A 54,617-nucleotide genomic window follows, 5' to 3' on the forward strand; every position below is an offset into this window, starting at 1 on the left:
CATCAATGGCAAAAACAGCTTCCAGTTCAAACAATAACGATTCCACCCAACCACGGCGGTGGTCATAATTCTTACCCGAGTAGGCATCATCACCACACAGAAAGGCTCGCCGCACCACGCGGCTGCAACAGTGGTAGTAGGGCGTATCTTCAAGGCTGATTTGAGTTCGGCGAGGGCGCGGCATAATAACCTCCTTGTTAAATGCTTAAACAAAGCATAGTCGGAGACTTACTAGAGCGCCATTAACGCTGGGTGTCCATATTTTTTCCTATTTGACAAAGGGAATCATATCAACGCCGCGCTCTACGGCAAATTTGGAGCGCAGCGGAAAATTTGTCCGACAGCAGCGCCTTGTTAGTGATCATTTTGGCAACTTTGAAAGCACCTTTCCAAATGCATCGGTAACTACCCTCAATGCGTGTTCGTCAACTACTTTTGAATCCTCTTCATTTGTTGAGTTTTGACCGAAGATACGCTCAGCTAATTGCTTTTTAAGCTCTTGCTGCTGTGTTAGTTCTAGCGAGTTTATGAATGGGTCAAAGGCCTTTACTTCTAATGCGAACCATCTCGCTCTTTTTTCGTTATTTCTATGCCTAGTTGATTGCTGCGCGGAATAGGCTGCGCCCCACAAAAGAACTCCCGATATAGAAAAAGCGATAAGCATAGTATGCCAAGGAAACCCGCTGTTCTCCGATAGATTAACTTGTATACTAGCCGTTTCCGAAACAGCCTTATTTGATTGATTTTTCTCTTTACTTTCTTCTTGAGTTAATACGTTAGGAGTTGCTTCAATACTATTCCATGCTTTCGAATTATAGAAAAATGAAAATACTAGCCATATAACCGTGACACCGATAAACCCAACCGATACGTTTCTCCACCGATTAGCCTGACCCTTTTCGTCATCTGCGCTTTTGATATATGCCGCTCCAACACTGTCACCAGCCGTCAACTCATACAAATCTAGTATCGACTGGTGTTTGGATTTTGAATCTTTTATTACTCGATCTAGCTCCGTCTTAAGCTCCTTGTCCCGGCTATCTAGAGTTTCATCATGCTTATCAATAATTTCTTGCATTTCTTTACTTTTTTCTGAGGCGAAAGCATCTCTCCACTTACTAAACTCTTGGCTGCGGGACTCTTGTGCAGAAGAGAATTGGTTTTGCCAATCCGATGTAAGCTTACTTAGTTCAGTTTTCTTTTGCTCTATCTCTTCTGAAAGTGATTTAAGCTTTTTGGCTTGCTCCTCAGTTAAAGAAGAAATATTAGTCAATTGAGAGTCAAGAGCTTCTTTTTTTACAGACAGCCCATTAATTGTGCTATCGACAACGCTATCAATGTAGGATATTTTTTCTTGTGACTCATAATCATCGGAAAGAGACTGAATTAAGGCCAGCTGCGTCAACTGTTTAGAGATATGATCATTAACAGCGACTAAGTGAGCTGCTTTACCGTTTTGTACATAGGCGTTAACTTGATTAGTGACATTCTGATGGCGCAACTGAGCGTTTAACGAATCTATCTGATTAACAGGAACTATTTCAGGGTCAATTGACCCCAAAACCAATCGATACCTATCAATTATCTTTTTTAGACGACGCTGTTCCTCGACTTCACCTTCAGAAAGGTTTTCAACATTCGAACTAGCTGCATCAGCCAGCCACGAAAGAGTTTCATGTATAGGGTGCTTTTCAAAGGCTTCTTTCCATCGATTCATTTCGTCTCCAATATATCGTTGTTTTACTCACCGCATCACTAACAGCTGCATAGCACGCATGCGCGTTTTAGTCCTCGGAGGAGTGTAAACGCGCATCGCTATCTGTTTGTATTAGCTGGATATAATACCATTTAGTCCAAATATCCCTTGCAGCTAAACGCGCATGCGCGGTTTCCAAACCTATTATCTACCCGCTGCATTTTTTAACTGTATGAATTTAATGATATTTTTTTAAAATGTTACAGAAATAACGCGCAAGCTTAGCTACAAGTTGCCGGCATTTTGTCAGGAACGTCAATAATACTGTATAAAAAATCAGTTCTTAGGTACTTACCATGAACGCTTCAAGCCCTGTAACCAAGCGCCTTAAAACCAAGCACCTTAAAACTAAGCGCCTTAAAACCAAGGACCCTAAAACTCAAGCCCGACAAAAAGCGTTAAGTAAAGCCATAGCTACCGCACGGGCGCGACATGTTGTTCGTCCCTGAATACCGTTACAAACGGAAAAGTATCCTTGTCGCAGAGCGTTCGCTTAAGAAAAAGCTAAAGCTAACTGGTTGAATTGGCTATACAATACTCAGTACCTATTAGTAAAACAATTAGCTTAAGGTCAAGTTTTTTAACAAAGGCAATAAAACCCTGATTTTGTGGGGGTTGGCAACATAATTCGCTATTAAAATAACTGTGCCCGGCAAATCATATGAGCAATATTCCAATTGTTAAATCGCCTGTTTCAGTGCTTGATGGCTGGGGGCCATTTCAGTTGTTATCGCCGACCAATACCGCTAAGTCTACTTGGGTTTGTGTGCTCGTTGAAAACGGCTGCCAGGATGGGCATGAACGGGAACTGGCTTGGGGGAGTGCGGCCTAAAGCTGCTGCCAGAGAAGCTTTTCTATGTTAGCCTTGCCTTGTTTATGAAGTTTATTGTCGTTTTGCCTTTGGCAAATAGTAAGATTTCAACTTGTATTCAGGGATGAAAAATGCAAATACGTTTGGCTACTGAAATGGATTTGGAGCAACTGATCCTGTTGTTTGATGAATATCGGCAGGAACTGGGGCAAGAGTCGGATCTCGGTCGTTGTCGCGAATTTTTACGCTGTCGCTTGCAGGAAAATGATTCGATGATCTTTATCGCCACCGAAGGCGATTTCCCATTGGCATTCACTCAGCTCTTTCCTTCATTCTCTTCTTTATTACTCCAGCCCTTGTGGTATCTCGATGATCTCTTTGTATTGCCCGATTACCGTGGTCAGGGGATTGCCAAAGAACTCACCCATAGAGCCCGTACTCTGGCACAGGATGCCAAGGTGTTGGCGGTGAAGCGCCAATTGGGTGAGCCCTCCATGCCGACAACCGGGGATGACACAGAGCAAGGTCTGTATCACGCACTACTTTAATCTGCTGCCCCCTGTTTGCTACCATTAGCGGGTTTTAATTTCAGGGGATTTTAGATTGAAAACAGCAGTACAACAGACACCAGTGCTCGACAAGAGCGCGGTTACCAATCTCTTGGCGCTGGCCATTATGCTGACCGGCTATGGCATGCACTCAGATGTGTTATTTAACATCGGCCTATTTGCCGTATCCGGCGCCATTACCAATTGGTTGGCGGTGCATATGTTGTTTGAAAAGGTGCCGGGTCTCTATGGTTCAGGGGTGATCCCGGCTCGTTTCGAACAGTTTAAGCAAGCGATCAGCGAGCTGATGATGGAGCAGTTCTTCTCTGAGGCCAACATAGACCGTTTCCTGTCTACCCGCTCGGACAAGCAGAGCCTGGATCTCTCCGGTGTTATCACCAAGGTAGACTTGGCTCCGGCCTTCGATGCTTTGGTGGCCACGGTTGCCCAGTCATCATTGGGGGGCATGTTATCCATGTTTGGCGGCGCTGAAGCTCTTACTCCGCTCAAGCAACCCTTTATTGAAAAGATGCAACAATCGCTGGCAGATATTGCCAAGAGTGATGATTTTTACGAGCTGCTCAAGGGCGAGCTGGAGCAGCCCGGAGTGATGGCCGATATGCGCAGTCAAATTCAGGATATTGTCGAGCAGCGGTTGGCCGAGTTAACGCCGCAGTTGGTCAAGGAGATGGTGCAGCAGATGATTAAAACTCACCTGGGCTGGCTGGTTGTCTGGGGCGGTGTCTTTGGCGGTTTGATAGGGCTGGTCAGCGTATACCTGCAACGCTTGCTATAACTATGGCTATCAGGCATTGGCGATAAGCGCGGTCAAGTAGAAGCTTTTCAGCATATTAAGTATTACAGCAATCAAGTCGCTCAAGCGGCGGGAGGAAATCCATGGCGTTACATCATACGATTAACTATCTTGAACTTCCCGCCCGGGAACTGGAAGCCACTAAAGCGTTTTTTCAGGCGGTGTTTGGTTGGGGCTTTGTTGACTATGGCCCGGACTAAAGCTGCTTTACCCAGGCCGGGATCGATGGCGGTTTTTTCCGTTCATCGGTGAACTTCGATACCCTCAATGGCTGCCCGCTGTTGGTGCTCTACTCAAATGATTTGAATGCCAGCCTGGAGGCCGTGAAAGCCCAAGGCGGCGAGATCAGTAAAGATATTTTCAGTTTCCCCGGCGGTCGGCGCTTTCATTTTCGCTGCCCGAGCCAAAACGAGTATGCCGTCTGGTCTGAATAAACCCGGACGCTTCTCCCTTTACAAGGAAGGATTATGCCTCACTGTATTATTGAGTATTCGGCGCCCCTGGCGCAGCAGTTGCCGGTTGCCAAACTGGTTCAGGCGGTGCACCAAGGTGCCATAGACTCAGGCTTGTTCACACCATCTGCCATCAAGAGTAGGGCACATGCCTGTGAGCATTTCCTGGTAGGGGAGGACAGCGCGCAAAGCTTTATCCATGTGCGTTTGGCCATTATGCCGGGGCGCACCGATGAGCAAAAGCAAGCCCTGACCCAAAGCGTGTTTGCCGCACTGGAGACGATTGCGGCCAAAGCCGACAGTATCTCGCTGGAGGTTACTGAGCTGCATCAGCCAAGCTACCTTAAGCGCGGTAGCTAAGAAGCTAATATGTCCAGGCAGCCAAAGCGCAGTAACAGGGTGGACTCTCCCTGTATTCGTCACTGCTGCCTGGACCTGCAAGATGTTTGCCTGGGGTGTTTCAGGACGCTGGAAGAAATTCTGGCCTGGCATCAGGCAACGGACAGCGAGCGGCAGGCTATTCTCGAGCGCTGCCGGCAGCGACAAGTTGAGCGTGACCAAGTAACGGCCGTGCTTAGAGTGCTTAGAACAAGGCGCAAGTGAACAAGCTCAAAGCAAATAAAGCGGCACAGAAGCGGATTTAAGTTTTGATGTCCGGTAATGAATAAAGGCGCCATTCGGCGCCTTTATGGTTTTTTCTTAAGCTCAGTAGGATGCGGTGTGCACAGAGCGTACTGCTCGGCCGGAAGGATCTATGATGCCGGAAAGGCTCTCATCCCAGGCCAGCGCTTCCGGGGTAGAGCAGGCAACCGATTTACCACCCGGTACAGTCAGTGCCGCCGACTCCAGCGGGAAGTGCTCTTCAAAGAAACTGCGATAGAAGTAGGCCTCCTTGGTTTCCGGCGTGTTGTGCGGGAAGCGGAAACGGGCGTTGGCCAGCTCTTTATCTTCCACCTGGGCGGCGGCATGTTCTTTCAGGCCGTCAATCCAGGAGTAACCCACACCGTCACTGAACTGCTCTTTCTGGCGCCAGGCGACTTCGGCCGGGAGCTTATGCTCGAAGGCTTCACGCAGGATATGCTTTTCAATTCGGCCATCGCGCGACATCTTGGCTTCTGGATTCAGGCGCATGGCCACGTCCATAAACTCCTTGTCAAGGAAGGGTACCCGGGCTTCCAGGCCCCAGGCTGCCATGGCCTTGTTGGCCCGCAGGCAGTCGTACAGGTGCAGCTTGTCGAGTTTACGTACCAGTTCTTCGTGGAAGGCGCGGGCGTTGGGTGCCTTGTGAAAATAGAGGTAACCGCCGAACAGTTCATCGGCTCCTTCGCCTGAGAGCACCATCTTGATCCCCATTGCCTTGATCTTGCGCGCCATCAAATACATGGGGGTTGCAGCGCGTATGGTGGTGACATCATAGGTTTCCAGGTGATAAATCACTTCCTTGATGGCATCCAGGCCCTCCTGGAAGGTGAAGTGCAGCTCATGGTGTATGGTGCCTATGGCATCGGCGACCTTTTGCGCCGCTGCCAGATCCGGTGCCCCTTTCAGGCCCACCGCAAAGGAGTGCAGCTGTGGCCACCAGGCATCGGAGGCATCGTTGTCTTCAATACGGCGCTTGGCAAAAGTTTGGGTTATGGCGGAAATAACCGAGGAATCCAGCCCGCCCGACAGTAAAACGCCATAGGGCACATCTGACATCAGCTGGCGTTTTACCGCGGCTTCCAACGCTTCGCGCAGCTCTTCGCTGGAGGCGCTGTTTTGGGCTACCGCTTCATAGTCGCGCCAGTCACGCTGATAGTATTGCACCGGCGCGTCATCTTCACTGAAGAGGTAATGCCCGGGGCTGAATACTTCCACAGTTTTACATACGGGGACCAGTGCCTTCATCTCGGAGGCGACATAGAAGTTGCCACTGGTATCGCGGCCGGTGTAAAGCGGGATGATCCCCATGTGATCCCGGCCTACGAGGTAGCAGTCCTTGGCCTTGTCATAGAGTACGAAGGCAAAAATACCGTTGAGCTTATCGAGAAAGTCGCAGCCATATTCCTGATACAGCGCCAGGATCACTTCGCAATCCGAGTTGGTCTGGTAGCTGTACTTGTCGCCGAGCTCGGCCTTGAGTTCTTTGTGGTTGTAGATTTCACCGTTGACTGCCAGCACCAATTGGCCGTCTGCAGATAACAGCGGCTGGGCACCGTGTTCGATATCGACAATGGCCAGCCGCTCATGGGCGAGAATGGCTCTTGCAGTGGTATGAATACCCGACCAGTCAGGGCCGCGGTGACGCATCAGTTTGGACATCTCCAGCGCCGTGCTTCTCAGAGCGGCGGCATCAGACTGGATATCGAGAATGGCAAAAATTGAACACATGGTAAGACTCCAAACTTGGTGTTTCTTCAGCAATGGCTCCACTTTGCCTGTAGAATTCTCAAAAGCCAAGCGTTATTTTTAAATATAAATCATAAAAACGGTCTAATTTATAAACTTTAGCCTGTTTATTTGGTGGCTTTTTTGCAGATTGAATAATTTAATCGCTTAATTAGTGAAAGATCTGCATTTTAGTCTGCTGTAACCGCGTGCAAATTGGCGCTTTCCCAAAGCCGCTGTTTTTATCGGCGATCGATTTATCGGCCCGGAAAACAACGCAAAAAGGCGCCGGAGGCGCCTTGGGGGATGGGGAAATGCGTCTGGTTAAATCGTTGGAGTAATGCCGGTTTCCGGTCGCAAGCGATAAAACTCTGTGCCCTCGAAGTAACCCGGGCGATCGGCCGAATCCGCCAAGCGTTCGGCGGCCTTGTAGTACACGGCCAGATCTTCCAGCGCGCCGGAGAGATCCCAGTTGGCATGATACTCATCACAGAGGTTGTGATAGCAGCCTTTCATCTGCTGCTTCATTGCTGCTTTGTAGTTAGCGGTGGCCTCATCTACAGGTTCGCTGCCGCCACCGGCAAATACCGCAGGTACGCCATACTGGGCAAAACTGAAGTGATCCGAGCGGAAGAAACCACCGGACTCGGGGTGTTTCTCTGCCGTGGCATAGCGGCCCTGGGTCTTGAGCGCGGCTTCCAGATAACGCTCCAGCTCAGACTTGCCTTTGCCCACTATGGTAAAGTCTTTGGTGCGGCCATAGATATTGGTGCTGTCGAGATTAATCACTCCTATGGTGTTTTCCAGTGGGTAGGCGGGCTGGGCGGCATAGAAACGTGATCCCAGCAGACCTTGCTCTTCACCTGTGGTGGCGATAAAGGTCAGCGAACGCTTGAGGCGCTTGCCAGCCTTGGCGTCGGCGGCAAACTCACGGGCGATGGCCAGCATGCCGGCGATGCCGGAGGCGTTGTCCATTGCGCCATTGAACACCTTGTCGCCTTCGGCCGAGCTGCTCATGCCCAAATGATCCCAGTGGCCGGTAAACAGAATATGCTCATTGGCACGGCTGCTGCCCGGCAGAGTGGCAACCACATTGTAGCTGTCGCCATACTCGGCCTTGTTATCGAAACCTATGCTGGCGGTTTGCCCCAGCGTCAGTTGCAGTGGGCCGTGGGCAGCGCGGCTGATGGCGCTGTCCAGTTCAAGCCCGGCCTTGGCAAACACCTTTTGGGCGGCATCCTGGGTTATCCAGCCTTCCACTGCCACTCGCTCGTTGCCGGAGTCCGAGGCCAGATCCTGCTGTGGGCCGGTCCAGCTGTTCTCCACCACAGACCAGGGATAAGCGGCAGGAGCCGTGTCGTGAATGATGATGGCGCCCAATGCGCCCTGACGGCTGGCTTCTTCATACTTGTAGGTCCAGCGGCCGTAATAGGTCATCGCCTTGCCGTTGAATTTACCGAGATCCGGGCGGGCAAAGCCGGGGTCATTCACCAGAATAAGGGCGATTTTGCCCTTCATATCCAGGCCCTGGTAGTCGTTCCAGTCGTACTCGGGGGCGTTGATACCATAACCGACAAACACCAGTGGTGCGTTGGTGATATCGACGCGTTTGACATCATGGCGACTGCCGAGCACCAGATCCTGGGGATATTGAAAATCGATACCGGCTAACTGTATTGCCTGGGTTTCACTGGCGGTATAGCTCACCATGGGCACTTTTTGCAAAAAGCTGCCGCTGGCGCCGGGCTCAAGCCCCATAGCGGCAAAGGCCTTGCTGAGATAGTCCAGGGTCAGCTGCTCGCCGCGGGTAGTCGGCGCCCGGCCTTCAAATTCATCCGAGGCCAAGGTTTGGATGTCCTGGCGAAACTCATGTTCATTGAAACTGACAACGCGGATGGGGTCGTCGGCAGTATTGTTTTGGCTGCAGGCACTCAAGAGTGCCAGGGTACACAGGGGGATCATCAAGCGCATAAGGGATCCTGTTGTTGCTTTTATTGTCAGGTATGAAGTGGCAACGGCTTTGCCCTTGCCTGTGCGCTATCATGGACGAAAAAACGCCCCCGGCACAAGCGGAGGCGGTAAAAGGAATGTTACCAATGGTTTCAGATCACGTCGATGTCGGCGGCGCAGGCAAACACATGGTTGGGACGGAAGGGCTCTTTTTCTATGTCTTCCAGCTTGCTGACTCCACTGGTGACCAGTATGGTTTCCAGCCCGGCCTGAAAACCGGCCAGAATATCGGTGCGCATGTTATCGCCGATAATCACGGTATTTTCGGAATGACCATCTATATGGTTCAGCGCCGAGCGGATGATCCAACTGCTGGGTTTACCCACGTAGAAGGGCCTGCGACCGCTTATTCTTTCTATAGGCGCACAGAGAGCGCCACAGGCGGGACTATAAGCCGGGCCATGGGTATCCGGGTTGGTGGCAATAAAACGGGCGCCATCGGCAACAAAACGGGCGGCCTTATGGATCATGTCCCAGTTGTAGGAGCGGGTTTCGCCGACGATAACAAAGTCGGGGTTGATATCGGTAATGGTAAAGCCGGCCTTGTAAAGTTCGTGGGTGAGGGCACCTTCACCTATGACAAAGGCCTTGCTGCCTTCCTGGTGCCTGAGAAAGTCGGCGGTCGCCATGGCCGAGGTATAGAAACACTCTTCGGGAATATGCAGCCCGGCGGCGCCGAGGCGGTTTTGCAGATCTTTACCCGTCTGTACCGGGTAGTTGGTCAAGATGACCAAGGGATTTCCCTGTTCCAGTACCCGGGCGATAAACTTGTCACTGCCGGGGATTAACTTGTTGTCGTGCATCAGCACGCCGTCTATATCGCAGATAATATTCTTCATGCGCGTCTCGTTCTGTCCTGATAACTGCCCCTATCTAACGCCATTGGTCATAAAATTACAATTGGCCGCGGTAAAAAGCCGGTAACGGAGCGTCATATCCAGGTAAATTAAGGGAAGAGGCAAGCTTGTGCCATAGCTGTAATAGCCATTGTTGGAATGAAAAAAGGAGCCGTATGGCTCCTTTTTGCTGAATTAATCAACCTAAGGAAGGTGCGAACAAGTCCCATGCGTGCTCTGCGTCGGCTTACGGGCATGGATGCAAGGCGTGGTTCGCAGCAAATGGCCTTAGTCCTTTGTAAGAATTCCCTAAGTTTACTCAGAGATCAGTCCGGGGCGTAGCCGTTGGGGCCGATGGCTTCATCGTCGAGCCAGGCCTTACCGTCAACCATCTTCAGTCGGCCCTGGCAGAACCAGCGCACAACTATCGGGTAGATGGCGTGTTCCTGCTCGTGCACCCTGGCCGCCAGAGTTGCCACTGTGTCATCGGCAAACACAGGGACTTTGGCCTGCAAAATCACCGGGCCACTGTCCAGTGCCGGGATAACGAAATGAACACTGGCGCCATGTTCGCTGTCACAGGCTTCGATGGCGCGCTTGTGGGTATCCAATCCAGGATACTTGGGCAGCAGTGACGGGTGGATATTGAGCATCTTGCCCTGGTAACGGCTGACCAGCTCATCACTGAGAATACGCATAAAGCCGGCCAATACGATGAGGTCGGGCTGATATCTGTCGATAGCCGCCTGCAGTCTGGCATCGTATTGGGCGCGGGACTCCTCTTTGCGGGCGATGACGCAACTGGTGTCTATTTCGGCATGATGGGCCCGGATCAGACCATAGGCATCGGCCTTGTTGCTGATCACTCCGACCACGCGCCCTGGCATCTTGCTATCACAGCTGTCGATAACAGCCTGCAAATTACTGCCATTGCCCGAAATCATTACCAATATGCGACAACTCTCCTGCATTAAAGGATCTCCACTTGCTCTTCTTGTTGAGTACGATTGGCGATAGTGCCTATCTGCCAGGCGTTTTCACCTTTGGCCTTGAGTAGTTCAATGGCGGCGGCGGCTTCAGCCTGAGGCAGGGCAACTATCATACCGACACCACAGTTAAAGGTGCGGTACATTTCATGTTCTGTGATATTACCGGCTTGCTTGAGCCAGTTGAATACGCGGGGCCACTGCCAGGACTCGCCCTGGATAACGGCCTTGGCGCCTTCGGGCAGTACCCTTGGAATGTTTTCCCAGAAACCGCCGCCTGTGATGTGTACCATGGCGTGAACCGGGTGTTTTTCCAGCAGTTCCAGCAAAGGTTTGACATAGATGCGGGTTGGTTCCAGCAGGTGATCGATAAGCGGCTTGCCGTCCAGATCTTGCTGTGGGTCAGCCTGGCTGACTTCCAGGACTTTACGGATCAGTGAGTAACCGTTGGAATGAGGACCACTGGAGCCCAGGGCTATCAGTGCATCACCGGCCTGTACCTTGCTGCCGTCGATGATGGCTTCTTTCTCCACCACTCCGACACAAAAACCGGCCAGATCATAGTCCGCGCCTTCGTACATGCCGGGCATTTCGGCGGTTTCACCACCGATCAGGGCACAACCGGATTGGAAGCAGCCTTCGCCGATACCTGTAACCACGTCGGTCGCCACATTGACGTCCAGCTTGCCGGTAGCATAGTAGTCGAGGAAAAACAGCGGCTCGGCGCCTTGAACCAGCAGGTCGTTGACACACATGGCCACCAGGTCGATACCGACAGTGTCATGCTTTTTGAAGTCAATGGCCAGGCGTAGTTTGGTGCCCACACCATCGGTACCGGAAACCAGTACAGGGTGCTTGTATTTGGTTGGCAGTTCACACAGGGCGCCAAAACCACCCAGGTTGCCCATGACTTCAGGACGGTGAGTGCGTTTGACTACGGACTTGATGTTATTGACGAGTGCGTTGCCTGCATCGATATCGACACCGGCGTCTTTATAGCTCAGTGGGGTAGGGGTACTCACTTGATCCTCTCGGGTACATCGTTATGGATTTTATGCGGCGCTATTCTAGCAGTTTGCCGGGGGGCTCGAAAGCCAAGATTGCACTTTATTCATAGGGATATAAGTCACGATTTACCAGATTTATAAAACTTTCTGTTTTACCGCTGGAACAAATCAACTAAAATCTCACAAATTTGCCCAAATCCGGCTGGTTTGTGCTCTGCACGCCTGGAGCTGCCAGTCTGATTGCTCGTCCCGCCCGCAAGATCAGGAGAAAAAGAATGAAAGTTGTCGAGGTTAAACACCCGCTGGTACGCCACAAAATTGGTTTGATGCGTGAAGCTGAGATCAGCACCAAACGTTTTCGTGAGCTCGCCGCCGAGGTTGGCAGCCTGTTAACCTACGAGGCAACCGCAGGTTTGGAAACCGAAACAGTGACCATTGAGGGCTGGAACGGTCCGGTTGAAGTGGAACAGATCAAAGGCAAGAAGGTGACTGTAGTGCCTATCCTGCGTGCCGGTCTAGGCATGATGGATGGCGTGCTGGAGAACATTCCCAGTGCCCGTATTTCAGTCGTCGGTGTTTACCGTGACGAAGAAACCCTGGAGCCTGTGCCTTACTTCGAGAAGCTCGCCAGCGATATGGAAGAGCGTTTGGCACTGGTGGTTGACCCCATGCTGGCTACTGGCGGCTCCATGATTTGCACCATAGACTTGCTGAAAAAGCGCGGCTGTAAGCATATCAAGGCGCTGGTGTTGGTTGCGGCGCCTGAAGGCGTTAAAGCATTGGAAGAGGCGCATCCCGATATCGAACTTTACACGGCTTCTGTCGATGATTGCCTGAACGACAAGGGCTATATCCTGCCAGGTCTGGGTGATGCCGGTGACAAGATTTTCGGTACCAAATAAGTCTCTTTAGTGAGCATAAGAAAAGGCGCCCTCGGGCGCCTTTTTGCTTATTTCAGCCTTACTTGCTTAACCCTTACTTGTTGCTACTGACCTTAGGCGGTTTTCATCACGATAACAGCGGCGATAACCACGGCTATGCCGACCCAACCTATGGGCTTGAGTCTTTGTTTGAACAGCAAGGCGCCGCCGATAGCTGTGCCCAAAATGCCGATAGCGCCCCAGGAGGCATAGGCGATCGCCAGGTCTATCTCTTTCACTGCCTGTGCCAGCAGAGTAAAGGCGCTCAGCACCAGCAAGATTGCCAGCACGCCCCATAATTTACGTTTGAATCCGTTGGAGCGGGTGAGCGCCATATTGGCGGCAATATCAATCAAGGCGGCCAGCACCACATAGCCAAACGAGAGCGTCAGAAACTGGTTCATGTTAACCTCCGTTACAAGCTACTTGCGGCGCTGCTTGCTCTCAAACCAGTTTCCTGACCTTTGGGTTTATCACCTTGATGGCCCTCGCCCAGAGTCACCAGCACTATACCCAGGATGGCCAAGGCCAGTCCGGCAAGTTCCTGCGGGTTGAGCCTGGAGTCAAATAACAACATGGATACCAGAGTGATCAGGGCTATGCCCAAGCCTTCCCAAACCGCATAAGCCACGCCTATGGCAATTTTTTTCGCCGCCAGTGATAAAAAGAAGTAGGACACACCAATCAAGAGGTACATCAGCAGATAGCCCCAGATAGAACTTTCAGGTCCCAGTAGGTTCATGGTACTGGTACCTGCCACTTCGGCGGAAATTGCAAACAATAGAAATACCCGTGCAAGGATCATAATTCACCTTCTACATGAAATGAAAAATATGCATAACGGAGAATCGCACATTACACCCGAATCTATCTGGCCAGATAAGTCATAAAAAAGGAGTAACAATAATTTAAGCGGCAATTCCAAACTTACACCGCTAGGTTAACTGTTCGGGTTTTGACTTGATAGGTAATTGAGATATTCAAATATGAATATCTGTTACGCTCTAAACTGATGTTGGCGTTGGTTGAAATGTGTCTTGTACCACCTTGTGAAGATGCTGGTGCAGAGGGTGATTACGGTAGGTCTGTAAAAAGCCGCCGGAAACCACGAAGTGACTGAATTCGTGATTAACCTGGGGCATGGGGAAGGAGGCCAGTTCGGGCATCAACCTGGCAGTACCTTGACTGGCGTACATGATGGCGTCGGTTTCCAACAACATCTGACAGGCTACCCTCAGGTTGTATGATTTGAGTAATACATGAGGCTGATAGCCCATACGCTGATACTCAGATTCCACAGTGCATTGCGGATTGTAGGAGGCCGGTGCTGGCAGGGAGACTATCGGCAGCGTGGACACAGTTTGCCAATCATTTTCAGCGCCGAGCAGCGGATGATCTTTGCGTGCCAGGATCACCCGTTTTTCGGTGAATAGCGGCCGCATATAGATATCCTTTGACAGCTCGGTTTCCTGATCCAAAATACAATAATCGTGAATGCCTTCGAGCATCTCATCATGGCTGTAACCGTTCCAGCTGGAAAAGGTGAAGCTGGCTTTGGGAAAGGCCTGGTGACAGCTTTGCAGCAATCTTTGTCCCTGTTCATCCATAAGGTAGGGATCTGTCACTATGGCTATTTGCCCAGTGTAGGTGTTGGCGCTGAAGTCTTCGAACTCCAGCAGAACTTTTTCGATAGGGGCCAGAATATTGTCAAACTCTTCTGCCAGTCGCAGCGCCATGGGGGAGGGTTCTACACCATGGGGTTTACGAACAAACAGGGGGTCCTGGAAGGTTTGCTTAAGGCGCATCACACCGCGGCTGGCACTGGGCTGAGAGATCCCAAGTTGCATGGCGGCCAGTTTGATACTGCGATTGTCGACAACCGCCTTAAGCAGGCGCATCAGATTAAGATCCAGGGTATCCAGTTCGTGAGCCATTTATCTATTAACCATTATGTTATCAGGTGCCGTCTTAATTTGAGCGAACGGCAGAAGATAAAGCATTCAACCTGCAGCGGCAATGACTACAGAGAGTTTCAGAATAACACAACCAGTTTTAAAAGCGTGAAGCTGGTATTGTTTCATGCCGGACTTTAAAAAAGCACTGACACAGTTGGCACGGGATTTAAATGGCTCCAGTTGAACCGCTTAATCTTGATTGTTTTTGTGAAGGGAAAGGGGCCATTCCAATAATAAGTTCAAGGGCTCCGCTAAAGGAGCCCTTGGTTTATCAGCGATTAAGTGCGATTAAATGTGAGGCGTTGGCCCAGGGTATTGTCGATAAAGCGACTGCCGTCAAACAGTTGCTTACCATTGACCCAGGTACCACTGATAGAGGCGGCAAACTTGTGGCCGGTGAAGGGTGACCAACCGCAGTGATAACGGGTGTTTTCCAGCGTGGCCTCGAAGGGCTTGTTGAGATCCACCAATACCAGATCCGCCAGATAACCTTCGCGCAGATAGCCCCTGTCTTTGAGTTCAAAGCGCTCGGCCACCGCATGGCTGGTCTTTTGGACGATTTTTTCCAGACTGAAGTGCCCCTTGGCATGCAGATCCAGCAGGCTGAGCAGTGCATGTTGCACCAGCGGCAAACCGGACGGCGCCTTGAAGTAGCTGTCGGCTTGCTTCTCTTCCCAGGTGTGCGGCGCGTGATCTGTGGCGATAATGTCAATGATGTCGCGATTGACGGCATCTATCAGTGCCTGTTGGTCGGCAAGGGTCTTGATCGCCGGGTTACACTTTATCTGGCTGCCGAGGCGGGCGTAGTCACTGTCGTTGAACGAGAGATGGTGCACACAGACTTCGGCGGTAATGTTGGCACCCCTGAGCTGTGCCAGCTGCTTGGCAGGCTCAAACAGATAGAGTTCGTCGGCCGTGGTCAAATGCAGTACATGCAGACGCGCCTTGTGACGAATAGCCAGGTCGGTCGCCAGTTGAGATGACTTGAGGCAGGCTTCGCGGGAGCGGATTTCGCCGTGCAGCTCCATAGGTATGGCGTCACCGTATTTTTCACGCATGGCGGCTTCATTGGCGGCTATGGTGGGGCTGTCTTCACAGTGAGTGGCAATGACCACAGGAGAGTTGGCGAAGATGCCGTCCAGAGTGGCACTGTTATCCACCAACATATTACCGGTAGAGGCGCCCATAAAGATTTTCACCCCGCAGGCCTGGTTGGGATCGAGACGTTTAATCTCTTCCAGGTTATCGTTGGTGGCGCCGAGATAGAAAGCAAAGTTGGCCAATGAACTTTGAGACGCGCGGGTATACTTGTCTTCCAGCGCCTGCAGATTGGTGGTCTGCGGATTCACATTGGGCATTTCCATAAAGCTTGTGATACCCCCGGCCACGGCGGCGCGGGATTCACTGGCGATGGTGCCCTTATTGGGGAAACCCGGCTCGCGGAAATGCACCTGATCATCGATCATCCCCGGTAGCAGGTGTTTACCCTGAGCATCTATGACCTGAGCCCCTGCCGGAGCCGTGATCTGGGAGGCAATCTGGCTGATGCGGCCGTTGTCGATCAGCAGATCCTGAGTACGGATTGTTCCTTCATTAACCAATTGGGCGTTGCAGATGAGGGTTTTCATAGGATACCTGATTAGCGTTATTAATATTGGCAGTGACTTGCGTATAATACCGGAAACTCAAGCAAAAAGCTGTGGAGCTTTTGGACAAGATCACAGACTTTTTGCGAAAGATACGTCAAGTGTCGATACCCTGGCCGGTATTGACGTAATCGGTGGCCAATATCGGCCGGCCGATAACACATGGGTGGACTGTTTATCTGCCTGGGAGCGAGAATGCAATTATTTGTCAAAGATTTAACTGTGGTTGATTTTTCTTACCTGTGCCCGTTTCGCGGCATGGTAGGCGAAAGCTGGATAGTCGATGTGCTGCTCGACGGTGGCCTGGATGAGCAAAACATGTTGCTCGACTTTTCCAAGGTCAAGCGCACCATAAAGCAAACCATAGATGAGGTGGCCGATCACCGTTTATTGATACCCACCGCCTGTAGCCAGGTGCGCTGGCAACAGCAGGGCGACAAGGTGTGGATGGACTTCCATAGTCTGCGCGGCAGCATTCACCTGGCTTGTCCGGCGCAGGCTTTCGCCCTTATCCCCAGCGAGATTATTGACTTTGACAGCGTGAACCAGTTTTTGCACAAGGCGCTGACAGATGCCTTGCCGGACAATGTTCAGGGCATCAGCCTGACACTTCGCAACGAGGTGCTGGAAACGCCCTATTACCATTACAGTCACGGCTTGCGTAAGCACGACGGTAACTGCCAGCGTATCGCTCACGGTCACCGCAGTCCTGTCAATGTGTTTGCCGATGGTATCGCCGCGCCCAAATGGGATGAATACTGGGCCAAACGTTGGAAAGATATCTACCTTGGCAGTGAAGAAGATGTGGTTGGTGTCAGTGAGCTTGAGTTGTCACCCCAAACCAAGATAGATGACAAGAGCCATATTGGCTTCAGATACCAAGCGCCGCAGGGTGATTTTCAGTTGGCGATGCCAAGAGACTGCTGTGATTTGATCCCCCACGACACCACGGTCGAACTGCTGGCCCATTTTATGGCCGACAGCATGGCGGGCTTTGAGCCGGGCAAACATTTTAAAGTGGTAGCCTTCGAGGGCATAGGCAAGGGCGCTATCGCATCGGCGCAGCATCAGGGCGACTGATAGATATTGCTTGGCCTGAGCCGGACCAAGAATAAGGTCAACCTATAAGTAATCTAAAGGTATCCGCAAGTAGGCTGCACCTTGGCGTCTACGCGGCGCAAAGATAAAGAGGAGCAAGAGTGAAGTTCAATAACAGCAAGATGCCAATCCCATCTTTTAAGGCGCTGCCGTTGATGCTGCTGGGCACTTTGGTTGTGAGTCCTATGCTGCAGGCCGAATCCAAGTCTGAGCCCAACGTCAAACCTGAGTCATCACGGGTGCAGTTTCAGGGCAAGTTTGAACAGGGAGCTCTGATTAGAGCCAGAACAGAGCCGGGTACTGAGGTAAGTCTCAATGGCGAGAGCATCACCTTGACGCCGGATGGCAGGTTTGCCTTTGGTTTTGAGCGTGAGGCCGCGCTCGAGCAGACGCTGACACTCAGTTACCCGGATGGCAGCAGTGAGAGCCGTGACCTCAAACTCGACAAGCGGGATTATCGCATCCAGTATGTTGAGGGGATCAACAAGAAAATCATGAAGCCGGATCCCAAGGCCCAGGAGCGCGCCGCCAAAGACAGCGCCCAGGTCAAGGCGGCCCGCAGCCATTTCAGTACCCAGCAGGCGTTTGCCGACGACTTTATCTGGCCGCTGACCGGGCGAATTTCAGGGGTTTATGGCAGCCAAAGGGTATACAACGGTAAGCCTGGCACACCGCACTATGGTGTGGATGTTGCCGCCAAAACCGGCACTGTGGTGGTGGCACCGGCCGATGGCGTTATCAGCCTGTCGGTACCTGACATGTTCTATTCCGGTGGCACCATGATTATCGACCACGGCTATGGTGTCAGTTCCAGCTTTTTGCACTTAAGCAAGCTGTATGTCAAAGAGGGCGATGAGGTGAAACAGGGCCAGGCGGTGGCCGAAGTGGGGGCAACCGGACGAGCCACAGGGCCACATCTGGATTGGCGGGTGAACTGGTATCAGATGCGTCTGGATCCTACCACTTTGGTGCCGCCAATGAGTCAGGTATTACAGCAAGCCAAGAGTGACGCGAAAAAGTAGCGCTTTACTTTTACTGACCGACACTCAATTTCATACGCCGCCGGACTTACCCCTCCGGTGGCGTTGTTTTTTCCTTTGGCAGCTACAGGGTTGGAACGGCTTGGCTATACTCATTTTTATGAATATTGCCGGAAAAATAAGTGACTGATTTGAGACGTTGGGGGCGAGCCGATTGGCTACTGCTTTTGCTTGGAGGTCTGCTCTGCTATATCAGCGGCCGACTGGGGATGGCCACTCTGGTATTGCAGCCGAGCAATATCACCCTTCTATGGTTGCCTTCGGGGATAGGAGTGATCTTGTGTTTGCGTTTTGGCACAGTGGCTATTATCCCTTTATTTATCGCCTCCTTCCTGGCCAATTTCCCCGGACTCAATAGCAGCAATCTGCAGCAGGCACAGCTACACACCTGGATATCTGCCGCAATTGATGCCCTGATGCCGCTATTGGCCGCCCGAATGTTACGTTGGGCCCTGCCCATGGGGCTGCAAAGAGCCAGGGAGTTATTGCTCTTTGGTTTCTATGTTTGTGTTATCCCTGTGGCGCTGTCCAGTATTTTGCTGGCGCTAAATCTTGTTTGGGGCGGTTATATCGACCAGAGTTCTTGGCCAACGATGGCTGTGATGCTGTTTTTGGCCGATTCTCTGGGGATTGTCTTGGTTTATCAGGTGTATCTGGGCTGGTCGGAGCGGTTTTTTATCAATCAACGGCAGATCCGGGCATCTCTTCTGTCGATTTTGGCTCTGGTTGTTATTTTTACTTTGGCATTTGGCAATCAACCCTGGGTCTTGTATTTGCTGCTGCCTGTGTTGGTGATGCAGGCATTTGAGGGCAGTTTCCTGCTCACCTGCAGTCTCAGCAGTGGGAGCTTTGCTGTGGTTATTTACGTAAGTGCCAAGGGGCTGGGGCCGTTCGATGCCGGATTGTATTCGGCAGAAACAGCGGAACTGGCCGCTTTTTGCTTTGCCAATGCTTTGGTTTTACTGGGGATCGCCCTGCAAAATCGCCAGTTGCGCCTATCCGAGCAGCATAGAGATGCCTGGCAGCAGGTGGCCTTTCGCGATCCGCTGACAGGTTTACTCAATCGCCGTGGATTCGAGCCGCAATTGGAATTGGTGGACAAGCAGGCCAGGCTCAATCGTGAAGACTACAGCCTGGCGCTTTTGGATCTGGATCATTTCAAGTTAATCAACGACAGTTTTGGCCACGCTACCGGCGATAAAGTATTGAAGCAACTGGCGGGCTTAATGCAGGCACAGTGTCGCCAGTCGGATGCCATTGCCCGAATTGGTGGTGAGGAGTTTGCTATCTTGTTGCCAAACTGCGCGCCGGCTCAGGCTGTTAATCTGATGGAGCGGCTGCGGGCCCGAGTGGACGATGAAGACTTCCATGATGAGAGCGGCCAACCTATCCGTCTCAGTATCAGTGTCGGCCTGGTGTCCGGCCCCGCCGGTTGCCGCTCGGGCAAAGATCTGCAGGATAAAGCCGATCATTTTCTTTATGTTGCCAAGGCTGAGGGGCGCAACCGGGTCGTTCAAGGGTAAAGCGGCATCAGAGCCGCTTACTGCTCGCTGGCAATAATGGCCTGAATGCTGTGTGGGTGCACCTTGACGCACACGCCGCCGGCCTTGAACGCCAACGTCGGGTTGGCCAGGCGTTCGGCTTCGCCTTTGGGGCTGCTGGCCTTGAGTTTGATGTCTGTGTCGCCATCAAGTGTGGCTTGGGTTAGGGGGCAGAGGGTACGCAGTTGCTCAGCCAGTTCATCGCAGCTTTGGGCACCACGGGGCAAAACCAGCTCCAGGTGTTCCCATCCCTCTTCGGGATAGTGTTTATTGCCGGGGAAGGGCAGTTCGACACAGGGAATTTGCCATTGACCCAATAGCAGAGGCTGCTGCAGCCGTATGATCAGGATAGGGCGGCCGTTGATGATATTTTCCGAGATAATTTCACCACATTGAGCAAATTCGGCCTTGAGCTTTTCTGCCGCGGCGACAGAGTTGACCCGCAGCGCAGCGTGATCGCACTCGCTTAAGCGCTCGAGTCCGAGGCGCTCAATCAGGGGCATGATTTTGTCGGCAAAGGCTTGCCAGTCTGCCAGCAACTGCGACAGAGATTGCAGATTTTGCATATTTTATTCCTGTTTCAGGGCCAGATTTCTATCGGCGTTCCCGGCTCAATTAACTGCCAGAGTTCATCCATCTCTTGATTGGTGAGGGCGATACAGCCGTTGGTCCAGTTAAACTGTTGTGCTTCTTCCGGAGTTAATCCAGAGCGGGGATTTTGGCCGTGGATCATGATTTGACCGCCAGGGCTGACTCCGAGCGCCTTGGCCCTGAGTCTGTCCTCGTCATTGGGATAGGAGATATGAATTGAGCGGTAAAAGGCGCTGTCGGCCTTTTTATAGTCCAGCAGATAGCGGCCCTCTGGGGTACGTTGGTCGCCTTCCTGATATTTGTGGCCCTTGGGCATATCCCCCAAGGCGATGCGATATTCCTTGATGACCTTACCGGCCTTAATCAGGCTCAGACGTGAATCTGACTTGTTGACCAGCACTAAATCCACCTGTGCCGAGGCAAAGGGGCTGTACAACTGGGTAACCGCCAGTAGAAATATTGCATAAACTATATAACGAAACGATGGGCCCATGACCGCTTGGCTCTGATTATGGTTATTTTGACGGGATAATAACTGAAAAAGGGGGCCCTCTTGAAGCCCTTGAACAAGATTGTTGCCGCTGGGCGCAGAGTGTCAGCCAGAGAATATTTGGCACACTTGCCAATGCGTGGCAGACTTACGCCCCTGCCTTTTGGGCATGGCGCCGCGAAAACTGACAGCGCGAGACATTAAAGAATCAAGAGTGGTCGCCGTTTGAGTTAGACAGTAAGGAAAGCTTAGCGCATGAATCAACATAAGATGACAGATACGCCTTCGGAGCCGGAGCTCAAGCGTAAGCTCAGGATAATCATCTTTGGTACGGAAACGCCAGCCGGCCGCTGGTTTGATATCAGTTTGATCATCTGCATTATTCTCAGTGTTGCCCTGGTTTTTCTCGATACCGTGGCCGATATCCATGCCCGTTTCGGACATATCATACTGGCACTGGAATGGGCCTTTACCTTGGTGTTCACTCTGGAATATCTGCTGCGGCTCTATTGTTCCAGCAATCGCTTGAGTTATGCCCGCAGTTTTTATGGCGTCGTGGATCTGCTCAGTATCCTGCCCAGTTATCTGGCGCTGTTCTTCCCCGGGGCCAATTTTACTCTGGTGATCCGTATTCTGCGGCTGTTCAGAATTTTTCGGGTACTCAAGCTGCTCAGATACTTGAGCGAAGGGAACCTGCTGCTCAAGGCGATGCTGCAGTCGAGTCGCAAGGTGTTTATCTTCTTTTTTTCTGTGAGTCTTATCATTATGGTGCTCAGCGCCATCATGTATGTGGTCGAAGGCCCGGACAACGGCTTCAGCTCGATCCCCAAGTCTGTCTATTGGACCATAGTGACCATTACTACAGTAGGCTACGGTGATATCACTCCCAAGACGGAACTCGGCCAGGCGATAGCAGCGTTTACCATGCTATTGGGTTACTCGATAATCGCCATTCCCACCGGGATCCTCACCGCTGAAATTTCCCAGGAAATGGGCCGCAACCGCGATCTGCGTCGCTGCGCCAACTGTTTGAAAACCGGGCATGACTACCATGCTCTTTACTGTAACCGTTGTGGCAGTGAGCTGGAGCCACCTCCGGAAGAAAACAAGGATTAGGGTGTCAAACAACCAATCATCTGCTAAGGCAGCCACTCAAGGCGTCACTCAGGCTAAGTTTGTTGAAGGCAATATACTACGCCACATTTTGGTGATGAGCTCTACTGCGGCCGTTGGGATCTCGGCACTGTTTGTGGTGGACCTGCTGGATATTTTCTTCCTCAGTATGCTGGGAGAGCTGGAGTTGGCAGCGGCCGTGGGCTATGCCGGTACCATCTCTTTCTTTACCACTTCCATAGGTATCGGCCTGTCGATTGCGCTGGGGGCCCTGGTGTCCCGCGCTGTAGGTGCAAGAGACACAGAAGGGGCCAAGCGTTTGCTGCTGAATGCCGCCATGGTAACTCTGCTGGTATCCAGTTTGATGGCGATAGTGGTGACGGCCTTAATCCCTGAACTGCTGGCGCTGGTGGGCGCCAGGGGACATACCGCTGAGCTTGCCGCCGATTATCTGTATATTCTGGTGCCTTCCTTGCCGATCATCTGTTTGGCGATGGCGCTTGGCAGCGCTTTGCGCGCCGTGGGTGATGCCAGACTCTCCATGCTATCGACCCTGGCGGGCGGCGCGGTCAATGCGGTATTTGACCCCATTTTTATTTTCCTGTTTGCCATGGGTATAGAAGGGGCGGCTACCGCCTCGGTATTGGCACGCCTCACTGTACTGCTGATCGCGGCAAGAGGCGTGTTCATCAAACACGGCCTTTGGAGCCGTTTCGAACTTGCGAGCTTTCGCGGCGATCTGCGCGCCATTTTTGCTATCGCCGGGCCGGCGATGATGACCAATGTGGCCACCCCCATAGGCAATGCGGTAGTGACCCGGGCGATTGCCGATTTTGGTGACAGTTTTGTCGCCGGATGGGCCGTCGTTGGGCGTTTGACCCCTGTGGCCTTTGGAATGATCTTTGCGCTTTCCGGCGCCATAGGACCCATCATAGGGCAGAATTATGGTGCCAGGGCTTATGACAGGCTCAGCGAATGCCTGACAAGGGCGCTGCAGTTCTGTATCGCCTATGTGCTTGGGATGTCGCTGCTGCTGTGGTTGCTGCGCGAGCCTTTGGTATTGGCATTCGACATGCGCGGGGATTCTGCCGAGCTGGTACGTTTCTTCTGCCAGTATATGGCGCTGTTTTTCCTGTTCAACGGCGCGCTGTTTGTGGCCAACGCCTCGTTCAACAATCTGGGTAAGGCCAAGTATTCGACCGCCTTCAATGTGGGTAAGGCCACTATCGGGACACTGCCATTTGTTTATCTGGGAGCCGAGCTCGGTGGGGTATATGGGGTCTTGATTGGTCAGGCACTGGGTTCAGTGCTCTTTGGTGTATTGGCGGTGATCACCGCTTATCGTTTGGTTGCCAGCGTAGCTGCCAATGGCCGCCAGCAAGGTCGCGAAGCTGACAGTCTTGATGATGAGGAGCTCTCCATGGCCTCCAGTAGTCCGCTGTCATCTTCCTGTGCCCAAATGGGGCAGATGACCGAAGAGTTGGAGCCGATAGCCAGTGCCCAGGCGACCTCGCCCCAGCGGCAGAAGCCATAACGCGATGCATTAAAGAAGAGCTTGAAAACGCTTTATAGGCTGTCAGATTGGGGAGTCGCGGCGGTAGTGTTTGCAGCTGCGCCGTCATCTGGCTGCTCAGCGGTACAGTTTTTTGCCTGCTCGGCCTCGGCGGCAGCGATTTTGGCACGCTCAGCCTTGGAGATGTAACCTTGCTTGGCGGGGCCTGCATTGGGGAGCTCTTTCTTGTTTTCCCGGGCTTTGGCACGCTTGGCCAGTTTTTTGGTCAGTTTTTGTCGCTTGTTCATGCAAAAATTTCCTGGTACTTCCCACTTGGGATGGGCAAAGGGCAGGCATTTTAGCCTGCCGGCGGCCGGGCAACAAGCTCAACCTGCCTCGGAGCAGGTGTTGATGCTGTGGCGAAAGGGGTTTTCTTAGAGGAATAGAGTCATAAAGACACCGATATAGCTCATGGAAACCGCGACGCCTATACTGAGCAGCGCCATATCCAACATCAGTGGCCGCTCCGGCGTTTTGGCGGCTTTGATAAGCTCTATCACGCTGGTGGGGATCACTATTAACCCCGAGACTATCAGCAACAAAAAACCGGGGCGGAACAGGCTGAGTTGCAGTGTACTTTGATCCTGCCAAAGGTGAGCATATTGATCGCCAAACAGCAATAACGCCATAGCGACCAGTGCAGATAGGCTGGTGGCCAACAACAACTGACGATTTACCCTGCTGCGGCTAATCGGCTCTTCTATCTCCTGAATAATTCCTGTGGGTTCCATCTCAAATGCACCTAAAGCAGTAAACTGCGGCAAAACTAGCAAATTTGAAGCTCATATTCAAAAAAATTACTTGTTGTTGAAGCGGATCCTGTCCATCTCACTGGCGCCATCGTGGCATTCACCGCGGATTTCTCCCCAACTGGAATGAAGCACGCGGCTGAGTTCGTAGAAGCCTTCTTGGCAGTATTGATTCATCTTGAGGGTATTGTTGAGCCCAAGAACCAGCTGTTGTTCAAAGACGGCAAGCCGGGCTTCTCTTATAGCCAGTTGTTGGCGCATTTCCTTTGCCGTACGGGGCGCGGGGGCTCTTTCCCTGTCATTGTGGTCTATTTCTGGCGCAACCAAGCGTGCCTTATAGGTGAAGAGTTTCAAGCCATCTGTTTTGATATCTGTCTGGAAACTGTCTTTGATGGCACCGGCAAAATCGGCCGGATCTATGTTGGGTTTTGAGCTGCAGCTACAAAGCAGTAGGGGCAGTAATGACAGAAAAAGCGTGCGCATAAGTAGAGGCAGTTATCCTTATTATTTTTTTGAGATACAAACTATCGTTAACTTACTGCAGAATAAGCATAATTGCATTAACGGCGTGATAAGTTAGCATAGCTTCGTCGTTTACCGCCTTTGTTTGATAACCGGATGGTCAATTATATGTTCGAGTATCTTCAACATCTTTGGGAGCAAATCCAGTGGCAGCCGGATCTGGCTGATATCCTCTATTTGCTTGTGCTCATCGGTTGGTTTGCCTGGATTTGGCCTCAATGGGACTGGCAGCAACTGTTGGCTGACAAGAGCTTGCAGTGGCGAGCCTTGTTTTGCACCTTGGCTATTAATGGCCTTTGGCTGCTCAATGCCAGCGTCACCGAAGGTATTCATGTGCATTTTCTGGCCTTGGTAACCCTGATGCTGATGTTTGGTTGGCGTTTGGCGTCTATATTGATGCTGCTGCCGGTGAGTTTCTTTTGCCTGTTTGTCTATCATCAGCCCTGGGTGTTGGGGCCCATGATGTTGTTTGGCGTTTGTCTGCCACTGTTGCTGGCATTGACAGTACATAGCTTGAGCTATCATAAATTACCCAAGCATTTATTTGTCTTTATTTTCGTAGCAGGTTTTTTCAACGCAGGTCTTTCTGTGGTGAGTCATATCTTGGCATGGGCCGTTTATCTATGGTTTGATATGGATTACGGCGCAGCTTATCTGGTCGATAATTATCTGTTGCTTATTCCGCTGCTGGGGTTCCCTGAGGCCTTGCTTAACGGTATGGCAGTGACGCTGTTGGTGGTTTACCGGCCTGAGTGGCTCTACGATTACTCGGACCGGGTTTATCTCTGGCGCCAAAAAAGATAGCGGCAGTGGGTACTGCAATCCCCCTTATTGAGCGTTTCTAATCCTTGGGGGCGCGGATCACCAGGGTACCCGCCAGTTTGTCATGCCAGCTTTGTTTACGGGGATCGAAGGCCACCCAGATATAGCCCAGGCCGAATAATAGAGTTGAGGGAATATAACCCAGGTATCGTATTATCAAGCTGGCGGTTGATGGTTTTTGTAAAGTCTCGGCATCGACTATGACGGCTCTTAACGCCATTTTTCCAGGAGTCGCCGACTTATAACGCCAAAATAAGATGACCAGAACTATAGGCAATAGGTAATTGATCAGCAGATCAAGTGGTCCTTTTATAAAGGTACTGCCCGTCATTATAGGGTCGATGCCGTAGACATAGAGGGTCAGTGGCACTGTGATGCACATTAGCATGAGAGAGTCCAGTAGGGTTGCTGCAAGCCGCTCCCAAAAACCGACGTAAATGGGATAGCTGGATTCTGGAATTGATGTCTGTGCCGGAGCTGTGGTGTCAGGGGCTTGTTGGTGATGAGCCAAATCTGGCTCGATACTCTGCGGGGTGTGTTCAGCTGTCATTCTCTCAGTCCCTGATTAGCAATTATCTAGTTGAAGACAATACACAGGAATAACAGCTGCAACAAGCATGGCCTACCTTTGGTGCTGGTAGGCCGAGGTCTGTTAGCCAAAACGCTGATCAAGATAAGCTATGATGTCGTTGGACTCATACATCCAAGTGACTTCGCCGGCTTGCTCTATTTTCAAACAAGGAACTTTCATGGTTCCGCCTCGGTTTTGTAATTCACTTCTGTGTGGCTCTTGTTTGGCATCCAGAGTCGCAATATTCAAGCTCTGTCGCTTCATAGCGCGTCTTACCTTGACACAAAAAGGGCAGGCCGGATATTGGTACAGGCTAAGGTTACGACATTGCTCATCGATATCCGCCTGCTGTTCGGGTTGACGTTTAACACTCTTGGGGGAGAAAACAAAATTGAGCAGCAAAATGATCCGTCCCAGGATCCAACGAATAACAAACATAAGTATCCTCTATATAAGCTTGAAACGGCAGGCAGTTTAACTCAGTGGCAGCGAAACTCAAGCTCGGACTCAGCATGTCGGGATGAGGAGGATTTTAAGCTTATCTTGGGGAAGATAAAAACGGAGGTTATAGGGCGTAGCGATGAAAAATAGTTGTCAGTTTCTGATTCTGGGGCTGTTGAATCTCGGTTTCTTTTTCAGCCCAGCCGAAAGAACAGTCAACACTGTTCTTTCAGGGGATTGTGAGCCAAGTATCAGTTGGGCTCGGGGCTGACCACTATATGTTCCAGCTCTACAGGCGCCACTGCGTGCAGGGCGTCCATGCTGGCTCCCACCAGGGAGATCTTGCCATCGGCTGATTCCAGTAGCAGGGCCCGTTTGATTTCGCTGAAGCTGCGGTTATGGCGCAGCAGGGTCGACAGTGCCATCTGCATCGGCATCATGGATGGGTTAAAGGCGGCGTTTTCGGCGTAACGGCCACAAAAGGTGGCGCCATCAGCCGTTTCCAGTACTACGGCACAATGGCTCTTGCTGTATGGAGCATAACTGAGGCTGGCATGATCCAACGCTTCAATCACCATGGGGTCGGAGCTCTCAAGCGCCAGGTTTACCTGTTGCTTACTCAGCAAAGGCGTGGTGACATTGAGATCTTTGGGACCAAAGGCGTAGGGCAGGTAATGACTCAAAGGCGCAGCAGGCTGCTTGGGTAGGTGAATGCGGATCTCTTGCCCGGCCACCAACTCATTCATAAACTGACGGCAGTGACCGCAGGGACTCTCGTTGACTATGATATCGACTATCTGGCTTTCACCGCTCAGCCAGGCATGGCTGATGGCGCTTTGCTCAGCGTGAACCGAGTGGCACAGAGCCTCGCCCGGCAGCTCGATATTGGCGCCCATATAGATATCACCGCTTTTGCCTTTGGCGATGGCGCCGACATAGAATTCACTGATTGGCGGATTGGCCATTGCCGCAGCAATAGGCAAGAGTGCCAGTAGTAACTCATCATCACCAAGGCCGCTCACTTTGGCTAACTCACTCAGCTGCTGTGCATCCAGATGACCGGCGAACTCATCGTTGAGCAGTGGCACCAATTGTTCGGCAAGTGCCTTGGGCAATTGGTTCAGGCTGTTTACAAATCTGTCTTGCATTGGCCATTCCTTGTTAAATGTTAAGCTAATGGTTATCCAGTTTAGTCAGGAAGTTACAGTTGAAACGGGACTGACTTCGCAAAATCCCGTTAAAGCGCCTGTAAGTATTGCACCAGAGCCTTGAGAAGTCGCTGGTGACTTTCATTTTCGGCAGTTTCTTCCAGCAGGTTTTCCAAGCGAATGACATAATCCGGATCATTAAGCCTTTGCTGACAGAACTCATGCCAGCGCAGTGTTTCTTTGTCCGTAAGTGTCGAGGGATAGTTGCGGGCGCGGTAGCGAAACAACATCTCCTTGAGCCTGGAATCGTCAAAGCTGAGATCCAGCGCCGCCAGGTTATCGGGGGCGGTATGGCGGATCATCTCCATCTTGGCTTTATCTGCCGGAGAGAAGAATCCACCGCTGTATAGCATTAGATCCGGATCGGTAATCGGGTTGTCTCTCGGGGTATCAAACAGGCTTGCCAACTTGGTGCGGATCTGCGGATGCTGGCGCAGACGCTTGTACTGTTCGCGGGCAAAGGCCTTGTCAAATCCAATCCGCTCGGCGGCTTCATCGGTCAGTGTCTTGGCGGTGGCAATAAAGGGGCACTTATTGATATGAACCTGTTTGACCGGTATGGGTAATTCATCTTCTGCCAATTCGCTTCTTGGCGTATAGAGGCGCTCGCGAATGCTGTCTACATCCAGTTCAATCAGCGGGCTGATATCCATATGCAGGTTAACGCAGACAATGGCATTCTTGTTCTCGGGATGATGGGCCACAGGGGCAATGAGAGTGGCACAGCCCTGAGTCGCCGGGATCTTGGAGCTGATATGCACCAAAGGTTGCATATTGAGTACATCGATTTGTTCGGAAACTGCCTGCTTGCGTCTGAGTTTGAAATAGTAGTCAAACAGCCTTGGTTGTTTCTCTTTTATCAGTTTGGCCAAGGCTATGGTGGCGTAAACATCTGACATGGCGTCATGCGCCTTTTCATGGCCGAGTCCGTTGGCCTGGGTCAGGTGTTCGAGCTTGAAGCTGGGAGAACCGTCCTCTTTGGTTGGCCAGTTGATCCCGTCCGGGCGCAGGGCATAGCAGGCCCGAACCAGATCAATAATATCCCAGCGGGAATTGCCTTGTTGCCACTCTCTGGCATAGGGATCGATAAAGTTACGATAAAAACCGTAGCGGCTGACCTCATCATCAAATCGTAGCGAGTTATAACCGGCGACGCAGGTATTGGCTTGGCTGAACAGGGCATTGATCCGCCCCATAAATTCGGTTTCCGGCAGCCCTTTGCCATTGGCCAGTTGCGGCGTGATCCCTGTGATGAGAATTGCCTCGGGTGAGGGCAGGTAATCGCTGGCTATCTGGCAGTAAAAGGTCTCGGGCTCGCCAATAATGTTCAGCTCCAGATCGGTACGTATCCCGGCAAACTGCGCCGGTCTGTCTTTCGCCGGATTGGCGCCGAATGTTTCATAATCATGCCAGAATATGGAAGGCTGAGGTTGGGCTTGACTCATACTGATGACTTTTGCTCTTCAGACAAAAGCTTATCTTAACATTTTTTTCCGCAAATGGGATTTTACCCCATATCACAGTTATTTCGGTTAAAAGCCGCCCTTGGTGAATCGACGGCCTCTGAGTACAATATATGCCTGCCGGCAGGGACGACAAAGAGGTTCGGATTACCCGAAGGGATGCAGATGCATAGTCAGTTTTTCAGTTCGCCCACTATAGTCAATCTTTCTATGCCGACCAGGTTGTGCCTCAGCTTACCTGATAGTGTCAGCGATTTTGTGTTGTCGGAGGCGCTGCGCTCGCCACTGCTCGAGTGGGTAATGCTTGAAGGAGAAGACAAAGCTTCGCAGGGACAGTTTGTTTTGAGGCTGCAGCCATTCCTGACCCAAGAGTTGCTACCTTTGAAAGCAGTCAGGAAGGATGGAGTGTCGCGCTCGGCAGGTCAGGGCTTTAGACTCTACTTTGAAGTTGGGACCAGTACTTCAAGTTGCATCGCTGCCCTGAGGCAAGGCGTGAATCTCGATTTATGGCCTGGACAGACATTTCTCTGTTCGTTGCAAACCAGTAGATTCGAACTACTGCCTTTGGAACAAGATTTACGTTTGTCCCAGGAGCCAAGAGAGATCATTCTCGCCAAGGCAGCTTTGGCTGAACCTCAAGATTATCAGGCCAGCAGTGAAAAACTGGCGTTGCAGCTCAATGAAGTCACCCGGGCGAGGAAGCGGCTGGAATGTTACCAGCAAGCGCAGGGAACTGAGTTACCCGAAGGTCTGATCAATGAAGTGTGGCACCTGCTTACCGGCCTGGTGCAGAAGCGCCAATGGCTGCTGCGATGTTATAATCAGTCACTTGAACGCCCAAGTTACCGCCTGAGTGCCAACCAAGATATCGCAGAAGAAAAACTCAGGCGTATGCTGGAGTGTTATGAGCTGCTGTCATCACCTGAGCTCAATGCCATGGTCAGACAGTTGACCGACGAAGAGTAAAATCACTTGGGCTGCAAAGCCCGATTCTGATGGAAGTAATGCATGACTTATATTTGTCCCCTGTGCCGCAGCGAGTTGCTACAGGACGGAAAACAATGGCGTTGTAGCCAAAACCACAGCTTTGATCAAGCCAAAGAAGGTTATATCAACCTGTTGCCGGTGCAGAAGAAAAACTCCCGCGATCCCGGTGACAACAAGCAGATGATGCAGGCCAGGCGCAGTTTTTTAAATGCCGGCTATTATCAGGCTCTCAGCAGCAGGGTCAACGAACTGGCGCTGGAATATGGCAAGACACACCCCTCCATTTTGGATCTGGGTTGCGGTGAGGGCTACTACAGCCAACGTTTGCAACAGGCTGTTGGTGGCGAGCTCTATGGTTTGGATATTTCCAGAACGGCTATTCGCTACGCCGCCAAGGCACATCCACAGATGCACTTTTGTGTAGCCAGCGCCTACGACATGCCTTTTGCCGATGCAGCCTTTGATCTTATGTTGCGTATCTATGCACCATCCAAAGTGCAGGAATTGGCACGGGTGTGTAAGCCAGGCGGCATTTTCATCTGTGTATCCCCCGGCCCAAGACATCACTTTCAGTTAAAAGAGATCATCTATAGTGAGCCAAGAGAGCATGAGCTTACCAAGGCAGCGCTACCGGGTTTTAGTTTGTTGCATGATGAGAGACTGCAGTGGCCGCTGGTTCTGCCAGCCGGACAGCTTTGCAATGATTTTCTGGAAATGACTCCCTATGCCTGGAAGCTCAGCGCCGAACAGAAACAGCAGCTGCAGGCTGAGGGATTGCGTTGTGAGCTGGATTTTCACATTCAAATTTACCAACGTAATACATAAGAGCTAGAACTATAAGATAGGTTTCAACTTGTTACGGCAAATACTCGAAATTTAAGTAAAAAAAACTAAGAAGGGTTAATTAAGTTTGTTGACTTATCTCCAGAATGATTTATAGTCTTCATAGCTTGAAAGTTGGGCTTATTTTTATGTCTTCAATACGACCAGTTCGTCCTGTAAACATAAGTAATACCGGCATTTTCAGCTCCACCGCCGTTAAGGCTTAAAAGATAGTTTTATTTACAGGATTTATATCATGTCACAAGTAACTGGTGTAGTTAAGTGGTTCAACTCTGACAAAGGTTTCGGTTTCATCGAGCAAGAGTCTGGTCCAGACGTGTTTGTACACTTCCGCGCCATCAACTCTGACGGCTTCAAGACTCTGGACGAAGGTCAGAAAGTATCCTTCACTGTTACTCAGGGCCAAAAAGGTCCTCAAGCTGAAAACGTTTCTGTTATCGGCTAATCGCTTTTCGGGGTAACCCGAGCGATACAGTAATCAACCGCGCGAGCCTACACTCCTAAAGAAGTGTAAGGAAAGCGCGGTTTTTTTATATCTGCAGGCAATCGCTTCAACTTTACACTTTCCTTTGTATCTTTCACTGAATTGTTAACCGCATGGTTTTTGTGGGACGTCGTCGTTTTCGCTATTCTTATATTGCTGCAAGCCTTTGATACTCAGTTCTTAGGTGACTCTTGTGTCAAGAGTCACGCAGAGGCAGGATCCGTTGTCGACACAGACGATAACTTGTTACTGATGGTTTTGATAAAGCCAGGCATCAGATCTGCTTTGAGTAGTTTATGGGGCGTCATTACTTTAAAAAGGCGTTGGTTCACTGTGCCTGACTTCACTCAACTGATGACAAAAAGCATGACAACATTGAGTGTGAGTACACTGATTGCGAGTAAGGCGGCAAAATGGATAAGGCGTTCCGCTTGAGGGGAAACTTGGAGCAGTGTTACTGGGTAACCAAAGAAGATAGTAAGGTAAAGCAGGCTTCTTAAAGGATATGCCATACCCGAGAGACGGTACTCAAGGCCATTCTTCAGCTTAACTGTCATGGCGTGAGCTCGTTTTCGCTCAATCTGATGATTGTCATGATAGCCCACCCAGTGGAACACCATACTCGCGATATCTTCTTTGGCAACAGCGGTCGTTGCTCCCGTGAGATATTGAGGCAGAAAAATATGGGTTTGGTTTATCCTTATCTGCCGCTCGTCTTTGGCACTGCTTTTTACGCCTAACTGAGTCAGTATCCGGCCTTTACGTACCTGGATATATATCAAAAACCAGATGACGCTGCAGGCAGGAAGCAGCAACTGAACCTTTCCTATAAACGGCGCCACCAGAGTGGCTAGCGCAATAACGGGAACTAGGCTCAAAAGCAGCGGCAGCTCTTTTCTCCAGGGCAGGGTGAAAAAGCTTAAAGAGATGGGTAAAGTGATTTCGCTCCCTAAATCCAGATTAGCGTATTTGCCGGTAAAGGTGCTATCGAACCATTTGCAATCGTTCAGTTTGAATGGTGTCATCTGACTCATAATTCCTTTTACTTGTCGTGAACTTCAGCAAGATAAGTGAATAAGGTAACCCGTCATTGTTATTGCAGCAAAAACGATAGCGCCCTTCTATCCGCAGGGCGCACTCTCAAGTACCGCTAATTACTTGGCATGAACGATTTCAATTTCAACACTGGATGGGAGATCGCTGGCAGGGGGTACAGGGGCAAATTGCTCGCCATAATACAGGTTAGGTTGGGGTTTGGCGTTGAAATAATGCTCCGGCTCGGCGCGGTTGCTGGTATCAACATCCACTAACCAGTTACCTTTTTTATCTTTGTGGCTGACGATAACGATTTTACCGGCAAACTCGCTCATGGGTTCTTCTGTGTCTTTCGGCGGGTGAAAACGCACTAGATAATAGCCTATGTCGGTGGCGCTCTTGCCGTGCGCCTGACGCTGAACGACCCGAAAATCCACATCTATTCTGGCTTGTTTATGGCGGATGCGGTCAAAGAACTTTTGATACAGTTTGAGTACGTTTTCACGTCCCTGAACTATGGCAAGGCTTTGCTGTTCAGGAATATAAGTGGCATCCTCTGCGTATATGTTTTCCAAAGGGGCGGAGTTAAGTTCATTAAATGCCCGGTTGAACATGACATAGACACGATTAAGGGCTGCTTGGTCTTTATCCTGCAATTCGGCGGCCTTGAGGGGCTGAAGCACAGAAATCAGGCAAACGAGCAATAAGGTTAAGAATTTCATTAAAATCATCTAAGCAGGCTCATCTGACCTCACTATAATAGAAGCCCTTTGGTAACAGAAGATTGATTTCTTTACAAAGTGTGTAAACCTCGTCATAAGTTGGAGGAGTCGCATCATGAAAGCAGATGATCTGACACTTTTTATGCAAGAAATGGCCGATGTGGTGCCGCTCAAACAGCAACATCAGGCCCTGACCAGAGCGAAACCTCTTTCCAGCGAGTCAAAACAGGCACGCAAAGCCGCCGCCGAGGCCCATGAGTATCTGCAGCGCCTGACCTTGGATTTAGCGCTGATCCCCAGAGTGAAACCCGATGATATGCTCAGCTACAAGCAGCAGGGGATCCAGGAGGCGGTATTCAAGAATTTACGTCTCGGTAAATACAAGATAGCCGCCGAGCTGGATGTTCACGCCATGTCGGTGCGCCAAGCCAGAGACTATTTGCTCGGTTTCATTCAATCTCAGGTGGTTTTAGGCCATCGCTGCGTGCTGGTGATCCACGGCAAAGGACAGAATCGCAAGCCGTTTCCTGGGCTTATTAAATCTTGCGTTAACTTCTGGTTGTCGCAGATGGATGAAGTACAGGCCTTTCACAGCGCCCAGCGCGAACATGGCGGCTATGGCGCCCTCTATGTGATGTTACCTAAATCAGATGCCAAGCGGATTGAATCCCGCGAGACCAACCATAAAGGAGCAGGCTTTCGCTGAGCTGTTTGGGGTGGCAGATTATCTGCCTTGACCGTAGCCGAGATTTCGTTTGACATAAGTGTAACCAGTGTTTAATTTAAACGAGTGTTTTAAATTAACTAAGGTCACGGAATGGCAAGTCGATCTGATACCAAGACAAGAATTCTCGATGCCGCGGAGAAGCTGTTTGCCGAGCGGGGGTTTTCGGAAACCTCCCTCAGGCTTATCACCAGCAAAGCAGAAGTGAATCTTGCATCTGTAAACTACCATTTTGGTTCCAAAAAAGAGCTCATTCGGGCGGTTTTGGCACGTTATCTGGACGTGTTTATGCCATCGGCGTCAAACGCCATCAATGAGCTTATCAGCCAGGATAAACAGGCTTCTTTGGATGCCATTTTCTCCTCTCTGGTGGGGCCGCTGCTTGAACTTAACAAAGTTCGCAACGAAGGAACCAGTATCTTCCTGCAACTGCTTGGTCGTGGCTACATCGAAAGCCAGGGGCACTTGCGCTGGTTTATTACCACCCACTATGGCAAGCATCTGGATCAGTTTGTTCAGGCGGTCTCCGGCAGTGCACCGCACATTCCACCTGCAGAGATGTTCTGGCGCTTGCACTTTACCCTGGGAACTATAGTTTTCACCATGGCCTCGGCCGATGCGCTCAATGAAATCGCCGAAGCTGACTTCGGTGAACATAATGATATTGAGGCAGTGATCCGCAAAGTGATCCCTTACATGGCCGCCGGTGTGGCTGTGCCGCTGGTTTCTCAAGCAGAATAAAGGTCTGGTTATGAGTATTATCCTCTTAATAATAGTTGCCCTGATAGCACTGTTCTTTGTGCGCAATATACGCCTGCAGTTTGTGACCCGGCCGATATTGGCCTTCTTTCGCAAGGTGTTACCACCACTTTCGGATACAGAGCGTGAAGCGATGGAGGCCGGTGATGTCTGGTGGGAAGCCGAGCTGTTTCGTGGTAAACCCAACTGGGAAAGCCTGCACGCCTATGGTAAACCGGCGCTGAGCGCCGATGAGAAAGACTTTATCGACCATCAGGTGATGACGGCGCTAAAAATGATCGATGACTATGACATAGTCAACAACCGCAAGGACTTACCGCCTGAGCTGTGGGAGTACTTCAAGAAAGAAGGCTTCTTCGCGCTGATCATCCCGAAAAAATACGGTGGCCGTGAGTTTTCAGCCTATGCCAACTCCACCATAGTCAGTAAGTTGGCGAGCCGCAGTGTCAGCGCCGCCGTGACTGTGATGGTGCCCAACTCACTCGGTCCGGGTGAGTTGCTGACTCATTATGGTACCAAGGAGCAGAAAGAGCATTGGTTGCCGGCTTTAGCCAAAGGGGAAGAGATCCCTTGTTTTGCCCTGACCGGCCCCGAAGCCGGCTCAGATGCCGGTGCTATTCCCGATGAAGGGATAGTCTGCCGCGGTGAGTTCCAGGGCGAGGAAACTCTGGGGCTTAAGCTTAGCTGGAACAAGCGTTACATCACTCTGGCACCTGTGGCTACAGTGCTGGGACTGGCATTTCAGATGCGCGACCCAGACGGGCTGTTGGGGGACAAGGTGAACCTGGGGATTACCTGCGCCCTGATCCCAACCGATCATCCCGGCGTGAAAATTGGTCGCCGTCACAATCCGCTTAATATGGCCTTTATGAATGGTACCACTCAAGGGGACGAGGTGTTTATTCCGCTGGATTGGATCATAGGTGGCCCGCAATACGCAGGTCGTGGCTGGCGTATGCTGGTGGAGTGCCTCTCTGCAGGACGTGGTATTTCACTGCCGGCGCTGGCGACGGCGTCCGGGCATATGGCGACCAAGACGACAACCGCTTACAGCTACGTGCGTAAACAGTTCGGCATGGCCATAGGTCAGTTTGAAGGGGTTCAGGAAGCGTTGGCAAGGATCATTGCCAACACCTATCAGCTGGAAGCGGCCCGTCGTCTGACAACCACAGGCATAGATCTCAAGGTTAAACCATCTGTGGTTACCGCGATTGCCAAATATCACATGACAGAGCTTGGCCGTCAGGTGATGAACGATGCCATGGATATTCAGTCCGGCAAGGGTATTCAGATGGGGCCAAAAAACTATCTTGCTCATGGTTATATGGCCAACCCCATCTCCATCACAGTGGAAGGGGCCAACATCCTGACCCGTAGTTTGATGATCTTCGGTCAGGGCGCGACCCGCTGTCATCCTTATGTGCTGGCCGAGATGGAAGCTGCCGGCATGGAAGACAACAGTGAAGCGCTGGAGCGTTTCGACTCTTTGTTAATGGGCCACATAGGTTATGCGCTGCGTAACGCCTTTGGCTCTTTGGGCAACGCCCTCAGCCGTAGCTATTTTGAGCGCTCACCCGTGAGTGGCGATACCCGCGACTATTACAAGCAGATGGCCCGTCTGTCCAAGGCACTGGCACTGGTGACCGACTTGTCGATGCTTATTTTGGGCGGCGATCTCAAGCGCAAGGAGATGATTTCGGCCAGACTCGGTGATGTGCTCAGTCAGCTGTATCTGGGCTCGGCCACATTGAAACTGTTTGAAGACAATGGCCGCCAGTTTGACGATCTGCCGATAGTCAAACATGTGATGGATACCCGATTGCAACTGGCTGCCAAGGCGCTTGAGCAGGCGATAGCCAACTTCCCCAATCGTCCGGTTGCCTGGGTCATGCGTGTGCTGGTATTCCCGCTGGGGAACCACTTCAACGGCCCGAAAGACAGCCAGTCCATTGAGCTGGTCAAGAGCATGCTAAAACCTGGTCCGGCCCGCGACAGGCTGACCTTCCTCTGTCCTGAATTTGACGGTGACACCAGTGGTATTGCCGAGGTAGAAGCGGCATTCAAGGCTCAATATCAGTGCCGTGAACTGCACGGCAAACTGAGAAAGGCGCAAAAGGATGGCCGTTTGCCTGCCAAACTGGCACCGCTATCTCTGTATCAGGCGGCATTGGATGCTGAGGTTATCAGTAAAGCCGAGTATGAGCAGTTGCTTGAGGCCGATAAGCTGCGCTTGGCGGCAATCAATGTCGATGATTTTGAAACTCTTTAATTGAGATTGATTGGTATGTGAATTTCAGTTTGGTAAGCCTGTCCCGGGTAGGCTTAGCTCTGATGTAAACAAAATCACCAAGCCTGAAACAGCAACGAAAGCAGCAGAAATTAAAAAGGTACGCCTCGGCGTACCTTTTCTGTTTTGTTATCAGCTTAGCGTCATTGGCAAGCCATTAGGCGACGATCAGCACCTTGCAGGTGTTGGTGCCGCCTACGGTTTCCATGGCATCACCCTTGGTCATGAGTACCATGTCACCACTCTCCAGGTATCCCTTGGCCTTGAGGCTTTCAAGGGCCTTTTTCGCCAGCTCATCGGCGGCATAAACGGTGGAGTCAAACTCTACAGGATAGACACCCCGATAGAGTGCCATCTTGGCCAAAGTGGGTTGATGACGGGCGAGGGCGAAGATAGGCAGCGCTGAGCTTATCCGTGACATCAACTTGGGCGTTGCGCCGGATTCGGTCAGGGCGATAATCGCCTTAACACCCTGCAAATGGTTGGCGGCATACATGGTAGACAGCGCTATGGTTTCTTCTATGGAGCTGAAGCTTTCATCCAGGCGGTGCTTGGATACCCGCACACTGGGATGCGCTTCGGCGCCAAGACAAACTCTGGCCATGGCCTGAACCGTTTCTTCCGGATAATCCCCGGCAGCGGTCTCGGCCGAGAGCATCACTGCGTCTGTACCGTCGAGTACGGCGTTAGCCACGTCCATGACTTCGGCGCGGGTCGGCATAGGGCTGCTGATCATAGACTCCATCATCTGGGTCGCGGTGATCACTACCTTATTGAGTTGACGCGAGCGGCTGATCAGCTTTTTCTGTACGGCAACCAGAGCCGGATCGCCGATTTCTACTCCCAGGTCACCGCGGGCTACCATGACGGCATCGGAGGCGAGGATTACATCGTCCATCGCTTCATCGGAAGCTACGGCTTCGGCGCGCTCTACCTTGGATACTATCAGGGCATTGCTGCCGGCCTTTTGCGCCAGTTCGCGGGCATAGTTAAGATCGGCGCCGCTGCGAGGGAAGGATACCGCCAGGTAGTCGACCTGAATTTGTGCCGCTGTGACAATGTCCTGCTTGTCTTTATCTGTCAGCGCAGCGGCAGACAGGCCTCCGCCTTTCTTGTTGATCCCCTTGTTGTTGGATAGGGGGCCGGCAACTGTCACGCTGGTATGTACCTTACGGCCTTCTACCTTTTCGACTTTCAGTTGTACCCGGCCATCGTCCAGCATCAGGATATCACCGACAACCACATCGTCCGGCAGTTCCTTGTAATCGATACCTACTTGAGTTTCGTCGCCTTCGCCTTTACCCAGCTCCGCATCCAGGATAAATGGTTGGCCGAGCTTGAGTTGGACTTTCTTATTGTCCTTGAAGGTGGAAACACGGATTTTCGGCCCCTGGAGATCGCCGAGGATGGCAACGTGTACACCAAGCTCTTTCGCAATGCTGCGGGCTTGGCTGGCGCGTTTTAGGTGATCTTCGGGGGAACCGTGGGAGAAGTTGAGGCGAACAACGTTGGCACCTGCTGCTATGATACGACGCAGGTTATCATCACGATCTGTGGCGGGGCCCAGCGTGGTAACGATCTTGGTTCTGCGGAACATAATATACTCCGTTTAAGTTTTAAAAAAATCTTACGCTATATTAACAGACAACGGCTCAATATGTAGGAAACTTACAGACAAAATGATCTAACTCAAAGTTTTATTTTTGTGAGTTACGGCTAATTTTAGGCGGGGCTTGGGCAGTTGCCAATTTTGGTAACTGCCCAGGTGCTTACGGGAAAGGGGATTAGAGTGGCTCGCTCTTATCGATGCGGGATTCTTTCAATACCTCTTTTACCCGCTTTAGACTTTCCCTGAAGCGTGGCCCCCGGCGCAAGGTAAATCCGGTCGCCAGCACATCAATAATCACCAACTGGGCCAAACGAGAGGCCATAGGCAGGTACATATCAGTGTCTTCAGGCACTTCCATGGTAACCGGCAGGGTACATTCCTGCGACAGCGGCGAGTGACGCGCTGTAATACCAATCACGGCCGCGCCGTTTTCTCTGGCAAGCCTTGCTATATCGATCAATGACTTAGTACGGCCTGTGTGGGAAATCAGTACCACGACATCGCCTTCATCACTATTGATACAGCTCATGCGTTGCATCAACACATCATCGAAACATAAAACCGGTACATTAAAACGGAAGAACTTGTTCTGGGCATCGTGTGCCACAGAGGCGGAGGCACCAAGACCGAAGAAAGAGATCTTTTTCGCTTGAGTCAGTATGTCTACCGCCTTGTTGATGGCCGTGGTATCTATGCTCTGGCGTGCTGTATCCAGAGAAGCCATGGAAGATTCGAAGATCTTGGTGGTGTAAGATTCGGGTGTATCATCTTCCTCAACGTGACGACTGACGTAAGGGGTACCATTCGCGAGACTTTGGGCCAGATGTAATTTAAAATCCGGGAAACCTTTGGTATCCAAACGACGACAGAAGCGGTTGACTGTAGGCTCGCTGACATCCGCCATCTTGGCCAGAGTTGCTATGCTTGAATGAATAGCTGTCTGGGGCGATGCCAGGATAACTTCGGCTACTTTGCGTTCTGACTTGCTGAAATGGGGGAGGTTTTTTTGAACCTTTTCTAGGGTATTCATACGCGTACGTCCGCTGGGTTGAAATTATGTAATTTTATTATTTCTTTGAGGCCTGAGCACTACAAAGTAGGGTGCAAACCAATCTTGACGTAAGTCCTGTATATACCGGAATGAAAACAGGCTAACTTCCGAGATAAGAAGGTTTTAAGCAGGAAAAGCATACCAGATTATTGCCAAACCTGCCTAGACTGGCCTCATGGCTTTATTTGCAAATTATAGATGCATTTAACAAATACTGTTGTTATATTACAACAAAAGTGTGGAATTCTTCATCGCATAGCGGAACCACCACCGACAAAAGGAGAGCATTAAGCAATGGGCAAAACAACATCAGAGGCCAAAGCTTGTGATTTTGTACTCTTTGGTACCAAGGGCGACTTGGCAAGGCGCAAATTGTTGCCTTCGCTTTACCAGCTGGATAAGGCCGGCCTGCTCAATCGGGACACCAAGGTCATAGGTGTTGCCAAAGATGAATTCTCTGCCGAAGATTTTCGCGAACTGGTTACAACTGCCCTGAGCACCTTTGTTAAAGAACCCTTGTGCGACACCACGCTTTCCCGCTTCCTCGAACGTTGCCATTACGTCGGCACTAATTTTACCGAATCTGAAGGATACAAAGCCTTCCACCAACTGCTCGAACCTGCCAAGCGGGTGATGGTCAACTATTTTGCTACGCCTCCGGCCATCTTCGGTGATATTTGCCGGTGTCTGCATGAACAACAACTGATCCATCCCGATACCCGAGTAGTGCTGGAAAAGCCCATAGGCTCAGATCTGCAGTCATCCAGAGTCATTAATGACCAGGTTTCTGCCTACTTTAATGAAAGTCAGGTCTATCGTATCGATCACTATCTGGGTAAAGAAACAGTACAGAACCTGATTGCGTTGCGTTTTGCCAATTCACTGTTTGCCTCCAAGTGGGATAACCGCACCATAGATCATGTACAGATCACTGTGGCCGAAGAGGTGGGCATTGAAGGACGCTGGGGCTATTTCGACAAAGCCGGCCAGATGCGTGACATGATCCAGAACCACCTGTTGCAGGTACTAACCTTGATTGCCATGGACCCACCTGTGAACCTGGATGCCGACAGCATTCGTGATGAGAAGGTGAAGGTGCTCAAGTCACTGCGTCCCATCAATCAGGACAACGTATTTGAAAACACTGTGCGCGGCCAGTATTCTGCCGGGTTCCTCAAAGGATCACCGGTTCCCGGTTATCTGGAGGAAGAGGGCGCCAATGTGGATTCCAACACAGAGACCTTTGTCGCCTTGCGTGTCGATATTGATAACTGGCGCTGGGCTGGGGTGCCTTTCTATCTGCGCAGCGGTAAGCGTATGCCGTTCAAGAGTTCTGAAATTGTCATCTATTTCAAGAATCCACCCCATAACCTGTATCGTTCAAGCCATCGCAATCTGCCGCCCAATAAGTTGACCATTCGTCTGCAACCGCATGAAGGGGTGGAGATCCAGATGATGAACAAGGTGCCCGGGCTTGAGCAGAAACAGCGACTGCAAACCACCAAGCTGGATTTGAGCTTCTCTGACACCTTCAAGAACGAACGTATCGCCGATGCCTATGAACGTTTGTTGCTCGAAGCCATGCTGGGGAATCAGGCATTGTTTGTACGCCGTGACGAAGTGGAGCAGGCCTGGACCTGGGTAGATGGCATTATTCAATCCTGGGAGATGAGCAACGAAAAGCCCAAGCCTTATCCTGCCGGAACCTGGGGGCCTGTGGCCTCAGTGGCCTTGATCACCAAAGACGGCCGCTCCTGGGATGAATAAGGAGATAGCATGATTAAAGAAACCGTATTTAAATCGTTTGACACCCCAACTGCGCTGGAAGCCCAGTTGGCCGAGCGTATTGCCGGCGCGCTGCAAAATGCGATAGATAACCGCGGCAAGGCCAGCCTGGTGGTTTCCGGTGGCTCGACGCCGCTGAAACTGTTTGCCGAGCTCAGCCACAAGATGATCGACTGGAGCGATGTTTATATCACGCTCGCCGACGAGCGCTGGGTGGATGCCGAAGACCAGGACTCCAACGAGCGCCTGGTACGCGAGCATCTACTGCAAAATCGCGCCGCCAGCGCCAAGTTCCGAGGCCTGAAGAATATGTTTGCCACCCCGGAAGCGGGCTTGAGTATGGCTTCAGAGCAGTTGGCCAATTTTCCGCGGCCTTTTGATGTGATCGTGTTGGGCATGGGCAATGATGGTCATACCTGCTCCTGGTTTCCCTGCGCCCCTGAAGAGCAACTGACCGAGGCGCTGGAAACCGATGCATTGCTGTGCGCCGTACATCCAGGCAATGCGCCTCACGCCAGGATCAGCCTGAGTCGTAAGGCCGTGCTTGACAGTCGCCAGATCTATCTGCATCTGGTCGGCGAAACCAAACTTTCCGTATATCACCAAGCTCTCGAGAGTGACGATCCCAGGGAAATGCCGATCCGTGCCGTGTTGGCGCAGCATAAGACCCCGGTCGATGTGTTCTGGAGCGCTTAAGGAGGCAAGATGCACCCAAGAGTTCAAGCCGTAACAGACAGGATTATTGCCCGCAGCCAAGACCACAGGGGCAAGTACCTGGCGGCATTGGCCGAAGCCAGGGCCAAGGGCGTGCACCGCAGCAGTTTGAGTTGCGGCAATCTGGCCCACGGGTTTGCTGCTTGTCAGCCTGCCGATAAAGACAGCTTGCGCCAGTTGAACAAGGCCAACATAGGCATAGTGACTGCATTCAATGACATGCTGTCGGCGCACCAACCCTATGAACACTATCCTGAATTGCTGAAACAGGCCTGCAATGAAGTGGGCAGCGTTGCCCAGGTGGCAGGCGGTGTGCCGGCCATGTGTGACGGCGTTACCCAGGGCCAATCCGGGATGGAGCTCAGTCTGCTGAGTCGTGAAGTGATTGCCATGGCTACCGCCGTTGGCCTGTCCCACAATATGTTTGATGGTGCCTTGTTGCTGGGTATTTGTGACAAGATAGTCCCCGGGCTACTGATTGGCGCCCTGAGCTTTGGTCATCTGCCTATGTTGTTTGTGCCTGCGGGACCGATGAAGTCCGGGATCCCCAACAAGGAAAAAGCCCGTATTCGCCAGCAGTTTGCCGAAGGTAAGGTCGATAGAACCGCCTTGCTCGAAGCAGAATCCAAGTCCTATCACAGCGCGGGTACCTGTACTTTTTACGGCACGGCCAACAGTAACCAACTGATGCTGGAAGTCATGGGACTGCAGCTACCCGGCTCCTCATTTGTTAATCCGGACGACCCTTTGCGTGAGGCGCTCAATAAGGCGGCCGCCAAACAGGTGTGTCGTCTGACCGAACTTGGCAACCAATACAGCCCGATAGGTGAACTGGTTTGTGAAAAGTCGATAGTCAACGGCATAGTGGCTCTGTTGGCCACCGGTGGCTCGACCAATCTCACCATGCACATAGTGGCGGCGGCCCGTGCGGCCGGCATCATAGTCAACTGGGACGATTTCTCCGAACTGTCGGATGTGGTGCCGCTGCTAGCCAGGGTTTATCCCAACGGCCATGCCGACATCAACCATTTCCATGCTGCCGGTGGGATGGCTTATCTGGTGCGGCAGTTGTTGGATGCCGGTTTACTGCATCAAGACGTCAACACAGTGGCCGGCTTTGGTCTTGAGCGTTACACCAAGGAGCCCAAGTTGCTCAATGGCGAGCTCAGTTGGGTGGATGGCCCGGCCGAAAGTCTGGACAGCGAAGTACTGACCTCTGTGGCCAAACCATTTCAGAGCAACGGCGGCCTCAAACTGCTCAAGGGCAATCTGGGCCGGGCGGTTATTAAGGTTTCTGCGGTGCAGGAGCAACACAGAGTGGTGGAAGCTCCGGCTGTGGTTATCGACGATCAGAACCAGCTCAATGAGCTCTTTACCAGTGGCCAACTGGATAAGGACTGCGTGGTGGTGGTCAAGGGGCAAGGTCCCAAGGCCAACGGCATGCCTGAGCTGCATAAGCTGACCCCTATTCTCGGAACCTTGCAGGACAGGGGCTTTAAAGTTGCCCTGGTGACCGATGGCCGTATGTCAGGAGCCTCAGGTAAGGTGCCTGCAGCTATCCATCTGACGCCGGAAGCGCTAGATGGCGGTATGATAGCCAAGGTACACAGCGGCGATTTGCTGCGGGTCGATGCCGAAAAGGGCGAACTTAGTCTGCTGGTCGATGAGCAGCAACTGGCCGCAAGAAATGCCGAGAAAGTGGAATTGAGAAGTGTGCGTTACGGCATGGGTCGTGAGCTGTTCAGTGCGCTGCGGGCCAATCTCAGCAGTCCTGAAACCGGTGCTCGCAGTACCAGTGCCATAGATGACTATTACTAATCATTAAGGAATAAAGTACATGCTTGAGAATAACTGGTCCTTGCAACCTCAGGACATATTTAAACTGAGCCCGATCATTCCGGTAATGGTTATCAACAAGATTGAACATGCGGTGCCCTTGGCCAAGGCCCTGGTTGCCGGTGGCATTCGGGTACTGGAAGTGACCCTGCGTACCGATTGTGCCCTCGAGGCCATAGGGCGGATTGCGGCCGAGGTGCCGGAAGCCTTGGTCGGCGCCGGAACTATTCTGAATGAAGCACAATTGGCGCAGGCGGCAGAGGCCGGTGCTCAATTTGCCATCACCCCGGGGGCGACTGTGGAACTGCTCAAGGCGGGTAAAGCCGGTAAGATCCCACTTATTCCAGGGGTGGCCAGTATCTCAGAAGTCATGGTGGGACTGGGGCTGGGCTATACCCACTTCAAGTTCTTCCCGGCAGAAGCTTCAGGCGGGGTCAATGCACTCAAAGCCTTCAGCGGCCCGCTGGCCGATGTCCGTTTCTGCCCAACCGGCGGGATCACTCCGAGCAGCTACAAAGACTACCTAGCGCTGGGGAATGTCGATTGTATTGGTGGCAGCTGGATTGCCCCGGTGGAAGCGATGGAGCAGGGCGACTGGGCGAGAATTACCAGATTGTGCCAGGAGGCTATCGCAGCGCTGTGAGCATTTGGCTGTGAGCTGTGAATGACTAAGGCTACCCAAGGTAGCCTTTTCTTTGCTCAAGTGGTTTTATAGGTAACAAAATCAACAATTTTAGTCCTTTAGGCTGGCTTGCACTGTTATTGGCTTTAGGGTAGCTTGGTCTGAAAAGGGGAAAGTTATTGGTATTTCTTGGGCAGTTCAGTTGCTGCCGTAACAGTTGCCGATAAATAAGCTTGTATGATTCAGGGAGGAGCCTTTGTGAGATTCGAGTGCATCATCAAGCATTACAACGCCTGTCAATGTCCGACATGTTCGTTTAAGGGCGCAAATGGTCGTATCTCTGAGGCCATGATCGATTTCGGTTTTATTGCCAACTGGTTAACAGTACCAGTCGGGCTTGGCACCATGATTTTGCTTGGATTGCAGCCCCTGCCTATTAAAATGTCTTGCCCTGCCTGTGGAAATACCTTTTTTGCCAGTGGTTTTCGTCATTAATCTTTTCCGGATCTGATAAAGGAGTCTTGTCATGTATGGCTCAGCGGTAATTCCTTACTCTGTTAGTCTGTCAAAAGCCAATAATTTAAGAGAGTTATCTTCTAGACTCAGATATCTGCTGCTGTTGGCTTTTGCCTGGCTCCTAGGCGGCTGCGGCCAGCCCTTGCCGCTGGATAAGGCCGAATATGCCGGTGAGTGGCAGAGTGCTGACATGTATCTGCTTATACAACACGACGGCTCTGTAGAGTATCAGCGTTATGATGGCAACAGCAGCACCTCGATAAGTGGTGGGATCCAGAAGTTTGAAGGTCACGACTTCGAGGTGGGGATCGGTTTTCTCTCCAGTCGTTTTGAAGTATCAGAGCCGCCACACAGGGTCGGAAGCGACTGGCAGATGGTGGTTGATGGTGTGCGGTTGACCCGGGTTTCCGATGTGCAGTTTTATTGAGCTTAATCCCTGCTCAAGTCTAGGCTCAGGTAGAAAGTAGAGAAGATATATGAAAAAGGCGCAAAGTGCGCCTTTTTTGTCAGTCTTTGTTTTTGTCCTGATCTTTTCCATCAGCTTGGGAGCCCGGGGTTTTATCCGTGTTTCCGGCGGCTTCACCCTTACGCTTTATCTGCTTGTCTTTACTTTGCTGGCCAAATTGCGGCATTTTAAACTTGGCACTGTACTTGAGTACAGCCAGGTTACTGGCAATAACGCCTATTACCAAAATGATGATCAACCAGACTTCCAAAGATGACATTTCCATCTCTTGCTACCTGCTTCAGTCTACGGCCAGACGCTGTTCACAGCGGCGGATATCTTCAGGTGTATCTACTTCAGGCGAGTCAAATGCGCTGATGGCGACCTTGATCTTGTGGCCGTATTCCAGGGCCCGTAGTTGCTCCAGTTTTTCCAGATCTTCCAGTCTTCCCAAAGGTAGTTTGGCAAAGGTCTCGACAAAACGGCGGGTGTAGGCATACACCCCTAAATGTTTATAGACAGGGTAGTCGTTGATATCACGACCAAATGGGATCCGGGCGCGGGAGAAATATAGAGCATAGAATTCGTTGTCGAACACCATCTTCACATGTTTGGGATCGTCCAATTCATCCTCTTCGGTGATTTGGTAGCCGAGGGTGGCCATTTCAAACTCACCGGGATGACGCTGGAACAGACTGATGATCTGCTCTATGGAGATGGGATCGATCAGCGGCTGATCCCCTTGCAGGTTGACTACCAGATCGTCATCCGCCAACCCCAATTGGGTGATGGCATCGTTAATCCTGTCGGTGCCGGAGGCCGCTTCGGCGCCGGTCATCACAACATTGCCGCCAAAGGCCTCTACAGCGTCCTTGATACGTACATCATCGGTTGCCACATAGATGTTATCCAACCCTTTGGCCAGTCCGGCGCGCTCATAAACGTGCTGGATCATAGGTTTACCGTTAATCGGTGCCAGAGGTTTGCCGGGAAAGCGGCTGGAACCATAGCGTGCAGGGATCAACAGGGTGACTTTCATTCAATTTTCCTAGTATTCAAGAAGAAAGGGCTCATAAAGAGCCCTAATCATAGCAGTCCTGTGCCGGCTTAGATACGGCGGAACAGCTTGGTCAGCATCTCATCGGTGACTTTTTCCTGCCAGCTGTCACCATAGACGTTGGCCCACAAAGGACCCATGCTCTTGGTGACTTTAACCATCGCGGCAATGGTCTCGTCCGGCAGATCTTTACAGATGTTTTTAGGCAACTGGATGTTGTGCTTCTTCATCATGGCACGGAACTCTTCAACCCCTTCAGGGTAGAATTCTTCCAGTACGTCGAAGGCGATACAGTTACCAATACCGTGGTGATAACCCAGGATATAAGACAGACCGTAAGAAACCGCGTGACAGGCACCTACCTGGCTATAGGCGATACTCATACCGCCCATAAAGGAGGCCATCATCAGCTTGTCATCTTTCTCAGGGTGATCGCCCAGGAAGACTTCACGGCACATGTCCATGGATTTCTCGGCGTAGGCGCGGGAGAACTCGTTCAGGAAGGTACCCTGTAGAGACTCAACACAGTGGATGTAGCAGTCCATACCTGTGTAGAACCATTGGTCAGTGGGTACGCCGGCAATCAGCTCGGAGTCCATGATGATCTGATCGAATACAGTGTAGTCAGAGTTCAGACCCAGTTTACGCTCAGGGCCGCACAGCACTGCAGTGCGTGAAGCTTCGGCACCTGTACCGGAAATGGTAGGGATACCGATATGGTGAATGGCTGGGTTCTTGATCAGATCCCAGCCCTGGTACTTGGCAGAACCACCTGGGTTGGTCAGCATCAAAGATACGGCTTTGGCCAGATCCATAGTGGCGCCGCCACCAAGACCGACTACGCTCACAGGCAGTTTGCTGTTGAATGCCTGAACTTGCTCGGTAAGGCTGTCAACCTGCTTTGTGGTTGGTTCTTCGTCGACATTGACCCACAGTAAGAAATCTTGCTCCTTCAAAGGCAAACGGCCTTCCAGTGGCTTGCCTTTGTGAACGTCATCCACGACGAAAACCACGAAGTCGTTGGCTTCTTTGCGCTCGGCGGCCAGCACTTCATCCAGTTGGACAAAAGAACCGCGACCAAAGATCATTTTGGGGACGACTTTAAAATTCTTGAAACTCATAGCAACCAGCTCCCTTTAGGTTATTGGGCAAATGCTTTCTTGATGTTGGCAATGCGCTCGGCAATCTGTTCTTCAGTCCAGGACAGCTTGATCAGCATGGAAATGGTCCGGCTCATGATAGCGTCAGATTTGGGCACAGAAACTTTAGTATAATCCGGACGATCTTCGATTAATGTGATCGGCAGGGCAGCAGGGCTCTTGAGCTGCTGAATGTGATGCCAGTTCTTCAGGTAGTGCCAGTTGTTGACATACCAGTAGAAGCAACCATCGACACCGTTGGCAGCCAGCGCCTTGTTGACTTCCTGAGTGCGTTGCTCGGTTGGCAGCATAAAGCAGAGGAAACCGGCGCTGTCGCCTTCAGGATCGGGGATTTCGCGGAAAGTAACTTCTTCGATATCAGCCATGGCGTCTTTGATAAGCTTCTTGTTGCGACGCTGGATCTCCACTATGGTGTCCAGTTTGCGCAGCTGAGCCAGGCCCAGGGCGGCGTTCATTTCGCTGATACGGAAGTTGAGACCCATGATAGGGTGAGACTCGGCGCCGCGGTCATTACCTATATGATCATGGCCGTGGTCAGAGAACATGTGGGCGTGGTTGTAGATGGTTTCATCATTGGTGATCACAGCGCCACCTTCACCACAGGTGATGGTTTTAACCGAGTCGAAAGAGAAACAACCCACAGCGCCTATGGTACCCAGTGCCTGACCTTTGTAGCTGCCGCCAATAGCCTGACAGGCATCTTCCAGCAGTACCAGATTGTGTTTTTCACAGATGGCTTTGATTTCGTCCATCTTGGCCATGGAACCGCACATGTGTACCAGGTTTACCGCCTTGGTGCGTGGGGTAATGGCGGCTTCGATGCCCTCGGGTGACAGACACAGAGTCTCATCGATTTCGGCAAATACCGGAATAGCGCCGGCCATGAAAACTGCCTCAACAGAAGCGACAAAGGTGAAAGGAGGAACAATCACTTCATCCCCGGCGCCGATACCGGCGGCGGCCAGCGCGGTTTGCAGGGCGGCAGTACCGCTGGAGAGCAGGTGAGCATGCTTGACATTCATCTTGTCACATAAGAGCTGCTCCATATCGCGGGTTTTCCAGCGATCATTACGCATGGCATCAAAGTTGTAACGGAAGGTGAATCCGTTCTCCATGACGTCTGCTACTTCCTGTTTTTCTTCAGGACCAAACAATTCAAAACCGGGCATGGAAGATATCTCCTTAGATAGTGTTGTGCTCTGGGAGGGTCACGCCAGAAAAGGCCTTATGCCATAAGGCTGTTACGCGAAGTGCGCCGGGTGACCGGATGACTGAGCACCCGTGTTAACTGCAGAATTATAACGGGGTGGCCAACATACTGCGATGCTTTCTTTCGGAAAAAATCCAACTGGGTAAAATTTCACCGATAAAGCAAGGGGCGCAGCTGCGCCCCTTATCCGTTTGGATCACTCCACCCTTTGATGTCCGCCATCCACTGTGACATCCAGATCGGTCAAAAGCCCATTGTCGATTCCGTAGATCCAGCCGTGTATCGACAGATTTTGCCCCTTGGCCCAGGCTTCCTGAACTATGTTGCTGCTGGTGACATTGGCGACCTGCTCAATCACATTGAGCTCACAAAGGCGATCAAACCGTTGTTTTTCATTGAGGGTTTCCAACTCTTGGTGATGCAGGCGATAGATATCCCTAAGATGCCCCAGCCAGTTGTCGATAAGCCCGAGTCTGTCGGTACCCATGGCGGCCTTGACGCCGCCGCAGCCGTAGTGGCCCACTACCATGATGTGCTTTACCTTGAGGACATCGACTGCGTATTGCAGAACAGACAAACAGTTGAGATCTGTGTGGATCACCATGTTGGCGATATTGCGATGTACAAATACTTCTCCCGGCATCAGATCTATGATCTGGTTGGAGGGAACCCGGCTGTCGGAACAACCTATCCAGAGATATTCGGGGTTTTGCTGTTTGGCCAACTGCTCAAAAAACGATGGGTTTTCAGTGCTTATTCTGGCTGCCCAGCGGCGGTTGTTTTCAAAAAGCGGTTTCAGTATTTTCATTCAGGCTCACAAAATGGCTTATGGGAACACAGTGGTCCGATTTATTTTCGGCAGTGTATCAGAAAATAAAGCCGCGCTGGTCTATCCATCGCGGCCGGATTTCAGTGATGTTTTTTAAGAAAAGTCAGCAGGGCTTGGTTGATAAAATCGGCCTGTTCCAACACAGAAATATGGCCGGCTGCCGGTATCTGCGCCATCTCGGCGCCGTCTATGGCATCGACCATCAAAAAGGATTCCAGTACAGTGCGCGCCGTGTCTTCCACACCTGACATGATTAAACAGGGCAGAGTCAAGTTATCGGCATCTTCCATGGCGTCGCGGCGATTGAAAATCAGTTTGCCCATGGCGACGGTATCAGGGATCCGTTCTGGTGAAATACTTTGCAGGGCGCTGGCGAAATCACTCAGCAGTTGTGGCCGTAAACTTGCTGTGGTCACGGCAAAAAACATCGGCGCTATCTGCTCGGCCATGGGCGCAGGAATTTGTCCCAATTGGTTGATACCATCCAACATGGCCATATATTTGTTGCGGGTAACTTCGGGCTCAAAGCCGAGGAAGCTGCCCATCATCACCAACGCCTTGACTCTAGAAGGCGCCTTCAGAACCAGCTCGGCCCCCCACATGGCACCGACCGACAAGCCGATGACAGTGAATTCATCGACACTGAGTTTATCCATCAAGGTCAACATATCGGCGGCGATATCCGCCAGACTCTCGGTAAGCGCAGGAATCGCGCCTGACTGCCCATGGCCCCAGAGATCCGGCACTATGCAGCGGTAGTGTTTCGCCAGTACAGGCAGTTGTTGTTGCCACATGGTGGCGTCCCAAAGGTAGCTGTGGCCGAGTAGCAGCACAGGGCCCTGGCCCAGATCCAGATAGCTGAGGGTTTCGCCCCTGAGTTCGATTTGCTGCCGATATTGATTGAAGTCAGTCATTGTTGAAAGGTATCCCGGATTTATTGTTTGGGACACAGGATACCTCAAGTTTGCCGGCTTAGGATCCGGGGACGAAATTGCATGATGTTTATTTAAACTCGCTCATTCAAACCTACTTCAATGGCATTTATGTGAGGCTTTCCGGATAGGGGGCAATGTGCCTCACATAAGTCTCGACCAGTTCCGGCAAACGTCTAAGCAAACCTTGCTTGAGTGTTATGTCACTGTGGTCGAGTATTTGCCGCAGACGCTCGCTATCAAACTGCTCGAGAAACCCTTTGGCTTTTGGCAGGAAACTCAAGTGCCAGCGCTCCGGGCTGACGCCACTGAGTCCAGCCTGAAAAGGGCGGTAGAAGCCAAAATCCGGGGCGCGTTCGTCCAGCCACAGGTCCAATTTATAGCAAGGGCCCAGGGGTTGATACTCGGCGTTAACCAACTTGAGTTCATGCTTGCTGATTTGGGCGCTGTCGAAGAGATCCACGTCCGTTCCCCAGTGGTGGCGAGAGGCGCCAGGCAGCGCCGACCAAAGCAAAATAAGCGCCACTAACTCATCATCACTAAGGGCGCCGATGTCACTCACTGGACGTGAGTCTTTATCCAGTAGAGGGCGCTTCCCTGAGGCTTTGGCATTCCAAATTGTGAGTTGACGCTCAAAGCTGCGATAACCAGAGCAGATGGCCAGGGCGATGCCATCTTGCTCGGCAGCGGCCTGCATCTCAAGAAAGGCCTTGGCCGTCTCGGCTTCCAGCCAAACTTCAGCGCCTGAACCGCTTTCACTGCCGCTTAGACTAACCAGTGTCCTTAGCGGCGCTTTTTCAGTCTCCATACCATAGAGAAAATCGCCCCTTGCCATCACTTACTCCAACAACAGTTTTTCCAGGATACGCTGATAACACTGGGCCAACAGCTCGAGATCTGCGACTTTCACGCACTCATTGACCTTGTGAATGGTGGCATTCACCGGCCCCAACTCTATTACCTGAGCACCGGTAGGGGCAATAAAGCGCCCATCTGAAGTGCCGCCTGAGGTTTGCGGATCGGTCTCTGAGCCTGTTACCTCTTTAATCGCTTGGCGGGTCGCTTCAAGCAGTGGGCCATCGCCGGTCAAAAATGGCAGGCCGTTGAAGATCCAGCCAAGCTCATAATTCAGTCCATGGGCATCGAGGATATTCTCGACCCGCTTAATCAGTTCTTCGGCGGTGACTTCGGTGGAGTAACGGAAGTTGAACATCACCTTGAGTTCACCCGGGATCACGTTGGATGCCCCGGTGCCGCCATTGATATTGGCTATCTGAAAACTGGTCGGCGGGAAAAACTCATTGCCTTTGTCCCACTGCATGGCGGCAAGTTCGGCCAACGCCGGCGCAGCCTTGTGCACAGGGTTATCCGCCAGATGAGGGTAGGCCACATGTCCTTGAATACCCTTGACGACGAGATTGCCGGTGAGGCTGCCGCGGCGGCCATTTTTGACCACATCGCCCAGTTTGAGGGTACTGGATGGCTCACCGACCAAGGCCCAGGTGATCTTTTCATTGCGCGCTTCCAGGGTGTCTATCACTCGGGTGGTGCCGTTAATAAAGGGGCCTTCTTCATCGCTGGTGATCAGAAAAGCGATAGAGCCTTGATGGTTCGGATGGGCGGCCACAAAACGCTCGGTGGCCACCACCATGGCTGCCAGCGAGCCTTTCATATCTGCGGCGCCGCGGCCGTGAAGATAGTCATCGATGACCACTGGCTCGAAGGGCGGAGTATGCCAATTGGCCAAGTCCCCCGGCGGTACCACATCGGTATGGCCGGCAAAACAAAAAACCGGCCCCTGAGTACCGCGGCGAGACCAGAGATTGGTGGTATCTTCAAACACCATGGACTCGTTGGCAAAGCCCAGTTTGGCGAGTCGCTCGGCCATCAATGCCTGACAGCCTTCATCCAGAGGGGTAACAGATGCCCGGGAGATCAACGCCTTGGCAAGCTCAAGCACCTGCTGACTCATAGGCCGAACCACGCTTGGTAGTCGGCTTCTTTAAAGCCGGTCATCACATCTAGCCCCCGGGTCAGTACAGGGCGTTTGATAAGGGTTGGATTGGCCAGCATCAGGGATATCGCTTTGGCACTATCGATATCCTGCTTATCGGCGTCATCCAACGCGCGAAAACTAGTGGAGCGTTTGTTCAGTACCGCCTCCCAGCCGATGCGCTCGACCCAGGCCTTGAGTGTGTCTTGTGAAAGTTCCTGCTCACGAAAATCCACAAATGTCACTTGCAGGCCCTTGGCCTCCAACCATTTTCGTGCTTTTTTTACCGTGTCGCACTTTTGGGGAGAAATACCGTACATTATTGTTTGAGAGTTCTGTTCGACTTCCATGCTGTTTTAATTGTTTGTTTGTGTTGGGGTAAACATACCACAGGAGAAAATGATGAGCACCACCAAGGCTTATTCTTATCTTAGGTTTAGTACAACAAGACAAGTACGGGGTGATAGTGCAAGACGTCAGCTTGAGTTGGCTCGTGATTATGCCAAGAGAAAGGGGTTGGAACTGTAAGAGCTTGCTTTAGCAGATATGGGGGTAAGTGCATTTAAAGGTGCCAACAGAGACGCTGCACTAGGGGTCTTTCTCCGCTTGGTTCAGGACGGCAAAATCCCTAAAGGGGCATATCTGTTAGTAGAGTCTCATGACAGATTAAGCCGACAGAATGTGGAAGATGCACTCATGCAATTCATGGAGATTATACGAGCTGGCATTGTTGTCGTGACTTTAACCGATGAAGTTGAATATCGGCAAGGGCAACTGGATATGTCAAAGCTGATGCTCAGTTTGGTTTATATGAGTCGTGCCAATGAAGAGTCTGAGATGAAAAGCCGAAGGGCTAAAGCTGTATGGGAACAAAGTAGAAAGGCTGCAGTAGAAAGCAAAACGCTTATTCGCAACGCCTATCTTCCTCAGTGGTTAAAATGGGAAGGGGATCGTGTTGCTATTATTCCTGAAAGGGCGGCCATAGTGCAGCGTATGTTCGCTCTGGCAATGCAAGGTTATGGATATACTCGAATTGCAGCGATTCATAAATAATGAGGGGCACACAGAGTTTCGTAAGAACAATCCTTGGCGGCCATCTGGTGTAGGCTCCCTTTTAAGGAACCGTAGGGTGATTGGTGAGTATCAAAACTGTACAAGAGTTGATGGTCAAAGACAGCCAATTGGTGAGCCGATCCCTGAATACTACCCTGCGATTGTATCAATCTCCGACTTCCAAGAAGTGCAGCAGCAAATCGCAACACGCAATAAGCATAGCGGTTCGGCTCGGAGGGGACGTTTCGATAATCTCTTCTCGGGTATTTTACGGGGCGTTGTTGATCAAATCATTCGCTTGAACGCAACTACCCCTGGTAGTGTTCATAAATCTGTGTCATTTGAGTAATATACACCCAAAAGGATATTCAAATGACCAAACCTACATTTGACATGGAAGCCGCCATTGAAGCTCTGCGTGCAGGTAAAGACCTGACCGGCAAAGATGGTATTCTCACACCACTCATTAAACAGCTTACTGAAGCGGCCCTCAATGTTGAGCTCGACCAACATCTTGAAGATAAGCAGCCTGGTAATCGCAGAAATGGCAAGACCAGTAAGACACTGAAGACCGCTACCGGTAGCTTTGAGCTGCATACTCCGCGTGACCGAGATGGCACCTTCGAGCCTCAGGTTGTAAAAAAGAACCAGACAT

58 protein-coding genes and 2 pseudogenes are annotated in these 54,617 nt (G+C 51.5%); 27 read left to right on the forward strand and 33 right to left on the reverse strand.

Annotated elements, in window-relative coordinates; all coding sequences use genetic code 11:
- Positions 1–184: pseudogene (locus AYI96_RS19030) on the reverse strand (transposase); the annotation flags it as partial.
- Positions 185–361: 177 nt separating this feature from the next.
- On the reverse strand, positions 362–1,717 hold the full coding sequence (locus tag AYI96_RS19035; protein WP_144362155.1) for a hypothetical protein: 1,356 nt from the start codon (positions 1,715–1,717) through the stop codon (positions 362–364).
- Between the two features lie 981 nt (positions 1,718–2,698).
- On the opposite strand from AYI96_RS19035, the gene AYI96_RS19040 reads away from it, so the two are divergent.
- From AYI96_RS19040 to AYI96_RS19060, 5 genes and pseudogenes are all read left to right on the forward strand, one after another.
- Positions 2,699–3,115: a GNAT family N-acetyltransferase gene (locus AYI96_RS19040; protein WP_144362156.1), complete on the forward strand. Its 417-nt coding sequence runs from the start codon at positions 2,699–2,701 to the stop codon at positions 3,113–3,115.
- Positions 3,116–3,242: 127 nt separating this feature from the next.
- Positions 3,243–3,911 (forward strand): DUF445 domain-containing protein, encoded by a 669-nt coding sequence (locus tag AYI96_RS19045; RefSeq protein ID WP_100145821.1) that lies wholly within the window; start codon positions 3,243–3,245, stop codon positions 3,909–3,911.
- Between the two features lie 101 nt (positions 3,912–4,012).
- Positions 4,013–4,363, forward strand: a pseudogene (locus tag AYI96_RS19050) (VOC family protein).
- Positions 4,364–4,396: 33 nt separating this feature from the next.
- Complete coding sequence (locus tag AYI96_RS19055) at positions 4,397–4,741, forward strand: 5-carboxymethyl-2-hydroxymuconate Delta-isomerase (protein ID WP_144362157.1); 345 nt, start codon at positions 4,397–4,399, stop codon at positions 4,739–4,741.
- Positions 4,742–4,750: 9 nt separating this feature from the next.
- The gene (locus AYI96_RS19060; RefSeq protein WP_144362158.1) at positions 4,751–4,984 is read left to right on the forward strand and encodes a DUF1289 domain-containing protein; all 234 of its coding nucleotides are present in this window, start codon (positions 4,751–4,753) and stop codon (positions 4,982–4,984) included.
- A 102-nt stretch (positions 4,985–5,086) separates the two neighbouring features.
- Here the strand turns inward: AYI96_RS19060 and asnB are convergent, their stop codons facing one another.
- From asnB to purM, 5 genes are all read right to left on the reverse strand, one after another.
- Positions 5,087–6,751, reverse strand: coding sequence for an asparagine synthase B (gene asnB, locus AYI96_RS19065; protein WP_144362159.1), 1,665 nt, complete (start codon positions 6,749–6,751; stop codon positions 5,087–5,089).
- Positions 6,752–7,072: 321 nt separating this feature from the next.
- Positions 7,073–8,719 (reverse strand): M28 family metallopeptidase, encoded by a 1,647-nt coding sequence (locus AYI96_RS19070; RefSeq protein ID WP_144362160.1) that lies wholly within the window; start codon positions 8,717–8,719, stop codon positions 7,073–7,075.
- Positions 8,720–8,850: 131 nt separating this feature from the next.
- Positions 8,851–9,597 (reverse strand): HAD-IIA family hydrolase, encoded by a 747-nt coding sequence (locus AYI96_RS19075; protein ID WP_039035484.1) that lies wholly within the window; start codon positions 9,595–9,597, stop codon positions 8,851–8,853.
- A gap of 323 nt (positions 9,598–9,920) precedes the next feature.
- Positions 9,921–10,565 carry a phosphoribosylglycinamide formyltransferase gene (gene purN, locus AYI96_RS19080; RefSeq protein ID WP_144362161.1) on the reverse strand — a complete coding sequence of 215 codons (645 nt, stop codon included), beginning with the start codon at positions 10,563–10,565 and terminating at the stop codon, positions 9,921–9,923.
- The gene (gene purM, locus AYI96_RS19085; protein WP_071476868.1) at positions 10,565–11,602 is read right to left on the reverse strand and encodes a phosphoribosylformylglycinamidine cyclo-ligase; all 1,038 of its coding nucleotides are present in this window, start codon (positions 11,600–11,602) and stop codon (positions 10,565–10,567) included. The genes purN and purM overlap by 1 nt, the downstream gene beginning before the upstream one ends.
- 260 nt (positions 11,603–11,862) lie before the next feature.
- Here purM and upp point away from each other — a divergent pair, with 260 nt between their 5' ends.
- Positions 11,863–12,489 (forward strand): uracil phosphoribosyltransferase, encoded by a 627-nt coding sequence (gene upp, locus AYI96_RS19090; protein ID WP_039035481.1) that lies wholly within the window; start codon positions 11,863–11,865, stop codon positions 12,487–12,489.
- Positions 12,490–12,581: 92 nt separating this feature from the next.
- Here the strand turns inward: upp and AYI96_RS19095 are convergent, their stop codons facing one another.
- The 4 genes from AYI96_RS19095 to AYI96_RS19110 form a co-directional block, all read right to left on the reverse strand.
- Positions 12,582–12,911 (reverse strand): multidrug/spermidine efflux SMR transporter subunit MdtI, encoded by a 330-nt coding sequence (locus tag AYI96_RS19095; protein ID WP_039035480.1) that lies wholly within the window; start codon positions 12,909–12,911, stop codon positions 12,582–12,584.
- A gap of 11 nt (positions 12,912–12,922) precedes the next feature.
- The gene (locus AYI96_RS19100; protein WP_144362162.1) at positions 12,923–13,312 is read right to left on the reverse strand and encodes an SMR family transporter; all 390 of its coding nucleotides are present in this window, start codon (positions 13,310–13,312) and stop codon (positions 12,923–12,925) included.
- Between the two features lie 199 nt (positions 13,313–13,511).
- A complete protein-coding gene (locus AYI96_RS19105) occupies positions 13,512–14,441 on the reverse strand; it encodes a LysR family transcriptional regulator (RefSeq protein WP_039035478.1) in 930 nt (309 codons plus the stop codon).
- Positions 14,442–14,740: 299 nt separating this feature from the next.
- Complete coding sequence (locus AYI96_RS19110; protein ID WP_071476872.1) at positions 14,741–16,090, reverse strand: dihydroorotase; 1,350 nt, start codon at positions 16,088–16,090, stop codon at positions 14,741–14,743.
- 213 nt (positions 16,091–16,303) lie between these two features.
- Here AYI96_RS19110 and AYI96_RS19115 point away from each other — a divergent pair, with 213 nt between their 5' ends.
- From AYI96_RS19115 to AYI96_RS19125, 3 genes are all read left to right on the forward strand, one after another.
- Complete coding sequence (locus tag AYI96_RS19115) at positions 16,304–17,188, forward strand: 6-carboxytetrahydropterin synthase (protein WP_039035476.1); 885 nt, start codon at positions 16,304–16,306, stop codon at positions 17,186–17,188.
- A gap of 203 nt (positions 17,189–17,391) precedes the next feature.
- Positions 17,392–18,228, forward strand: a complete 837-nt coding sequence (locus AYI96_RS19120) for a M23 family metallopeptidase (RefSeq protein WP_260853032.1) — start codon at positions 17,392–17,394, stop codon at positions 18,226–18,228.
- 140 nt (positions 18,229–18,368) lie between these two features.
- Positions 18,369–19,769 carry a sensor domain-containing diguanylate cyclase gene (locus AYI96_RS19125; RefSeq protein ID WP_083399852.1) on the forward strand — a complete coding sequence of 467 codons (1,401 nt, stop codon included), beginning with the start codon at positions 18,369–18,371 and terminating at the stop codon, positions 19,767–19,769.
- 17 nt (positions 19,770–19,786) lie between these two features.
- On the opposite strand, the gene AYI96_RS19130 is transcribed toward AYI96_RS19125, so the two are convergent.
- Both AYI96_RS19130 and AYI96_RS19135 read right to left on the reverse strand, forming a co-directional pair.
- The gene (locus AYI96_RS19130; protein ID WP_144362163.1) at positions 19,787–20,353 is read right to left on the reverse strand and encodes a VOC family protein; all 567 of its coding nucleotides are present in this window, start codon (positions 20,351–20,353) and stop codon (positions 19,787–19,789) included.
- Positions 20,354–20,367: 14 nt separating this feature from the next.
- Positions 20,368–20,871: a murein L,D-transpeptidase family protein gene (locus AYI96_RS19135; RefSeq protein WP_071476874.1), complete on the reverse strand. Its 504-nt coding sequence runs from the start codon at positions 20,869–20,871 to the stop codon at positions 20,368–20,370.
- A 252-nt stretch (positions 20,872–21,123) separates the two neighbouring features.
- On the opposite strand from AYI96_RS19135, the gene AYI96_RS19140 reads away from it, so the two are divergent.
- Both AYI96_RS19140 and AYI96_RS19145 read left to right on the forward strand, forming a co-directional pair.
- Positions 21,124–21,984 (forward strand): ion transporter, encoded by an 861-nt coding sequence (locus tag AYI96_RS19140; RefSeq protein ID WP_404830118.1) that lies wholly within the window; start codon positions 21,124–21,126, stop codon positions 21,982–21,984.
- A gap of 94 nt (positions 21,985–22,078) precedes the next feature.
- A complete protein-coding gene (locus tag AYI96_RS19145; RefSeq protein ID WP_260853033.1) occupies positions 22,079–23,515 on the forward strand; it encodes an MATE family efflux transporter in 1,437 nt (478 codons plus the stop codon).
- A gap of 32 nt (positions 23,516–23,547) precedes the next feature.
- On the opposite strand, the gene AYI96_RS19150 is transcribed toward AYI96_RS19145, so the two are convergent.
- The 3 genes from AYI96_RS19150 to AYI96_RS19160 form a co-directional block, all read right to left on the reverse strand.
- Positions 23,548–23,781 (reverse strand): DUF2986 domain-containing protein, encoded by a 234-nt coding sequence (locus AYI96_RS19150; RefSeq protein WP_039035473.1) that lies wholly within the window; start codon positions 23,779–23,781, stop codon positions 23,548–23,550.
- A 126-nt stretch (positions 23,782–23,907) separates the two neighbouring features.
- Positions 23,908–24,264 carry a hypothetical protein gene (locus AYI96_RS19155; protein WP_071476876.1) on the reverse strand — a complete coding sequence of 119 codons (357 nt, stop codon included), beginning with the start codon at positions 24,262–24,264 and terminating at the stop codon, positions 23,908–23,910.
- Positions 24,265–24,330: 66 nt separating this feature from the next.
- Entirely contained in the window at positions 24,331–24,765 is a 435-nt protein-coding gene (locus AYI96_RS19160) for a hypothetical protein (RefSeq protein ID WP_144362164.1), read from the reverse strand.
- Positions 24,766–24,912: 147 nt separating this feature from the next.
- On the opposite strand from AYI96_RS19160, the gene AYI96_RS19165 reads away from it, so the two are divergent.
- Positions 24,913–25,608, forward strand: coding sequence for an energy-coupling factor ABC transporter permease (locus AYI96_RS19165; RefSeq protein WP_039035470.1), 696 nt, complete (start codon positions 24,913–24,915; stop codon positions 25,606–25,608).
- 37 nt (positions 25,609–25,645) lie between these two features.
- Here AYI96_RS19165 and AYI96_RS19170 read toward each other — a convergent pair whose 3' ends face one another.
- From AYI96_RS19170 to sbcB, 4 genes are all read right to left on the reverse strand, one after another.
- Complete coding sequence (locus AYI96_RS19170; RefSeq protein ID WP_144362165.1) at positions 25,646–26,176, reverse strand: RDD family protein; 531 nt, start codon at positions 26,174–26,176, stop codon at positions 25,646–25,648.
- A gap of 102 nt (positions 26,177–26,278) precedes the next feature.
- The gene (locus tag AYI96_RS19175; protein ID WP_039035469.1) at positions 26,279–26,635 is read right to left on the reverse strand and encodes a glutaredoxin family protein; all 357 of its coding nucleotides are present in this window, start codon (positions 26,633–26,635) and stop codon (positions 26,279–26,281) included.
- 254 nt (positions 26,636–26,889) lie between these two features.
- The gene (cdd, locus tag AYI96_RS19180; protein ID WP_071476878.1) at positions 26,890–27,786 is read right to left on the reverse strand and encodes a cytidine deaminase; all 897 of its coding nucleotides are present in this window, start codon (positions 27,784–27,786) and stop codon (positions 26,890–26,892) included.
- Between the two features lie 89 nt (positions 27,787–27,875).
- On the reverse strand, positions 27,876–29,291 hold the full coding sequence (gene sbcB / locus AYI96_RS19185; RefSeq protein WP_144362166.1) for an exodeoxyribonuclease I: 1,416 nt from the start codon (positions 29,289–29,291) through the stop codon (positions 27,876–27,878).
- Positions 29,292–29,474: 183 nt separating this feature from the next.
- Between sbcB and AYI96_RS19190 the strand changes: the two genes are divergently transcribed.
- From AYI96_RS19190 to AYI96_RS19200, 3 genes are all read left to right on the forward strand, one after another.
- Entirely contained in the window at positions 29,475–30,275 is an 801-nt protein-coding gene (locus tag AYI96_RS19190) for a hypothetical protein (RefSeq protein ID WP_071476880.1), read from the forward strand.
- Between the two features lie 42 nt (positions 30,276–30,317).
- A complete protein-coding gene (gene rlmA / locus AYI96_RS19195; RefSeq protein ID WP_071476881.1) occupies positions 30,318–31,121 on the forward strand; it encodes a 23S rRNA (guanine(745)-N(1))-methyltransferase in 804 nt (267 codons plus the stop codon).
- A 253-nt stretch (positions 31,122–31,374) separates the two neighbouring features.
- On the forward strand, positions 31,375–31,584 hold the full coding sequence (locus AYI96_RS19200) for a cold-shock protein (protein WP_025009607.1): 210 nt from the start codon (positions 31,375–31,377) through the stop codon (positions 31,582–31,584).
- 386 nt (positions 31,585–31,970) lie between these two features.
- On the opposite strand, the gene AYI96_RS19205 is transcribed toward AYI96_RS19200, so the two are convergent.
- Positions 31,971–32,657, reverse strand: a complete 687-nt coding sequence (locus tag AYI96_RS19205; RefSeq protein ID WP_071476882.1) for a hypothetical protein — start codon at positions 32,655–32,657, stop codon at positions 31,971–31,973.
- Between the two features lie 120 nt (positions 32,658–32,777).
- Positions 32,778–33,380, reverse strand: coding sequence for a YybH family protein (locus AYI96_RS19210; protein ID WP_071476883.1), 603 nt, complete (start codon positions 33,378–33,380; stop codon positions 32,778–32,780).
- Positions 33,381–33,495: 115 nt separating this feature from the next.
- On the opposite strand from AYI96_RS19210, the gene smrA reads away from it, so the two are divergent.
- The 3 genes from smrA (at position 33,496) to AYI96_RS19225 (ending at position 37,132) form a co-directional block, all read left to right on the forward strand.
- Positions 33,496–34,086, forward strand: a complete 591-nt coding sequence (gene smrA / locus AYI96_RS19215) for a DNA endonuclease SmrA (RefSeq protein ID WP_144362167.1) — start codon at positions 33,496–33,498, stop codon at positions 34,084–34,086.
- A gap of 111 nt (positions 34,087–34,197) precedes the next feature.
- Positions 34,198–34,845: a TetR/AcrR family transcriptional regulator gene (locus AYI96_RS19220; RefSeq protein WP_039035461.1), complete on the forward strand. Its 648-nt coding sequence runs from the start codon at positions 34,198–34,200 to the stop codon at positions 34,843–34,845.
- Positions 34,846–34,855: 10 nt separating this feature from the next.
- Positions 34,856–37,132: an acyl-CoA dehydrogenase gene (locus AYI96_RS19225; RefSeq protein WP_144362168.1), complete on the forward strand. Its 2,277-nt coding sequence runs from the start codon at positions 34,856–34,858 to the stop codon at positions 37,130–37,132.
- A 175-nt stretch (positions 37,133–37,307) separates the two neighbouring features.
- On the opposite strand, the gene pyk is transcribed toward AYI96_RS19225, so the two are convergent.
- A complete protein-coding gene (pyk, locus tag AYI96_RS19230; RefSeq protein WP_039035459.1) occupies positions 37,308–38,747 on the reverse strand; it encodes a pyruvate kinase in 1,440 nt (479 codons plus the stop codon).
- Between the two features lie 187 nt (positions 38,748–38,934).
- On the reverse strand, positions 38,935–39,789 hold the full coding sequence (locus AYI96_RS19235; RefSeq protein ID WP_028781506.1) for a MurR/RpiR family transcriptional regulator: 855 nt from the start codon (positions 39,787–39,789) through the stop codon (positions 38,935–38,937).
- A gap of 315 nt (positions 39,790–40,104) precedes the next feature.
- On the opposite strand from AYI96_RS19235, the gene zwf reads away from it, so the two are divergent.
- The 6 genes from zwf to AYI96_RS19265 all read left to right on the forward strand — a co-directional run bounded on the left by zwf (position 40,105) and on the right by AYI96_RS19265 (position 45,710).
- Positions 40,105–41,577 carry a glucose-6-phosphate dehydrogenase gene (gene zwf / locus AYI96_RS19240; protein WP_039035458.1) on the forward strand — a complete coding sequence of 491 codons (1,473 nt, stop codon included), beginning with the start codon at positions 40,105–40,107 and terminating at the stop codon, positions 41,575–41,577.
- Between the two features lie 9 nt (positions 41,578–41,586).
- On the forward strand, positions 41,587–42,291 hold the full coding sequence (gene pgl, locus AYI96_RS19245; protein WP_039035457.1) for a 6-phosphogluconolactonase: 705 nt from the start codon (positions 41,587–41,589) through the stop codon (positions 42,289–42,291).
- A gap of 9 nt (positions 42,292–42,300) precedes the next feature.
- The gene (gene edd, locus AYI96_RS19250) at positions 42,301–44,127 is read left to right on the forward strand and encodes a phosphogluconate dehydratase (protein ID WP_144362169.1); all 1,827 of its coding nucleotides are present in this window, start codon (positions 42,301–42,303) and stop codon (positions 44,125–44,127) included.
- A gap of 19 nt (positions 44,128–44,146) precedes the next feature.
- Positions 44,147–44,788, forward strand: coding sequence for a bifunctional 4-hydroxy-2-oxoglutarate aldolase/2-dehydro-3-deoxy-phosphogluconate aldolase (locus AYI96_RS19255; RefSeq protein ID WP_096141904.1), 642 nt, complete (start codon positions 44,147–44,149; stop codon positions 44,786–44,788).
- Between the two features lie 237 nt (positions 44,789–45,025).
- On the forward strand, positions 45,026–45,262 hold the full coding sequence (locus AYI96_RS19260; protein ID WP_143078432.1) for a hypothetical protein: 237 nt from the start codon (positions 45,026–45,028) through the stop codon (positions 45,260–45,262).
- 31 nt (positions 45,263–45,293) lie between these two features.
- On the forward strand, positions 45,294–45,710 hold the full coding sequence (locus AYI96_RS19265) for a hypothetical protein (protein ID WP_226684882.1): 417 nt from the start codon (positions 45,294–45,296) through the stop codon (positions 45,708–45,710).
- A 79-nt stretch (positions 45,711–45,789) separates the two neighbouring features.
- On the opposite strand, the gene AYI96_RS19270 is transcribed toward AYI96_RS19265, so the two are convergent.
- From AYI96_RS19270 to AYI96_RS19310, 9 genes are all read right to left on the reverse strand, one after another.
- Positions 45,790–46,008 (reverse strand): DUF2897 family protein, encoded by a 219-nt coding sequence (locus tag AYI96_RS19270; RefSeq protein WP_144362176.1) that lies wholly within the window; start codon positions 46,006–46,008, stop codon positions 45,790–45,792.
- 21 nt (positions 46,009–46,029) lie between these two features.
- Complete coding sequence (gene kdsB, locus AYI96_RS19275; protein WP_039035453.1) at positions 46,030–46,767, reverse strand: 8-amino-3,8-dideoxy-manno-octulosonate cytidylyltransferase KdsB; 738 nt, start codon at positions 46,765–46,767, stop codon at positions 46,030–46,032.
- 68 nt (positions 46,768–46,835) lie between these two features.
- Positions 46,836–47,906: a 3-deoxy-alpha-D-manno-octulosonate 8-oxidase KdnB gene (gene kdnB, locus AYI96_RS19280; RefSeq protein ID WP_039035452.1), complete on the reverse strand. Its 1,071-nt coding sequence runs from the start codon at positions 47,904–47,906 to the stop codon at positions 46,836–46,838.
- A gap of 20 nt (positions 47,907–47,926) precedes the next feature.
- The gene (gene kdnA / locus AYI96_RS19285) at positions 47,927–49,114 is read right to left on the reverse strand and encodes an 8-amino-3,8-dideoxy-alpha-D-manno-octulosonate transaminase KdnA (RefSeq protein ID WP_144362170.1); all 1,188 of its coding nucleotides are present in this window, start codon (positions 49,112–49,114) and stop codon (positions 47,927–47,929) included.
- 237 nt (positions 49,115–49,351) lie between these two features.
- Positions 49,352–49,963, reverse strand: coding sequence for a carbonate dehydratase (gene can, locus AYI96_RS19290; protein WP_039035450.1), 612 nt, complete (start codon positions 49,961–49,963; stop codon positions 49,352–49,354).
- 101 nt (positions 49,964–50,064) lie between these two features.
- Positions 50,065–50,898: an alpha/beta fold hydrolase gene (locus AYI96_RS19295; protein WP_144362171.1), complete on the reverse strand. Its 834-nt coding sequence runs from the start codon at positions 50,896–50,898 to the stop codon at positions 50,065–50,067.
- 127 nt (positions 50,899–51,025) lie between these two features.
- On the reverse strand, positions 51,026–51,751 hold the full coding sequence (locus AYI96_RS19300) for a M15 family metallopeptidase (protein WP_144362172.1): 726 nt from the start codon (positions 51,749–51,751) through the stop codon (positions 51,026–51,028).
- 3 nt (positions 51,752–51,754) lie between these two features.
- Positions 51,755–52,888: a succinyl-diaminopimelate desuccinylase gene (dapE, locus tag AYI96_RS19305; RefSeq protein WP_039035448.1), complete on the reverse strand. Its 1,134-nt coding sequence runs from the start codon at positions 52,886–52,888 to the stop codon at positions 51,755–51,757.
- Positions 52,885–53,154, reverse strand: coding sequence for an ArsC/Spx/MgsR family protein (locus AYI96_RS19310; protein ID WP_409928950.1), 270 nt, complete (start codon positions 53,152–53,154; stop codon positions 52,885–52,887). Before AYI96_RS19310 ends, dapE begins: the two co-directional genes overlap by 4 nt.
- 301 nt (positions 53,155–53,455) lie before the next feature.
- On the opposite strand from AYI96_RS19310, the gene AYI96_RS19315 reads away from it, so the two are divergent.
- The 3 genes from AYI96_RS19315 to AYI96_RS19325 all read left to right on the forward strand — a co-directional run.
- Positions 53,456–53,962 carry a recombinase family protein gene (locus AYI96_RS19315; protein ID WP_052248228.1) on the forward strand — a complete coding sequence of 169 codons (507 nt, stop codon included), beginning with the start codon at positions 53,456–53,458 and terminating at the stop codon, positions 53,960–53,962.
- On the forward strand, positions 53,928–54,311 hold the full coding sequence (locus AYI96_RS19320; RefSeq protein ID WP_144362173.1) for a recombinase family protein: 384 nt from the start codon (positions 53,928–53,930) through the stop codon (positions 54,309–54,311). Before AYI96_RS19315 ends, AYI96_RS19320 begins: the two co-directional genes overlap by 35 nt.
- Before the next feature lie 23 nt (positions 54,312–54,334).
- Positions 54,335–54,617: transposase (locus AYI96_RS19325; RefSeq protein ID WP_186300070.1), on the forward strand; the 283-nt coding region annotated here is incomplete at its 3' end.

This window comes from Shewanella sp. MSW (assembly GCF_007636515.1).
GTDB lineage: Bacteria > Pseudomonadota > Gammaproteobacteria > Enterobacterales > Shewanellaceae > Shewanella > Shewanella indica.

What these genes read in the sequence shown, in the direction of transcription:
- AYI96_RS19100 (WP_144362162.1), bottom strand. Translation starts at nt 13,312, where the DNA reads ATGATCCTTGCACGGGTATTTCTATTGTTTGCAATTTCCGCCGAAGTG.
- AYI96_RS19060 (WP_144362158.1), top strand. Translation starts at nt 4,751, where the DNA reads ATGTCCAGGCAGCCAAAGCGCAGTAACAGGGTGGACTCTCCCTGTATT.
- AYI96_RS19150 (WP_039035473.1), bottom strand. Translation starts at nt 23,781, where the DNA reads ATGAACAAGCGACAAAAACTGACCAAAAAACTGGCCAAGCGTGCCAAA.
- AYI96_RS19190 (WP_071476880.1), top strand. Translation starts at nt 29,475, where the DNA reads ATGCATAGTCAGTTTTTCAGTTCGCCCACTATAGTCAATCTTTCTATG.
- cdd (WP_071476878.1), bottom strand. Translation starts at nt 27,786, where the DNA reads ATGCAAGACAGATTTGTAAACAGCCTGAACCAATTGCCCAAGGCACTT.
- pyk (WP_039035459.1), bottom strand. Translation starts at nt 38,747, where the DNA reads ATGTTCCGCAGAACCAAGATCGTTACCACGCTGGGCCCCGCCACAGAT.
- zwf (WP_039035458.1), top strand. Translation starts at nt 40,105, where the DNA reads ATGGGCAAAACAACATCAGAGGCCAAAGCTTGTGATTTTGTACTCTTT.
- AYI96_RS19265 (WP_226684882.1), top strand. Translation starts at nt 45,294, where the DNA reads ATGTATGGCTCAGCGGTAATTCCTTACTCTGTTAGTCTGTCAAAAGCC.
- kdsB (WP_039035453.1), bottom strand. Translation starts at nt 46,767, where the DNA reads ATGAAAGTCACCCTGTTGATCCCTGCACGCTATGGTTCCAGCCGCTTT.
- AYI96_RS19210 (WP_071476883.1), bottom strand. Translation starts at nt 33,380, where the DNA reads ATGAAATTCTTAACCTTATTGCTCGTTTGCCTGATTTCTGTGCTTCAG.
- AYI96_RS19320 (WP_144362173.1), top strand. Translation starts at nt 53,928, where the DNA reads ATGGATATACTCGAATTGCAGCGATTCATAAATAATGAGGGGCACACA.
- AYI96_RS19035 (WP_144362155.1), bottom strand. Translation starts at nt 1,717, where the DNA reads ATGAATCGATGGAAAGAAGCCTTTGAAAAGCACCCTATACATGAAACT.
- AYI96_RS19115 (WP_039035476.1), top strand. Translation starts at nt 16,304, where the DNA reads ATGCAATTATTTGTCAAAGATTTAACTGTGGTTGATTTTTCTTACCTG.
- pgl (WP_039035457.1), top strand. Translation starts at nt 41,587, where the DNA reads ATGATTAAAGAAACCGTATTTAAATCGTTTGACACCCCAACTGCGCTG.
- upp (WP_039035481.1), top strand. Translation starts at nt 11,863, where the DNA reads ATGAAAGTTGTCGAGGTTAAACACCCGCTGGTACGCCACAAAATTGGT.
- AYI96_RS19145 (WP_260853033.1), top strand. Translation starts at nt 22,079, where the DNA reads ATGAGCTCTACTGCGGCCGTTGGGATCTCGGCACTGTTTGTGGTGGAC.
- AYI96_RS19070 (WP_144362160.1), bottom strand. Translation starts at nt 8,719, where the DNA reads ATGCGCTTGATGATCCCCCTGTGTACCCTGGCACTCTTGAGTGCCTGC.
- AYI96_RS19095 (WP_039035480.1), bottom strand. Translation starts at nt 12,911, where the DNA reads ATGAACCAGTTTCTGACGCTCTCGTTTGGCTATGTGGTGCTGGCCGCC.
- kdnA (WP_144362170.1), bottom strand. Translation starts at nt 49,114, where the DNA reads ATGCCCGGTTTTGAATTGTTTGGTCCTGAAGAAAAACAGGAAGTAGCA.
- AYI96_RS19120 (WP_260853032.1), top strand. Translation starts at nt 17,392, where the DNA reads ATGCTGCAGGCCGAATCCAAGTCTGAGCCCAACGTCAAACCTGAGTCA.
- kdnB (WP_039035452.1), bottom strand. Translation starts at nt 47,906, where the DNA reads ATGAGTTTCAAGAATTTTAAAGTCGTCCCCAAAATGATCTTTGGTCGC.
- AYI96_RS19255 (WP_096141904.1), top strand. Translation starts at nt 44,147, where the DNA reads ATGCTTGAGAATAACTGGTCCTTGCAACCTCAGGACATATTTAAACTG.
- AYI96_RS19075 (WP_039035484.1), bottom strand. Translation starts at nt 9,597, where the DNA reads ATGAAGAATATTATCTGCGATATAGACGGCGTGCTGATGCACGACAAC.
- purN (WP_144362161.1), bottom strand. Translation starts at nt 10,565, where the DNA reads ATGCAGGAGAGTTGTCGCATATTGGTAATGATTTCGGGCAATGGCAGT.
- AYI96_RS19040 (WP_144362156.1), top strand. Translation starts at nt 2,699, where the DNA reads ATGCAAATACGTTTGGCTACTGAAATGGATTTGGAGCAACTGATCCTG.
- asnB (WP_144362159.1), bottom strand. Translation starts at nt 6,751, where the DNA reads ATGTGTTCAATTTTTGCCATTCTCGATATCCAGTCTGATGCCGCCGCT.
- rlmA (WP_071476881.1), top strand. Translation starts at nt 30,318, where the DNA reads ATGACTTATATTTGTCCCCTGTGCCGCAGCGAGTTGCTACAGGACGGA.
- AYI96_RS19235 (WP_028781506.1), bottom strand. Translation starts at nt 39,789, where the DNA reads ATGAATACCCTAGAAAAGGTTCAAAAAAACCTCCCCCATTTCAGCAAG.
- AYI96_RS19225 (WP_144362168.1), top strand. Translation starts at nt 34,856, where the DNA reads ATGAGTATTATCCTCTTAATAATAGTTGCCCTGATAGCACTGTTCTTT.
- can (WP_039035450.1), bottom strand. Translation starts at nt 49,963, where the DNA reads ATGAAAATACTGAAACCGCTTTTTGAAAACAACCGCCGCTGGGCAGCC.
- AYI96_RS19270 (WP_144362176.1), bottom strand. Translation starts at nt 46,008, where the DNA reads ATGTCATCTTTGGAAGTCTGGTTGATCATCATTTTGGTAATAGGCGTT.
- sbcB (WP_144362166.1), bottom strand. Translation starts at nt 29,291, where the DNA reads ATGAGTCAAGCCCAACCTCAGCCTTCCATATTCTGGCATGATTATGAA.
- AYI96_RS19045 (WP_100145821.1), top strand. Translation starts at nt 3,243, where the DNA reads ATGCTGACCGGCTATGGCATGCACTCAGATGTGTTATTTAACATCGGC.
- AYI96_RS19315 (WP_052248228.1), top strand. Translation starts at nt 53,456, where the DNA reads ATGGGGGTAAGTGCATTTAAAGGTGCCAACAGAGACGCTGCACTAGGG.
- AYI96_RS19155 (WP_071476876.1), bottom strand. Translation starts at nt 24,264, where the DNA reads ATGGAACCCACAGGAATTATTCAGGAGATAGAAGAGCCGATTAGCCGC.
- AYI96_RS19110 (WP_071476872.1), bottom strand. Translation starts at nt 16,090, where the DNA reads ATGAAAACCCTCATCTGCAACGCCCAATTGGTTAATGAAGGAACAATC.
- AYI96_RS19160 (WP_144362164.1), bottom strand. Translation starts at nt 24,765, where the DNA reads ATGCGCACGCTTTTTCTGTCATTACTGCCCCTACTGCTTTGTAGCTGC.
- edd (WP_144362169.1), top strand. Translation starts at nt 42,301, where the DNA reads ATGCACCCAAGAGTTCAAGCCGTAACAGACAGGATTATTGCCCGCAGC.
- dapE (WP_039035448.1), bottom strand. Translation starts at nt 52,888, where the DNA reads ATGAGTCAGCAGGTGCTTGAGCTTGCCAAGGCGTTGATCTCCCGGGCA.
- smrA (WP_144362167.1), top strand. Translation starts at nt 33,496, where the DNA reads ATGAAAGCAGATGATCTGACACTTTTTATGCAAGAAATGGCCGATGTG.
- AYI96_RS19140 (WP_404830118.1), top strand. Translation starts at nt 21,124, where the DNA reads ATGAATCAACATAAGATGACAGATACGCCTTCGGAGCCGGAGCTCAAG.
- AYI96_RS19165 (WP_039035470.1), top strand. Translation starts at nt 24,913, where the DNA reads ATGTTCGAGTATCTTCAACATCTTTGGGAGCAAATCCAGTGGCAGCCG.
- AYI96_RS19205 (WP_071476882.1), bottom strand. Translation starts at nt 32,657, where the DNA reads ATGAGTCAGATGACACCATTCAAACTGAACGATTGCAAATGGTTCGAT.
- AYI96_RS19175 (WP_039035469.1), bottom strand. Translation starts at nt 26,635, where the DNA reads ATGTTTGTTATTCGTTGGATCCTGGGACGGATCATTTTGCTGCTCAAT.
- AYI96_RS19295 (WP_144362171.1), bottom strand. Translation starts at nt 50,898, where the DNA reads ATGACTGACTTCAATCAATATCGGCAGCAAATCGAACTCAGGGGCGAA.
- AYI96_RS19105 (WP_039035478.1), bottom strand. Translation starts at nt 14,441, where the DNA reads ATGGCTCACGAACTGGATACCCTGGATCTTAATCTGATGCGCCTGCTT.
- AYI96_RS19170 (WP_144362165.1), bottom strand. Translation starts at nt 26,176, where the DNA reads ATGACAGCTGAACACACCCCGCAGAGTATCGAGCCAGATTTGGCTCAT.
- AYI96_RS19200 (WP_025009607.1), top strand. Translation starts at nt 31,375, where the DNA reads ATGTCACAAGTAACTGGTGTAGTTAAGTGGTTCAACTCTGACAAAGGT.
- AYI96_RS19135 (WP_071476874.1), bottom strand. Translation starts at nt 20,871, where the DNA reads ATGGGCCCATCGTTTCGTTATATAGTTTATGCAATATTTCTACTGGCG.
- AYI96_RS19055 (WP_144362157.1), top strand. Translation starts at nt 4,397, where the DNA reads ATGCCTCACTGTATTATTGAGTATTCGGCGCCCCTGGCGCAGCAGTTG.
- AYI96_RS19130 (WP_144362163.1), bottom strand. Translation starts at nt 20,353, where the DNA reads ATGCAAAATCTGCAATCTCTGTCGCAGTTGCTGGCAGACTGGCAAGCC.
- AYI96_RS19300 (WP_144362172.1), bottom strand. Translation starts at nt 51,751, where the DNA reads ATGGCAAGGGGCGATTTTCTCTATGGTATGGAGACTGAAAAAGCGCCG.
- AYI96_RS19220 (WP_039035461.1), top strand. Translation starts at nt 34,198, where the DNA reads ATGGCAAGTCGATCTGATACCAAGACAAGAATTCTCGATGCCGCGGAG.